General features: G+C 66.9%; 51 protein-coding genes and 3 tRNA genes (2 of these 54 only partly in view). 33 read left to right on the forward strand and 21 right to left on the reverse strand.

The annotated features are described in order from the left end of the window. The 3 genes in view from rpoB to HLAC_RS00540 are tightly spaced (at most 1 nt apart) and all read right to left on the reverse strand, a layout consistent with a single transcriptional unit that may run on beyond the window. Positions 1-1,528 carry the 5' portion of a DNA-directed RNA polymerase subunit B gene (gene rpoB / locus HLAC_RS00530; RefSeq protein WP_012659355.1) on the reverse strand. The gene continues 302 nt to the left of window position 1, outside the view, so 1,528 of the gene's 1,830 nt are visible here — the first part of the coding sequence; its start codon is at positions 1,526-1,528; its stop codon lies off the left edge, out of view. Position 1,529: 1 nt separating this feature from the next. Next, positions 1,530-3,095, reverse strand: coding sequence for a DNA-directed RNA polymerase subunit B'' (locus HLAC_RS00535; protein WP_012659356.1), 1,566 nt, complete (start codon positions 3,093-3,095; stop codon positions 1,530-1,532). Next, the gene (locus HLAC_RS00540; protein WP_012659357.1) at positions 3,092-3,319 is read right to left on the reverse strand and encodes a DNA-directed RNA polymerase subunit H; all 228 of its coding nucleotides are present in this window, start codon (positions 3,317-3,319) and stop codon (positions 3,092-3,094) included. The genes HLAC_RS00535 and HLAC_RS00540 overlap by 4 nt, the downstream gene beginning before the upstream one ends. A 351-nt stretch (positions 3,320-3,670) precedes the next feature. Here HLAC_RS00540 and HLAC_RS00545 point away from each other — a divergent pair. Further along, positions 3,671-3,743 (forward strand) — tRNA-Asp (locus tag HLAC_RS00545). Between the two features lie 29 nt (positions 3,744-3,772). Continuing rightward, positions 3,773-3,845, forward strand: a tRNA-Asp gene (locus HLAC_RS00550). A gap of 147 nt (positions 3,846-3,992) precedes the next feature. Here HLAC_RS00550 and HLAC_RS00555 read toward each other — a convergent pair. The 3 genes from HLAC_RS00555 to HLAC_RS00565 all read right to left on the reverse strand — a co-directional run bounded on the left by HLAC_RS00555 (position 3,993) and on the right by HLAC_RS00565 (position 7,039). Then, entirely contained in the window at positions 3,993-4,997 is a 1,005-nt protein-coding gene (locus tag HLAC_RS00555; protein ID WP_012659358.1) for a histone deacetylase family protein, read from the reverse strand. Next, positions 4,998-5,429 carry a histone gene (locus HLAC_RS00560; protein WP_012659359.1) on the reverse strand — a complete coding sequence of 144 codons (432 nt, stop codon included), beginning with the start codon at positions 5,427-5,429 and terminating at the stop codon, positions 4,998-5,000. 104 nt (positions 5,430-5,533) lie between these two features. Beyond that, a complete protein-coding gene (locus HLAC_RS00565; RefSeq protein ID WP_012659360.1) occupies positions 5,534-7,039 on the reverse strand; it encodes a single-stranded DNA binding protein in 1,506 nt (501 codons plus the stop codon). A 342-nt stretch (positions 7,040-7,381) separates the two neighbouring features. On the opposite strand from HLAC_RS00565, the gene HLAC_RS00570 reads away from it, so the two are divergent. Continuing rightward, positions 7,382-7,454: transfer RNA gene (locus HLAC_RS00570), tRNA-Arg, on the forward strand. A 215-nt stretch (positions 7,455-7,669) separates the two neighbouring features. Here the strand turns inward: HLAC_RS00570 and HLAC_RS00575 are convergent. Further along, positions 7,670-9,511 (reverse strand): cation:proton antiporter domain-containing protein, encoded by a 1,842-nt coding sequence (locus HLAC_RS00575; protein WP_049933082.1) that lies wholly within the window; start codon positions 9,509-9,511, stop codon positions 7,670-7,672. A gap of 465 nt (positions 9,512-9,976) precedes the next feature. On the opposite strand from HLAC_RS00575, the gene HLAC_RS00580 reads away from it, so the two are divergent. The 3 genes from HLAC_RS00580 (at position 9,977) to HLAC_RS00590 (ending at position 11,517) form a co-directional block, all read left to right on the forward strand. After that, positions 9,977-10,243, forward strand: a complete 267-nt coding sequence (locus HLAC_RS00580; RefSeq protein WP_012659363.1) for a hypothetical protein — start codon at positions 9,977-9,979, stop codon at positions 10,241-10,243. Positions 10,244-10,342: 99 nt separating this feature from the next. After that, positions 10,343-10,636, forward strand: a complete 294-nt coding sequence (locus tag HLAC_RS00585) for a hypothetical protein (RefSeq protein WP_012659364.1) — start codon at positions 10,343-10,345, stop codon at positions 10,634-10,636. Positions 10,637-10,815: 179 nt separating this feature from the next. Then, positions 10,816-11,517, forward strand: a complete 702-nt coding sequence (locus tag HLAC_RS00590; RefSeq protein ID WP_012659365.1) for a DUF309 domain-containing protein — start codon at positions 10,816-10,818, stop codon at positions 11,515-11,517. Positions 11,518-11,531: 14 nt separating this feature from the next. Here the strand turns inward: HLAC_RS00590 and azf are convergent, their stop codons facing one another. The 4 genes from azf to HLAC_RS00610 all read right to left on the reverse strand — a co-directional run bounded on the left by azf (position 11,532) and on the right by HLAC_RS00610 (position 16,354). Next, entirely contained in the window at positions 11,532-12,428 is an 897-nt protein-coding gene (gene azf / locus HLAC_RS00595) for an NAD-dependent glucose-6-phosphate dehydrogenase Azf (RefSeq protein WP_012659366.1), read from the reverse strand. A 78-nt stretch (positions 12,429-12,506) separates the two neighbouring features. Next, entirely contained in the window at positions 12,507-12,857 is a 351-nt protein-coding gene (locus tag HLAC_RS00600; protein ID WP_012659367.1) for a cell division protein SepF, read from the reverse strand. Between the two features lie 62 nt (positions 12,858-12,919). Continuing rightward, the gene (gene mutS, locus HLAC_RS00605) at positions 12,920-15,715 is read right to left on the reverse strand and encodes a DNA mismatch repair protein MutS (protein WP_012659368.1); all 2,796 of its coding nucleotides are present in this window, start codon (positions 15,713-15,715) and stop codon (positions 12,920-12,922) included. A gap of 84 nt (positions 15,716-15,799) precedes the next feature. After that, positions 15,800-16,354 (reverse strand): DUF7344 domain-containing protein, encoded by a 555-nt coding sequence (locus HLAC_RS00610; RefSeq protein ID WP_012659369.1) that lies wholly within the window; start codon positions 16,352-16,354, stop codon positions 15,800-15,802. A gap of 311 nt (positions 16,355-16,665) precedes the next feature. Between HLAC_RS00610 and HLAC_RS00615 the strand changes: the two genes are divergently transcribed. Further along, positions 16,666-17,577: a DUF8054 domain-containing protein gene (locus tag HLAC_RS00615; protein ID WP_012659370.1), complete on the forward strand. Its 912-nt coding sequence runs from the start codon at positions 16,666-16,668 to the stop codon at positions 17,575-17,577. A gap of 68 nt (positions 17,578-17,645) precedes the next feature. Here HLAC_RS00615 and HLAC_RS18665 read toward each other — a convergent pair whose 3' ends face one another. Continuing rightward, positions 17,646-17,783 (reverse strand): hypothetical protein, encoded by a 138-nt coding sequence (locus HLAC_RS18665; protein WP_154018574.1) that lies wholly within the window; start codon positions 17,781-17,783, stop codon positions 17,646-17,648. 27 nt (positions 17,784-17,810) lie between these two features. After that, positions 17,811-18,374 carry a DUF7344 domain-containing protein gene (locus HLAC_RS00620; RefSeq protein WP_012659371.1) on the reverse strand — a complete coding sequence of 188 codons (564 nt, stop codon included), beginning with the start codon at positions 18,372-18,374 and terminating at the stop codon, positions 17,811-17,813. Positions 18,375-18,822: 448 nt separating this feature from the next. On the opposite strand from HLAC_RS00620, the gene HLAC_RS00625 reads away from it, so the two are divergent. The 9 genes from HLAC_RS00625 to HLAC_RS00670 all read left to right on the forward strand — a co-directional run bounded on the left by HLAC_RS00625 (position 18,823) and on the right by HLAC_RS00670 (position 29,064). Continuing rightward, complete coding sequence (locus tag HLAC_RS00625; RefSeq protein ID WP_012659372.1) at positions 18,823-20,298, forward strand: vWA domain-containing protein; 1,476 nt, start codon at positions 18,823-18,825, stop codon at positions 20,296-20,298. Between the two features lie 132 nt (positions 20,299-20,430). Next, positions 20,431-21,783, forward strand: coding sequence for a SipW-dependent-type signal peptide-containing protein (locus HLAC_RS00630; RefSeq protein ID WP_012659373.1), 1,353 nt, complete (start codon positions 20,431-20,433; stop codon positions 21,781-21,783). A 120-nt stretch (positions 21,784-21,903) separates the two neighbouring features. Beyond that, the gene (locus HLAC_RS00635; protein ID WP_012659374.1) at positions 21,904-23,619 is read left to right on the forward strand and encodes a vWA domain-containing protein; all 1,716 of its coding nucleotides are present in this window, start codon (positions 21,904-21,906) and stop codon (positions 23,617-23,619) included. A 199-nt stretch (positions 23,620-23,818) separates the two neighbouring features. Next, a complete protein-coding gene (locus HLAC_RS00640) occupies positions 23,819-24,613 on the forward strand; it encodes a hypothetical protein (protein WP_012659375.1) in 795 nt (264 codons plus the stop codon). Beyond that, complete coding sequence (locus HLAC_RS00645) at positions 24,610-25,689, forward strand: SipW-dependent-type signal peptide-containing protein (RefSeq protein ID WP_012659376.1); 1,080 nt, start codon at positions 24,610-24,612, stop codon at positions 25,687-25,689. Before HLAC_RS00640 ends, HLAC_RS00645 begins: the two co-directional genes overlap by 4 nt. Beyond that, on the forward strand, positions 25,689-26,750 hold the full coding sequence (locus HLAC_RS00650) for a signal peptidase I (protein ID WP_012659377.1): 1,062 nt from the start codon (positions 25,689-25,691) through the stop codon (positions 26,748-26,750). The genes HLAC_RS00645 and HLAC_RS00650 overlap by 1 nt, the downstream gene beginning before the upstream one ends. Beyond that, positions 26,750-27,289 (forward strand): RodZ family helix-turn-helix domain-containing protein, encoded by a 540-nt coding sequence (locus HLAC_RS00655; protein ID WP_012659378.1) that lies wholly within the window; start codon positions 26,750-26,752, stop codon positions 27,287-27,289. The genes HLAC_RS00650 and HLAC_RS00655 overlap by 1 nt, the downstream gene beginning before the upstream one ends. Positions 27,290-27,492: 203 nt before the next feature. After that, positions 27,493-28,290 carry a ZIP family metal transporter gene (locus HLAC_RS00665; protein WP_012659379.1) on the forward strand — a complete coding sequence of 266 codons (798 nt, stop codon included), beginning with the start codon at positions 27,493-27,495 and terminating at the stop codon, positions 28,288-28,290. 114 nt (positions 28,291-28,404) lie between these two features. After that, on the forward strand, positions 28,405-29,064 hold the full coding sequence (locus HLAC_RS00670; protein WP_012659380.1) for a DsbA family oxidoreductase: 660 nt from the start codon (positions 28,405-28,407) through the stop codon (positions 29,062-29,064). A gap of 15 nt (positions 29,065-29,079) precedes the next feature. On the opposite strand, the gene HLAC_RS00675 is transcribed toward HLAC_RS00670, so the two are convergent. From HLAC_RS00675 to HLAC_RS00690, 4 genes are all read right to left on the reverse strand, one after another. Further along, a complete protein-coding gene (locus tag HLAC_RS00675; protein ID WP_012659381.1) occupies positions 29,080-29,904 on the reverse strand; it encodes a phosphatase PAP2 family protein in 825 nt (274 codons plus the stop codon). Next, positions 29,901-31,895 (reverse strand): ABC transporter substrate-binding protein, encoded by a 1,995-nt coding sequence (locus HLAC_RS00680; protein ID WP_012659382.1) that lies wholly within the window; start codon positions 31,893-31,895, stop codon positions 29,901-29,903. The genes HLAC_RS00675 and HLAC_RS00680 overlap by 4 nt, the downstream gene beginning before the upstream one ends. A 121-nt stretch (positions 31,896-32,016) precedes the next feature. Then, positions 32,017-33,231 carry a hypothetical protein gene (locus HLAC_RS00685; protein WP_012659383.1) on the reverse strand — a complete coding sequence of 405 codons (1,215 nt, stop codon included), beginning with the start codon at positions 33,229-33,231 and terminating at the stop codon, positions 32,017-32,019. A gap of 61 nt (positions 33,232-33,292) precedes the next feature. Continuing rightward, positions 33,293-33,595 (reverse strand): DUF7091 family protein, encoded by a 303-nt coding sequence (locus tag HLAC_RS00690; RefSeq protein WP_012659384.1) that lies wholly within the window; start codon positions 33,593-33,595, stop codon positions 33,293-33,295. 355 nt (positions 33,596-33,950) lie between these two features. On the opposite strand from HLAC_RS00690, the gene HLAC_RS00695 reads away from it, so the two are divergent. The 7 genes from HLAC_RS00695 (at position 33,951) to lpdA (ending at position 41,524) form a co-directional block, all read left to right on the forward strand. Next, positions 33,951-34,877, forward strand: a complete 927-nt coding sequence (locus tag HLAC_RS00695; protein WP_012659385.1) for a replication protein A — start codon at positions 33,951-33,953, stop codon at positions 34,875-34,877. Then, on the forward strand, positions 34,878-35,564 hold the full coding sequence (locus tag HLAC_RS00700) for an RPA family protein (RefSeq protein WP_012659386.1): 687 nt from the start codon (positions 34,878-34,880) through the stop codon (positions 35,562-35,564). Between the two features lie 104 nt (positions 35,565-35,668). After that, a complete protein-coding gene (locus HLAC_RS00705) occupies positions 35,669-36,073 on the forward strand; it encodes a DUF8146 domain-containing protein (protein WP_012659387.1) in 405 nt (134 codons plus the stop codon). A 311-nt stretch (positions 36,074-36,384) separates the two neighbouring features. Next, the gene (pdhA, locus tag HLAC_RS00710; protein ID WP_049933617.1) at positions 36,385-37,488 is read left to right on the forward strand and encodes a pyruvate dehydrogenase (acetyl-transferring) E1 component subunit alpha; all 1,104 of its coding nucleotides are present in this window, start codon (positions 36,385-36,387) and stop codon (positions 37,486-37,488) included. Continuing rightward, positions 37,489-38,475, forward strand: a complete 987-nt coding sequence (locus HLAC_RS00715; RefSeq protein WP_012659389.1) for an alpha-ketoacid dehydrogenase subunit beta — start codon at positions 37,489-37,491, stop codon at positions 38,473-38,475. A gap of 2 nt (positions 38,476-38,477) precedes the next feature. After that, positions 38,478-40,097 carry a 2-oxo acid dehydrogenase subunit E2 gene (locus HLAC_RS00720; protein WP_012659390.1) on the forward strand — a complete coding sequence of 540 codons (1,620 nt, stop codon included), beginning with the start codon at positions 38,478-38,480 and terminating at the stop codon, positions 40,095-40,097. After that, positions 40,097-41,524, forward strand: a complete 1,428-nt coding sequence (gene lpdA / locus HLAC_RS00725) for a dihydrolipoyl dehydrogenase (protein ID WP_012659391.1) — start codon at positions 40,097-40,099, stop codon at positions 41,522-41,524. Before HLAC_RS00720 ends, lpdA begins: the two co-directional genes overlap by 1 nt. 39 nt (positions 41,525-41,563) lie before the next feature. On the opposite strand, the gene HLAC_RS00730 is transcribed toward lpdA, so the two are convergent. After that, complete coding sequence (locus HLAC_RS00730; RefSeq protein WP_012659392.1) at positions 41,564-41,761, reverse strand: CopZ family metallochaperone; 198 nt, start codon at positions 41,759-41,761, stop codon at positions 41,564-41,566. A 131-nt stretch (positions 41,762-41,892) separates the two neighbouring features. On the opposite strand from HLAC_RS00730, the gene HLAC_RS00735 reads away from it, so the two are divergent. Beyond that, on the forward strand, positions 41,893-42,507 hold the full coding sequence (locus HLAC_RS00735) for an AsnC family transcriptional regulator (RefSeq protein ID WP_012659393.1): 615 nt from the start codon (positions 41,893-41,895) through the stop codon (positions 42,505-42,507). Between the two features lie 435 nt (positions 42,508-42,942). Here the strand turns inward: HLAC_RS00735 and HLAC_RS00740 are convergent, their stop codons facing one another. After that, positions 42,943-43,329: a hypothetical protein gene (locus HLAC_RS00740; RefSeq protein ID WP_012659394.1), complete on the reverse strand. Its 387-nt coding sequence runs from the start codon at positions 43,327-43,329 to the stop codon at positions 42,943-42,945. Between the two features lie 375 nt (positions 43,330-43,704). Between HLAC_RS00740 and HLAC_RS00745 the strand changes: the two genes are divergently transcribed. From HLAC_RS00745 to HLAC_RS00760, 4 genes are all read left to right on the forward strand, one after another. After that, complete coding sequence (locus tag HLAC_RS00745) at positions 43,705-44,034, forward strand: DUF5783 family protein (RefSeq protein ID WP_012659395.1); 330 nt, start codon at positions 43,705-43,707, stop codon at positions 44,032-44,034. A gap of 102 nt (positions 44,035-44,136) precedes the next feature. Then, complete coding sequence (locus tag HLAC_RS00750; RefSeq protein WP_012659396.1) at positions 44,137-44,514, forward strand: NifU family protein; 378 nt, start codon at positions 44,137-44,139, stop codon at positions 44,512-44,514. A 213-nt stretch (positions 44,515-44,727) separates the two neighbouring features. Next, complete coding sequence (locus tag HLAC_RS00755) at positions 44,728-45,147, forward strand: PPC domain-containing DNA-binding protein (protein WP_012659397.1); 420 nt, start codon at positions 44,728-44,730, stop codon at positions 45,145-45,147. A gap of 16 nt (positions 45,148-45,163) precedes the next feature. Next, positions 45,164-49,264 carry a DNA-directed DNA polymerase II large subunit gene (locus HLAC_RS00760; RefSeq protein ID WP_012659398.1) on the forward strand — a complete coding sequence of 1,367 codons (4,101 nt, stop codon included), beginning with the start codon at positions 45,164-45,166 and terminating at the stop codon, positions 49,262-49,264. 445 nt (positions 49,265-49,709) lie between these two features. Here the strand turns inward: HLAC_RS00760 and HLAC_RS00765 are convergent, their stop codons facing one another. Beyond that, the gene (locus HLAC_RS00765; protein WP_012659399.1) at positions 49,710-50,354 is read right to left on the reverse strand and encodes a bifunctional 4-hydroxy-2-oxoglutarate aldolase/2-dehydro-3-deoxy-phosphogluconate aldolase; all 645 of its coding nucleotides are present in this window, start codon (positions 50,352-50,354) and stop codon (positions 49,710-49,712) included. A gap of 214 nt (positions 50,355-50,568) precedes the next feature. Here HLAC_RS00765 and HLAC_RS00770 point away from each other — a divergent pair, with 214 nt between their 5' ends. Then, positions 50,569-52,758 carry an elongation factor EF-2 gene (locus tag HLAC_RS00770; protein WP_012659400.1) on the forward strand — a complete coding sequence of 730 codons (2,190 nt, stop codon included), beginning with the start codon at positions 50,569-50,571 and terminating at the stop codon, positions 52,756-52,758. Positions 52,759-52,830: 72 nt separating this feature from the next. On the opposite strand, the gene HLAC_RS00775 is transcribed toward HLAC_RS00770, so the two are convergent. Beyond that, positions 52,831-53,325: a DUF3592 domain-containing protein gene (locus HLAC_RS00775; protein WP_012659401.1), complete on the reverse strand. Its 495-nt coding sequence runs from the start codon at positions 53,323-53,325 to the stop codon at positions 52,831-52,833. Between the two features lie 275 nt (positions 53,326-53,600). Between HLAC_RS00775 and HLAC_RS18670 the strand changes: the two genes are divergently transcribed. The 4 genes from HLAC_RS18670 to tuf all read left to right on the forward strand — a co-directional run. Then, a complete protein-coding gene (locus HLAC_RS18670) occupies positions 53,601-53,762 on the forward strand; it encodes a hypothetical protein (RefSeq protein ID WP_154018575.1) in 162 nt (53 codons plus the stop codon). Continuing rightward, positions 53,759-54,373, forward strand: coding sequence for an amino acid-binding protein (locus HLAC_RS00780; RefSeq protein ID WP_012659402.1), 615 nt, complete (start codon positions 53,759-53,761; stop codon positions 54,371-54,373). Before HLAC_RS18670 ends, HLAC_RS00780 begins: the two co-directional genes overlap by 4 nt. After that, positions 54,370-55,356, forward strand: coding sequence for a homoserine dehydrogenase (locus tag HLAC_RS00785; RefSeq protein ID WP_012659403.1), 987 nt, complete (start codon positions 54,370-54,372; stop codon positions 55,354-55,356). Before HLAC_RS00780 ends, HLAC_RS00785 begins: the two co-directional genes overlap by 4 nt. Before the next feature lie 187 nt (positions 55,357-55,543). Then, positions 55,544-56,637 carry the 5' portion of a translation elongation factor EF-1 subunit alpha gene (gene tuf / locus HLAC_RS00790; RefSeq protein ID WP_012659404.1) on the forward strand. The gene runs 172 nt beyond the window's last position, so 1,094 of the gene's 1,266 nt are visible here — the first part of the coding sequence; it begins with the start codon at positions 55,544-55,546; its stop codon lies beyond the right edge, outside the window.

A 56,637-nucleotide genomic window follows, 5' to 3' on the forward strand; every position in this document is an offset into this window, starting at 1 on the left:
GCCCCTCGGTCGGCTGGCGCGTGAGCACCTGCACCGGACCGCGCGAGCGGGCGTGGAGCTTGTTCGACACCATGTGGTACAGCTTGTGGTAGAAGATCGTCCCGACGAAGATCTCCGCCTCGATCTTCTCGCCGGTGACGCCGGAGTACATGACCTCCTTGCCGGAGGATTTGAAGCCGTGTTCCTCCAGCCCGCCGCGGAGCTCCTCCTCGTCTTCGCCCTGGAACGGCGTGCCGTCGACCCGCGAGCCGCGCAGCGAGCCGACCTTGCCGCCGAGCATCTCCAGCACGTGGCCGACCGTCATCCGAGACGGGAGGGCGTGCGGGTTCATCACGAGGTCGGGAACGACCCCCTCCTCGGTGAATGGCATGTCTTCTTGGGGCGCGAGGTGGCCCACGACGCCCTTCTGTCCGTGTCGGGACGCGAACTTGTCCCCAAGCTCGGGGACGCGCTGGTCGCGCACCTTCACCTTCGAGAGCTTGGAGCCGTCCTCGCCCTCCATCAGCGTCACGGTGTCGACGACGCCAGATTCGCCCGAACGCATCGTCACGCTCGTCTCGCGCCGCTTCTGCGGGGAGAGTCCGCCCATGTCGTCGGGCTCCTCAAGGAAGCGTGGCGGGCTGGTCTTGCCGAGCAGCACCGAGGACTCGTCCACCTTCGTCTCCGGGTTGACGAGGCCGTCCTCGTCGAGGTGGGTGTACGCGTCCTCGCCGCGCGCGCCGCGAACGTCCTGATCGGGAATCTCGAAGCGGTCCTCCTGTCCGCCGGGGTACCGGCGCTCCTCGCCCTCGTAGGTCCGGAAGAAGTGCGAGCGGGTGAGCGCGCGGTCGACGGAGCCCTGGTTCATCACGAGCGCGTCCTCGATATTGAACCCCTCATAACTCATCACGGCGACGACGAAGTTCTGCGCCGCCGGCCGCTTGTCGAAGCTGATCTGGTCGGACGTCTGCGTCTTCACCATCGCCAGCTGCGGGTAGTGCAGCAGGTGCTGGCGCGTGTCCGGCCGGATGCGGTAGTTGGCGGAAGGGAGTCCGAGCGACTGCTTCATCATCCCCGCGCCCATCGTAATCCGGGGGCTCGCGTTGTGCTCGGGGTAGGGAATCATCCCTGCGCCGATACCGAACACGAGCTGCGGGTCGATCTCGAGGTGCGTGTGGTCGTCGGTCACGTCCTCTTCGTCGACAGCCACGAGGATGTCCTCCTCTTCCTCGGCGTCGATGAACTCGACGTAGCCGCGCTCAACGAGATCCTCGAACTCCACGTCGCCGCGTTCGAGGGCCTCTATCTCCTCGTCGCCCAGGAGGGGCTCGCCGTTCTCGACGACGATCAGCGGACGACGGGCGCGTCCCGCGTCCGCGTTGACGATCACTTCCTGGGTCCGGTCTTTGACCGAGACGTTCACCATCTCCGAGACATCGCCGCGTCGGCGAGCCTCGCGGATCTGTTCTGCGAGCGCCTCGGGGTCCGGATGGGTCCCCACGAGGCTCCCGTTGACGTACACCTTCGCTTCGCGTTCTGCCTGAGCCATATTAGTCGTCCGCCGTCTGTCGGTCGACGCCCTCGATGCCGGGAATCCCCTCGACACCCATCGACGCCAGTTCTCGTTTCAGCCCCTGTTCGTCGTCTACGGTTTGTGAGAGCTCCATCGCCTGCGCGAAGTTCTTCACGAGTCCACAGTTCGGCCCCTCCGGAGTCTCGGAGGGACAGATGCGACCCCACTGGGTCGCGTGGAGGTCTCGCGCCTTGAAGTGCGGCTGCGACCGCGACAGCGGCGAGCGCAGGCGCCGGAGGTGCGAGAGCACACCCATGTAGTCCGTCCGGTCAACGAGCTGGGAGACGCCGGAGCGACCACCCACCCAGTTCCCCGTCGCGATCGGGTGTTCGAGCCGCTCGGTCAGTACGTCGGAGCGGACAACCGTGTTGACCGTGAGATCGCGGTTCCGCATGTTCGCGCGCTCAAGCTGGTACTTCACGTCGCGTGCCAGCTTGTTCAGCGCGGTCCGGAACAGGTCGCGCATCAGGTCGCCGGAGACCTTCAGGCGCTTGTTCGCGTAGTGGTCCTTGTCGTCGGCCTCGCGGCGCTCCAAGGCGAGTTCGAAGCACGCCTCGGCCATCCGGCAGAGGTAGTACGCCTTGTTGATCCGCACGTCCTCCTCGTCGACGCCCTCCTCGTGGAGGTGCGGGAGGAGGTAGCGGTCGATGACGTAGTTGGCCCGCTTGAGCTGGTAGTTCTTCCCCTGTCCGGAGGCGACGCGCTCGCCGAGGGTTTCGATGGCCCCCTCGGTCGTCTGCACCTCGGCCTCCTCCAAGTTCTCCAGCATGAACTTCACAATCTCGGGGTCGTCCGAGACGCGGTGAACGATCTCCTCGTCGGATTCGAGCCCGAGGGCGCGAACGAGGGTCACGAAGTCAATCGAGCCCGAGACGGACGGGAACGACACTTCGAGCAGCCCTTCACGGTTGCGCTCGCAAAGCACCAGCGCACGGTACCCGCGGCGTTGGGAGAACGTCTTTGCGACCTGGATCTCGTCGCCGTACTTCGAGTCGTACTCGGCGAGGATCTTGTTCGGCGCGAGGTCCTCCGAGGTCATCAGCACGCGCTCGGAGCCGTTGACGATGAAGTAGCCGCCGGGGTCGACGGGATCTTCACCGATGTCGATGAGCTCGTCGTCGGAGAAGCCGGCCATGTTGCACTTGTTCGAGCCGACCATGATCGGCATCCGGCCGACCTTCGTCTCGGTCGTGTCGACGACCTGCTCGGGCTCGTCTTCGCCGCCGCGCACGATGGACATCTCCATGAACACGGGCGCCGAGTAGGTGATGTTCCGAAGCCGGGCCTCTTGGGGGTACAGCAGCTCTTCGGAGCCGTCGGCCTCGCGGACGCGCGGAGTGACCATCCGCACATCGCCGAGTTCGACGTAGACGGGCTCTTGGCCCTCTTTGTCGCCGATATCGGTCTCGATCGTCTCCTTCTCGTCGACGACCTCCTGCATGCCGCGGTCCAGGAAGTTGTTGAACGATCGGAAGTGGTGTTCGGCGAGCCGTTCGTCCGAGAAATACTCACGTGACACCACGCGTCGGTCTTGCCTGTTCATGAGACGACTAATCGGTACACGACCGCTTCCTCAGTCGTGCGGGAGTTTCGAACGATCTTCACCACGTCGCCGACCTCTGCCTCGTCGGGGAGCGCGGGATCTGTGCGTTTGATCTTCGGTAGGTTCGTCCGTTTCACATCGTACTCCGCCAGAACCTCGTCGACCTCCTCGGCTTCGAGTAGGACGTGGTCCGGGACGAGTTCGTGTTGGCTTACGTCTACCATGGGTGGTGGTTATTGAGAGAAGCTATCACGAGATACTACAGATCGCTATATGCGCTAACCTCATAAGGCTTTTCAAGCGCCCCCGCCAGGCACGGCTCACGACGACGGGGGCGTGCGATACTCCCACTCATGCGGGTATCACACAAAAGGGTACCGCCGCTGCCGGTCGACGGTTCGCCGGCTACGAAAGCGGAATCCGCGGCACTGCACCCGACTCGCCGCCTTCACGGCCGCCTCGCTGGATCGTACGGCCGTCTCCGCGCCGACGCCGCTCCCCCTGTCACCAGTCACCACTGTCGTCGGGGATGACAAGCCTTATTTGCCAGACAGGGGTACGAATGACTGCGACAAGCCCGGATGGTGTAGTGGCCCATCATACGACCCTGTCACGGTCGTGACGCGGGTTCAAATCCCGCTCCGGGCGTCCCCACGCTTCGGGGTTTGTCGCTGTTTGCCCGGATGGTGTAGTGGCCCATCATACGACCCTGTCACGGTCGTGACGCGGGTTCAAATCCCGCTCCGGGCGTTTTCGACGAACAACTCATCGAGCGTAGCGAATAGTCCATGTAAACCGTATCCGGATTTGACCAGGGAGCGGAGCGACAGCCAGTTGGGCGTCACTGAACCTCTCAGCGGGAGCCGACTCCGAGGACGACCGACCGAAGCTACTGTTTTATAAGTCGAGCAGCTCCCGCAACTCGGTCACCAACGACTCCGTCTTCTCGTCGGGGTCGTCGTCATCGCCGACAGGCGTGCGCCCGTCGAACGTCTCGTGGACCATCGAGACGCCTTCGGCCAGCGTGTCGAGACCGTAGCCTCCTTCAAGGACGTAGGAGTTCGCAGCTTCGATGTTGTCGGTGACCGTCCGGATTCGGTCGGTCATCAGCGCGTACCCCTCCGAGGAGACGCGCATCCGCGAGATGGGGTCGTGTCGGTGAGCATCGAACCCGGCCGAGACGATCACGAGATCGGGGTCGAACCGTTTGATCGCCGGGGCGACCACCTCGTCGATGGCGTAGAGGTAGTCGGCGTCGCCCGCCCCGGCCGAAAGCGGGAGGTTCACCGTTGTTCCCGCCCCTTCGTCGTGGCCGGTCTCGTCGAGCGCTCCGGTATCCGGATAGAGTCCGTCCTCGTGAATCGATGCGTAGAGCACGTCACCGCGGTCGTAGAATACGTCTTGGGTCCCGTTTCCGTGATGTACGTCCCAGTCGAAGACTGCGACCCGGTCTGCGGCCCCGTCGTCGAGAACGGTCTGGGCCGCGACGGCGGCGTTGTTGAAAAAGCAAAAACCCATGGCGTCATCGGGCACCGCGTGGTGGCCCGGCGGCCGTCCGAGCGCAAACGGGGTGTCTCGACCGTCGGCGCCGTTGAGCGCGGATCGAGCCGCCCACTGTGCGAGGCCGGCCGAGGCGAGGGCAGCGTCCCACGTCCCCTCGCTCGCGACGGTGTCGGGGTCCCAGCTCCCGCCGCCGTCGGCGACGAACGCCTCCAGTTCGTCGACGTACTCCGCGTCGTGGACCGCGACAACCTCCTCGCGCGTCGCGGGGTCCGCCTCTGCGTACTCGACGCCGTGTCGCTTCGCCAGGCCGCGACGGATCGCGCGCAGTCGATCTGGGTTTTCCGGATGCCGTTCGCCGGTGTCGTGTTCGAGACACCGATCGCTGTAGCCGAAGCGCATCTACTCGAACAAGGCGAAGTACGTCTCGATGTCCTCGGCCTGTACGGTCCGTCTGTCGGCGTGGCGTGCGAGCGTCGCGGCCGCGCTCGCGACGTTGTCGGCGTAATCCTCCAGGATATCGGCCAACGCGATGCGCGCGTCGACGCCCACTCGGTATCGATCGTCTATCCGGAGCCGCGCGATCCGGTCGATGGGCGCGACGGGCAGGATGAGATCCTCGCGACTGATCACCTGTTCGACGCCGAAATCGGACGCCATCAGCGTCTTTCGTCCGTCCTCGGTTGCCCGTTCGGCCGCGTCGATCGCCAGCTCCGCGCCGTGCGCTTGGATCCGGCGAGCCAACTCCTCGGCGGCGTCCGCACTCACACGGAGGTCCCCGGCGTTCCGCCGGATGATCCCGTCGACCGGCGCGAACGGCAACTCGACACTCATACACACAGTCGCGTCCGTGCACCGTAAAACGTTTCCGTTGCCCGCTCTCCGCCGCCGAGCGACTGCGTCGCCGCTACTCGTGCCGTCGCTCCCGTCGCACCCGGTTAGAACACGTCGTCGGCGTCGATCGTTCCGTCTCGTTCTGTCCCGCGCACCGTGACCTCCTCGCCGAGCCGGAGGCTCGCGTCGGTCTCGACGCTCTTCGTCCGCTGGCCGTCGTCCAACACGACAGGATCGCCGGTCTGGACGACTGTCCCGGTGAACTCGATCTCTTCGGCCGACTGCTCCGCTGTCGCGGTCGCGGCGCCGCCGGATCCACCGTTCCCGCCGCCGACCCCGCTGTTCCCACCGTCTCCGCCGGTCTCGCCGGCGACGGCCTCGGCGGCCGCCTTCTGTTCGTCTCCAGCGAAGGCGCCGAGCCCGGTATTGTTTGTCCCGTGCGCGTCGCCGTCGTCGCTGCTCCCGGCGCTACCGGACCCTGAGGCGCCGCCCACCGCATCGCTCCCTTCGTCGAGGACGGTGACCGTCGAACGCCAGTTCGCGGAGGCCTCGAGGTCGTCCTGCCAGCCGTCCTGAACCTCCACGTCGGTGAAGACGACGCGGTCGGCCAGCTCGATCTCACGGTCGGCCTTGTCGCCCCACAGCGCGACGCGGATCTCGCCGGTGTCGTCCTTGATGCGGACGTTCCGGACCTGCCCTTCCGAGCCGTCGTCGCGGTCGAACGTGCGCTTCGGATCCGTCTCGATGACGCCCCCGCCGATGTCGACGGTCTCGCCGATCTCCAGTTCGGCGATGTCCGTGGTCTCCGGGACGTACTCCACGTCCTCGTCGACGCGCTCGACGGTGCCGCGGTCGCCGACGTGGAGCTCCAAGTCGCCGTCGCGCTCGCGGACGTAGCCGTCGCCGACCTCGACGACCTCGCCGGCCTCGAACTCCTCGACGAGGTCGGCCTTGTCGTCCCAAAGTGTTACGCGCACGCGACCCGTCTCGTCGCCGACGGTGAGGTTGGCGACCCGCCCCTCAGAGCCGTCGTCGCGGTCGAACGTGCGGATCGAGTCCGTGTCGAGCACCTGCCCGACGAGGTCCACGTCGGAGGCACCGAGCGAGAGGTCCTCCACCCGATAGGTGTCGAGCACCTGCACGTCGACCTCGGCGTCCTCGTCCGGCTCGACCTTGTCCGCGCTCACTTCGAGTCCGCTGTACCCCTCTTTCGGGCGGCCCATGACGCGGAGCACCTGTCCGACCTCCAACTGCTCTTCGGCCGCGGCTGCCATATCGTCCCACAGTGCGACGCGCACGGAGCCGGAGGCGTCCGCCACGTCGACGTTGCAGACGCGGCCCTCCTCGGCGTCCTCGTCGTCGCGCTCGAACGTGCGGATGTCGCCGATGGAGGTCACCTTCCCGAGGAACTTCACGTCGTTCATGCCGGGCTCGATGTCGGCGATCGTGTCGGCCTCCTCGTCGCGCAGCTCGTGGGCGATGAGCATGGCCGCGGTCTCCTCGTCGGCGAGTCCGCCCATCTGCTCCACTTTGTCCTCGACGGCTGCCTCGAATTCCTCGAACTCGACATCGGTGTCGAGATCCTCGTAGACGTCCTCTATCACTCCCATACGCGTACCACCTCGGTTGTCGAGTCCGCGGATAAGCGTTGTCTTTGCCGGGGTCTCGCGGCCGAATCGGACCGTTTATTCTGCGGATTCCGCGGCGTCGCCGTCGCGGGTCGAGGCTTCGTCATACCCGTCCATCGGTCCCGTCGATACAAAAGGTGTGCAATCCGGATCGGCGCCGATGAATCTCCGCGCTCCGTTGTTTCCGCTCCGTGCTCCCCTCCTCTCGGTACGCCTGTCCGGTGATCGGTCGTGACCGCCTCTCGATCGCACCGTGTGCGACCGTTCGCCATGCGTCTCTCGGACCGTAACCGTCTTAAGTACTAGCCCGATACGTCTATTCGAGTCCTGGTAGGGTAGTGGACTATCCTCCTGGCTTGCGGAGCCAGGGACCGGAGTTCAAATCTCCGTCAGGACGCTCACTTTGCGGCTGTCTCACTTCGTTCGACAGCCGCCGCGTTCGGTCCTAACGTGCCCCACGCTCGCTTTGCTCGCGGCGTCGCCGCTCGCAACGAGGGCTCCCTGCGGTCGCCCTCGCTCCGCTCGCGTGGGACTCCGTCAGGACGTTTTCGGACGCACTAAACGGCGAGCATCACGAGCCGTGCGTGCGTCGAAAACCACAGATTTCGGTGCTCAGTCGTGTGGGTGGAACCGCTTCATCGCGCGCTTAACCGCATCCGTATCGCCGATAAAGGTGACGTGGTCGCCGTACTCCAGCACGCTGTCCGCCGACGGCACGTGATTCTCGCCGTCGCGGCTGACGACGGCGACGAAGGTGCCGTCGGGAATCTGTGCGTTGAGGTCGCGAATCGTCTTTCCGGCGAGATTCTCTGCGGTCACCTCAACCTCCTGAACGTCGTGGCTGTCGCCCAGCTCGCTCATCCAGTGAGTGATCGCCGGCCGCTCGATCTCGTCGTCGATGGCCACTGCCGTCGCCGTCGGCGAGTCGATCGCCTTCACGCCGATGCTGTCAAAGGCATCGACGTTATCCGGCTCGTTCACCCGTGAATACACCGCCTCGATGTCGAACTTCGTGATCGCGAGCTGGCATGCGAGGAGGTTGATGTCGTCGTCACCAGTCACCGTGATCACACGCTTGGCGTCTCCGATGCCCGCGCCGCGCAGCGTCTCCGTGTCGCTGCCGTCGCCCTCGTGCACGGTGAACCCCTCCGAGCGCGCCCGTTCGATCTCTTCGTCGTCTATCTCGACGATGACGACGTACTCGCCCCGCCGCTCCAGTCGTGTGGCGAGCGCCCGGCCGACCCGGCCGCCGCCGATAATGATCGTGCGCATTGGTGATACTCCGAGAACGTCACCGATCTGTCGCGCCAGGCCGGCCTCGATCGCGACCGTCGCGAAGATGACGGCGAACACCGTCCCGACCAGTAGTTCGCCCGCCGCCACATTTCCGGCTAGCTCCAGTTCGATGGCGAACAGCGTGGCCACGCTCGCCGGAATGATCCCGCGCGGGCCCACGCTCGCGAGGAACAGCCGTTCCGGCCTCGTGAACCGCTCGACGCCGGCCGTGGCGATCAGCGCCCCGAGCGGTCGGAGCACGAGCATGATCACGAGAACGAGAGCGACCGCTCCGAGGCCGAGTGCTGCGATCGCCTCGACGTTGATCAGCGCGGCCAGCGAGATGAACACGAACGAGAGGACGACGAGCGTCGTATTCTCCGCGAACCGCTCGATCTCCTCTCTGTTGTTGATGTCGAGGTTCCCCAGTAGGATCCCGCTCGTCGCGGCTGCCGCGATGCCCGCCTCGGCGGCGACGGCTTCGGCGGCTGCGAACGCTCCGACTGCCGCCGCTAACACGAGGAACTGGGACGCCTGCACGTCGCGTTCGGGGACCAGATCGCTGTCTAACAGGTAGTAAATCACCACCGTCGCGAGCACCCCCGCAAGCACGCCGACGCCGAGCCGCTCGACGAACGAGAAGAGTGTCGCCGGAACCCCGAGGTCGTCGAGCAGCAGTGTCTCGAAGATCACCACGGCGACGATCGCGGCCGTCACGTCGTTGACGATTCCCTCGGTCTCTAGTGCGGCCGCGACGTGGTCCCTGACGCGGACGACGTTGAGTATCGGTGTGATCACGGTCGGTCCGGTCGCCACTAGTAGCGCACCGATGAGCAGCGATATCTCCCAGTTGGCACCCTCAAAAAACCGGACCGCGGCTGCCGTTCCGAGGAACATTACGAGAGCGCTGATCGTCACTAGCCGGAGTGATACCGTGGATGCACCCCGGATCCGCTCGATCCGCAGGGCGAACGCCCCCTCGAAGACGATGATCGCGACGCTTATCCCGACAATTATCTCAAGTCCGTTTCCGAACGTATCTAAGGTGACGAGCCCCAACACCTCCGGTCCCAAGACGACCCCGATGAGGAGGTAGAAGATGACGCTCGGTATCTTTAGGTGGTGAGCGACCAGCTGAACGACGAGTCCCGACACGAGGATCGCCGCGATGACCGGCAACAGGCTGGACACGTCTACGGTTCGTATGACCGCCGCCCTTCTTAGTGTACTGGTGCCGGTGCGCCCGGGTCGCCGCCCGCGCCGCCTGCGCCACCCGCGACAAATAACTGGAAGGCATACGCTCGCGGAAACGAATCACGCCATTGATCCGCACACACGAACAACTATTAACTCGGTTCCTCCTGTCAATGAGTATACGCCCGAGCAAACTCCCCTGCCGGGCGCCCCAACCATGATCGTCCGCAACTCCATTCCGATGCTCGCCCCCCTCTGGAGCGTTGGGAAGCGGGGTCGCGGAACGGTCGTCGATCGCTTCGACGCCGTCGCCGCATAACTCCGACGCGGGGGCGGTCGGCTTCGCCCGTCGGAGCGATCGCCGCCTTCTCTCTCACCTTCCGATATTTGGACCCGGTAGCTCAAGCGGCAGAGCCTCGGGATGAGGAATCGACTCCCTCTCGGGTCCGTATGGCAGTCCACCCCTGCCACCGTGCGACCGATGTCGCGCTCCGGCTGGCGGTCCCGCGCGACGCCGCGGGCGACCTCCACGCCGGGATCCGCGCTACGATCGCCGGGCGTGACGGTGTCGATGTCGAGACCGTCGACGTCGTCGCTCTCCGGCCGCGCCTCAACGATCTCACCGTCACGGTCGATGCCTCGATCCGGCTCGCCCCGGGCGTCGAGGTCGACGATCTCAGTGAGACCGTCGGGATCCACGAGGCGCGTCCCCGGTAGCAGACGCCGCCGGGCGATCTCGGTCAACACGCCACCGACCGACGCACCGACTCCGACCGCGGCGCGAGGCTTCGCGCCATCCACCCCAACAACACGACGATGACACGAGACCATCCCCCCTCCAGACGCACGAGACACCCCGACCTCTACGCCGGTCCGGCCCCGCCCGACCGCACGCCCTCGTGGCGCGCGACGGTGGTGCTCGCCGCGCTGCCGGTTCTGACGCTCGCGGTCGCCGCGTTCCCGACCGCGGCCGCGTTCGCGGCGGCGTCCCTTGCCGGCGCGGTTGCCGGTGTGGCTCTCTACCGCCGGTACCCGGACGCGTTCGACCGCGCGTTCGACCGGGCGCTCTCAGCGTCCGGCGACGAACCCGTCGGCGCTGCCGACGGCTGATCGCTTCGAGCCACCGGCTCCCCACTGACGCTCGGCCTTCCGATTCCCGCTGGCGTCCGATCCTTCTCTCTCCGCCCATCGCTGGCGTTTCGCCCTCGTCCTCCCCCGCGCTTCGTTTTTTCCGGCGGTCACCGCGGGCAGCCTTATTGCTTATAGGTCGGAGTCTCTGACGGACCAATATGACCGATCGCGAGTGCGGCTCCGGCAGCCGAGAGACCGCGGCCGAGGACACCGACGACGGACACGCCGGCGACGAAGGCACCATCCCGACGGTTCCAGCCGCGCTCCGCGCCGGCGCCGCGCTGTTCAACGAGGGGTACGTCCTCGCCGCGCACGACCCGTGGGAGGCGGCGTGGCTCCCGCTCGCAGAAGGGTCAGACGAGCGTCTGCTCCACGGGCTGATCGCGGCTGCGGCGGCAACCCACCACGCCGGCGCCCGCAACTGGTCTGGGGCGGTCGGCTGCGCGGGAAACGCGGTCGAGTACCTTGGCGGCGTCGGACCGACGCCGCGGGGGGTCGACATCGAACCCGTCCGCGACTGGTGTCGTCGGCTCGCGACCGACCCGGAGACGATCGAGCGTACAGCCCCACCGACGCTCCGGATCGAGGGACCCGCGCTCCGGTTCGGTGATCTCGATCTGCCGGCAGCGCTGCTCGCGGCGCCCGCGCTGGCCGGTGCGGTCACTCACGGCGACGAGGCGACCTTCGAGACCGCGGCGGGGCTCGCGCGCGAAGAGCGCGAGACGGGTCGGACGCAGTTTGCGGAGCTACTGTTCGCGTTCCTCCGCGAGTCCGACACCCGCCCACAGGTGGCCGCGCGGCTCGCGGATCACGTGGAACTGGCACAGCGGAAGCGGCGAGATGTCGACGACCTGTTTTAAACGAGCCTTCCCGGTCAGGCGCCGTCGGTCGGCGTGTCGGGATCTGACGGAAAGTTGGGTTCGGCCGGAGGATCGTCGAACCGGGTTTCGCCGCCGTCTGCGGTCGGGTTGTCGTTTTCGTCGCCTGTCTCATCTTTCGGCTTCCCTTCAAACGTGTAGTCGGCGGAGTTGTCGGCCGGGTCGTAGCCGAGGACCTCGCGGGCGCGTTCGATCGAGTAATAGCGCCGGTCGTTGTTCGAGATGCCGTAGACGATCTCGTAGCCGTAGTCGGCCTGCAGACACCGGTCGAACAGGTGCCCGCAGTCGCGGTGCGAGAGCCACATCGCCTGCCCGCGCTCGTACTCCCGCGGCGGGTGGTCCTTCGTGAGGTTCCCGATGCGGACGCAGACGACGCTCATCCCGTGTTCATCGTGGTAGAAGCGTCCGAGCGACTCCCCGGCCGCCTTCGAGACGCCGTAGAGGTTTCCGGGGCGCGGGAGTTCGGTGCCGTCGAGCCGGTAGCCGTCGTCGGGGCGGTACAGGTCCGGCGTGCGTTCCTCGGTCTCGTAGCCGCCGACGGCGTGGTTCGAGGAGGCGAACGCGAACTTCTTCACGCCGGCGTCGACGGCGGCGCGCATCACGACCTGCGTCCCGTCGATGTTATTCCGGAGCACGGAGTCCCACGGCGCTGTCTTCCGTGGATCGCCAGCGAGGTGGATCACCGCGCCGACGCCCTCCATCGCCTCCCGGACGGCGTCCGCGTTGGTGATGTCGGCGACGTACTGATCGGCATCGGTAACTCCGTCTGGGACCTTCGCCGCCGGGAGCGGCTCCCTATCGAGGAGTCGCCACTCGTAATCGTCGCCGATGCCGCGGAGGATGGCCTGCCCCACCCGTCCACCGGCGCCCGTCAGCAGGACCGGCTCGTCCATTCGGTCGTACGTGGGCGCGAGACGGGCATATATGACACGGTTCGACCGCGATGCGCCGGATCGATGGTTGTCCGCGCCCTACAGCTTCTCTCGCGAGATGCTCACGCCGGTCGGCGTGACGATGATCTGGTCGTCGCCCTTCTGGACGATGTCGCCGTCGACCTCTCGGGCGACCTGCCGTAGCTCGTCGATGATGTGTTCGATCGTCCGGTCCGACGTAGAGTGGCGGGTGATGTCTGCGATGACGAAGTCGCCGTCGTAGACGGCGTCTTTGATCGGGATCACGTCGCCCTGGTCGCCGATCTCCGCAATATGTACCTGCATGCCCGTTTCCGCGTGCGCCTCGGCAAAGTCGTCGAGGTCGAGCTCGACGTAATCGTCGACGGAGCGGTTCCCGCCGCCGCCGAGGATCTTGCTCATAATACCCATACACACCACACGACGAGGTCAGACATTAGTTCTTACGTCAGACGCTCTCGTCGAGCCGGTCGTCAGCGGTTCTCGTCGAGCCGCTCTTGCCACTCTTGAACCCGAGACAGCAACTCCACCGGCGCGGTCTCCGCGACATCGACGTCGGCCAGTTCCTCGATCACGGCGCGGGTCTCGGGATCGAACCGGTCGGTCTCCGCGCTTTCAGCGGTCTCTGCGGCTCCTGCGGTCTCTGCGGTCCCCGCGGACCCACTGGCGCCGTCCGATGCCGACCCCGGAGTCGCCCCGTTTCGACCTCCTCCGGAGCCGGGGGCGCCGGCCGCGGTCGACTCCGCGTCGTCGCTTTCAGAGAACGACCCGGACGAGAGGTCGAAAACGACCTGTTTCGTGTCGCCGTCGGCGGTGCCGGTGAAGCCTCCGCGTTCGCCCCCTCCGCCCCGCGCTCCGCCCTTCGCCTCGATCGCCTTCTCCTCGCGAAGCCGGTCGAGCACCGTCCCGGCGCGGGAGACGACTGGAGCCGGAACGCCCGCGAGGTCGGCGACGTGGACCCCGTACGACCGATTTGTCGGGCCGTCGCGAACGGTCCGGAGGAACGTCACCTCGCCGTCGCGCTTGTCGACGGCGACGTGGACGTTCTCCACGCGCGGGAGGTGGTCTGCCAGCGTCGTCAGCTCGTGGTAGTGCGTGGCGAAGAGGGTCCGCGCGCGCACCTCGTTATGTAAATACTCGGTCGCGGCCCACGCGATGGAGATGCCGTCGTAGGTGGCGGTGCCGCGGCCGACCTCGTCGAGGATGACGATCGAGTCGGCGGTCGCCGAGTGGAGGATGTTCGACAGCTCCTGCATCTCCACCATGAACGTGGAGCGCCCCTGTGCCAGCTCGTCGAGCGCGCCGACGCGGGTGTAGATTCCGTCGACGAGCCCGACCGTCGCCGTCCGCGCGGGGACGAACGACCCCGCCTGCGCGAGCAGCTGGATCAGCGCCGCCTGCCGCATATACGTCGATTTCCCGCTCATGTTCGGCCCGGTGACGATGAGGAAGCCGCGCTCCCCGTCGAGCCGGAGATCGTTCGGCACGAAATCGGTCGTCCGCTCGACGACCGGGTGGCGCCCGGCCTCGACGTCGAGCCGGCGCTCGTCGGCGAGTTCGGGTCGCGTCCAGTCGTTGCCGGCGGCGTGGGTCGCCAGCGACGCGAGCGCGTCGATCTCGGCGACCGCTCGCCCCACGTCCTGTAAGAGTTCGGCGTCGGCGGCGACCCGCTCTCGGAGCTCCTCGAACAGCTCGTACTCCAGCTCGCCCCGGGCCTCCTCCAACCGGAGCACCTCGCGTTCCCGCTCTTCCAGTTCGTCGGTGACGAACCGCTTCGAGTTCTTCAGCGTCTTGATCTCGCGGTAGTGCTCGGGAACCCCGTCGGCCGCGGATTTGCCGACCTGGATGTAGTAACCGTCCGTCTTGTTGCGGTCGACGGTGACGTGACTCAACCCGTACTGCCGCTTTTCGCGCTCTGCGAGCCTATCGAGCCACTCGTTCGCCTTCTCGTGGCGCGCGATCAGCTCGTCGAGCTCGCCGTCGTATCCCACCCTGAGTAGCCCGCCCTGCGTCTTCGTCTTCGGCGGGTCCTCCGCGAGCGCGTCCGCGAGTTCGTCGTGGAGGGTCGCGGCGCGCTCGCGGTCGATTCGCTCCAGCACCGCTGCGACCGGGGAGTCCGCGAGCGCGGTCCCGGACACGGCGTCGGCGAGCGCGGGCACCAGCGCCAGCGAGTCCCGCACCGAAAGGAGTTCCCGCGCGCCCGCGCTCCCGCTAGTCGCCCGCGCCGCGAGCCGTTCGAGATCGTACGCGTCGCCGAGCGTCTCTCGCAGGCGGTCGCGCGCGAGCGCTGCCGACGCGAGCGCCTCCACCGCGTCGAGCCGGCGGTTCAGTTCCTCGCGGTCCCGGCGCGGGCGGGTGATCCACTCTCGGAGGAGGCGGCCGCCGGCGGCGGTGACGGTGTGATCGACCGTCTCGAACAGCGAGCCGTCGGCGTCGCCGCGCATCGTCTCGGTGAGTTCGAGGTTGCGTTGGGTCGTGGCGTCGACGGCGACGTGGTCGCCGTCGCCGTAGGCCGTGAGACGGGTGATCGATGCCAACACGCCGGCGCCGGTTTCCTCGACGTAGCCGAGGACGGCTCCCGCCGCGCGCAGCGCCAGTTCGGAGTCGATGCCGACGCTGTCGGCGGTCTCCCGCCCGAACTGCTCGCGGACCGCGTGTTTCGCGCGTCCCGGCGCGAACGCCTCCGCGTCGAAGACGGAAACCGACCCCGAGAGGTCCTCTCGGACCGCTCCGAGCAGTCGGTCGTCGTTGCGGACGCGCGGTCCCGGGAGCACCTCGGCGGGGTCGAAGCGGTACAGCTCCGCGCGGAGGTCGCCCTCGTCGTCGACTTCGGTGACGAGGAACCGGCCCGTGGTCACGTCGGCGAGCGCGAGCCCGTAGGGGCCGTCCGCGTCGTCGCCCTCGCGGACGATCGCCGCGAGGTACCGCGCGTCGTCGTCGGCGGTTTCGAGGAGCGTCCCAGGCGTGACGACGCGGGTAATCTCCCGGGCGTGGCCGTCCTCGGTCTCGTACTGGTCGGCGACGGCGACCCGGTAGCCGCGCTCGACGAGCGCCTTCACGTACGGGGTCAGCTCCGAGAGCGGCACGCCCGCCATCGGGTACGACGAGCCGTGCGAGGACTTCTGTGAGACGGTCAGGTCCAGCTCGTCGGCGACCAGCTCGGCGTCGTCCGCGAAGAACTCGTAGAAGTCGCCGCACTGCATGGCGAGGATGTCCGCGTCGGTCTCGGCCTTGAGGTCGAGGAACTCCCCGACGATCCCCGTTGGCATATATCCGTACTCCCGCCGTCGGCGGGTAAAACCCTACGGGTGTGCCGTGGCCCTAACGGGCGTATGGTCGCCGCGGCGTCCGTGTCACCCCAGACGGTTCCGCCGCGTCGACACCCGGTGAATGACCCCGGAGAGGCCGAAAAGCACCGCGAACAGGACCGCGTACGCGTATCCGGAAACCGCCGCGAACGGGACCGTTCCGATCCACGCCGCGCCGCCGAGCAGTCCGCACACGACTGCGAGGCCGATGTAGTACTCCCCCCAGAGGATCTCGTTCCCCGAGACCACTTCGAGGTACATCTCGAGCTGACGGCTCTCCTCGGTCAGCGAGACGATCCCGCGGTTCGGCTCGTAATCGATGAATCCCCCACCGGCGAGTTTCGGCAGGTGAGACTGGTGGAGCGCGGTGTACACCCGCTTGCGCTGTTTGTACGTCACTTCGGGGATTTCGACGTCGTTCTCCCACGCCGCAAGCTGCTCGGCGATGTCCCTGACGCGAGCGTCGTCATCGTGTTGTTTCAGGTAGGTGATCACGTTCCGCCGCCGCCGGTTACTGAGCGCCTTGAACACCTCGTCCCGTGAGGGTTCGTCGGCGTCGTTGTTCGTCGCTTCCTTCTCCCCTATGAGTTGTGGTGTCATGGCTCAGTCACGTGTTGAATTACCTTACCTATTGAGACCAGATCACATATCACTATCTATTACTATTCCGCCGAGACTGTCTGGAAGATATACAGCTCTTGACATCCTCCTCTGCGTTCACGCGGAGGAGGATGTAAATTTGTATAAACTGCCAATCACAGCGCTACTCGCGAGCCGTCCGCGATCGAAACCATCGTGTGAATGCTCAGAACTTGTCATCCAAATGAATATGTGTATCCCGGCTCTGTATCGCATCTCATACCGGTTGGTAGGTCGCGCATACATAGGCTCCCTCGTCACCAACGACTGGCATGACGGCATCACACGATACCGACACCCCTCTCGGCCGGCTTCGGCGTCCAGAGTACACCGGCGAAAACCGCTGTCTCCCCTGCACGGTCGTCAACGTCGCGATCGCCGCGGTCGGCGCAGTCGCCGTCGGCGCGCTGATCGCGGTCGAACTCGGCGCGGTCGTCCTCGCCGTCGCGCTCGCAGCGATCTGGCTCCGCGGCTACCTCGTGCCCGGCACGCCCGAACTCACGAAGCGCTACCTCCCCGGGCGCGCGTTGCGGCTGTTCGGAAAGGGACGCGACGCCGGGCCGCCGGCGGAGGTCGACGCCGAATCGTACCTCCTGTCGGCCGAGGTGTTGGTCGAGACGCCGGACGGGAGCGACCTCGCGTTCGCGCCGTGGTTCGAGTCGGCGTGGCGGACGCACCTCGCCGCGCTGCGCGACGCGGCCGACGCCGAGTTCGGCGCGTCGTCGGTGCCGGGCGAGGCGGTCGGAGCCGCCGAGACCGCCCCCGACGGTACCTGCCCTGCCTCTCCCGCCGACATCGCCGCCCTCGCGCGGCTCGCCGGCGTCGACGAGGACGGGCTCTCGCTGCGGTGGCGCGGCGAAGCGGGATTCGCGCACGCCGGCAACGAGCGAATCGGTCACTGGGAGTCCCGATCGGCGTTCCTCGCGGATGTCGCCGCCGACCGCGCGTTAACGGCGCATCTCGACGACTGGGCGTCGCTCCCGCTCGTCTCCCGGAGCGGCGTGCTCGGTGCGCTCCGGCTGTTCGTCGAGCGGTGCCCGACTTGTGAGGGGCCGGTACAGTTGGAAGAGCGGGTCGTCGAGTCGTGCTGTTCGAGCTACGAAGTCGTCGCCGGGCGGTGTACCGCGTGTACCGCGCGGCTGTTCGAACTCGACCTCCCGCCGTCGCTCGCGGAAGCGCGGTAGTACGGACCCGTTTTTGACGGCGTTCGATCGGCGGCGCTCGCCGCGGCGAACGCGCATTTATAAGGGATCTACAGCGTCGTTGTCGGCTGTTTATAAGTGGTTGCTGGCGGATCGACGGTGAACACCTCCAAAGCCCCAGCCGCGAGGCCCGTTGGCCGCTCGCCGGCGCACGCCACCGCCTCGGCGACGACTTTTATAAGTAACACCGAAACGTCGCAAAATCGCAGGTCGCCTCAGCCGCGTCGTCGCAGACGGAGGGTGGCACTTCGGCCGGCTCGAAGCTGCCGGAGCACGGAGAAACGGTTGATCCACAGTTGGTAGGCGCTCGCGGCGGCGAACAGCGCGAGCGCGAGGCTCGTCAGCAGGACCGGATCGATCGCGGAGACGAGGGGGACGCCGAGCAGCGCCGCGAGCAGGACCGTCAAGGAGACGACGCCGAGCGCGCGGTACAGCTCCGACCACGTGACGCCGGCGCTCGCGACCACCTCGGTGTACAGCGCCACGTCCCGCGCGTGCCGGGACACCTCGATCGTCTGGGTCTCCCGGTCGTACTCGATCACGCCGAGCTCTTCGAGCTTCGGGAGGTGCGTCTGCACGAGCGACGTGTACACGCTCTCGCGACAGCGCTTCGGCGGCGGGCTCTCGCCGGTCTCGTGGCCCGCGACCAGCGCCGACAGCTCGTGAACCGTCACGACGCCGCCGACGCTCCCGAGCTGTTCGAGAGCGCGCCGACGGCGTTCGTTCGCGAGGATCGTGTACACCTGTTCGGCCGGAAGTAGGTCTGTTCGGAGCTTCATGGATGTGGGCCGCCGACGTCCGAAAAACGGAGCGTCAGTCGATACGTCTGACACGTCCGATGGGAGCATATGTATGGTCCGGCTACCCGGTCGGCGACGGACCTCGCCGCTCCGCTCTCCTCGCGAAATCACCGAAAACCGATACACGTGAGCGAGTTGAGTTACGGGCGACTCGGTGAGCCCGCCGAACGCCGACGCCACGTGATACGGCCTTCGTACCGCTCGGACCGCCGCGAGTACGTTCTTCGTTCCGGGATCGGCGCCATGAGTAGGGCACCCAAACCGCCGATCGAACGGCCCGTTGAACCGAGAAAATCTGGCGTTCTACCCGGTCGAACGGCGCGTTCGACGATGACGTGGCTACGCGTAACTACGTCGGTATCCCTCGGAGGAGAGAGTAACCGACTTCGGCTAACCGGCACGGACGGGGGCGAGTCGGCAACGAACCATGAACCCGGACACAAACGACACAATCGGACTCTCGCGACGCACGCTGCTCGCCGGCCTCGGTGCCGTCGGCGTGGCCTCTGCGGGCGCGGGACTCGGGACGACGGCGTATTTCAACGACACCGAGTCGTTTGAGGGTAACACGCTCACCGCGGGCGAGCTCGATCTCAAGCTCGACTACCGCGCCACGTACGCGGGCGGCCCTGGGCGCATCGATGAGATCAACGGCTGGTATCCGGACTTCGAGGTTGAAGAAGAGGAGGACGGCGTCTACCTCATCGGCGAGGTCCCGAATATCGACGAGGGCGAGTGGCCCGATATCGTGCAGGAGCGCGACTTCTGTGCGCCCGACGTGGGCCTGATCAACGGCGACCAGATCCCGGTCTTCACGCTCGACGACGTGAAACCCGGTGATTGCGGCGAGGTGACGATCAGCCTCCACATCTGTGACAACCCCTCGTGGGTGTGGATGAACGGTGAGCTAACCGCGAACGACGAGAACACCGTCTCCGAGCCCGAGGCGGGCGCGGACGGTGAGGGTAACGCGCTCGGCGACGACAGTGACGGCCCGATCAGCGGTGAGGGCGAGCTGGCCGACGCCATCGACGTGACGGTATGGTACGACGAGAACTGCAACAATATCCTGGACGCCGACGCCGAGGAAGCAGGGGATTCGGTGTGCGTTCAGCTCGTGATCGACACGTCCGGATCGATGGGTGGCAGCCGTATCGCCAACACGAAAAGCGGCGCGAAACAGCTTGCGGAAACTATCCTCGATGCGAATCCCGACAACCAGGTCGGCGTCACGCGATTCAACAACGGAGCCAGCACGCCGCAACAGCTGACTGATGACCTGGACGACGTCGAGGCCGCGATCGACGGGCTCAGCGCGAGCGGAGGCACCAACGCTCAGGCCGGCGTGGACGCCGGACAGGCTGAACTCGAGAACTGCCCCCACGACAACCGCGTGATGGTCGTCTTCGGCGACGGCGACATCAACACCGACGGCAGCGCGGCGAAAGTCGCTGGGACCGAGATCTTCGCGATCGGCGTCGGCGGCGCGAGCTTCAGCGACCTCGAGGACCTCGCCAGCGATCCGGCCGACGAGCACGTGTTCTTCGCGATCGACGACGGGGCCATCGAGCAGATCTTCGGACAGGTCGCCGAGACGATCACAGTCGGCGAGGAGGTCATCTTCGAGGGATCGCTCGCCGGGGCGATGGCTGCGCTCTCGGATGGGATTGCGCTTGACGGCAACCGCTCTGTCGAGGGCCGACAGCCCTACGAGGGCGGCCTCACCCAGTGTATCGGCTTCGAGTGGTGTCTGCCTGCAGAGGTCGGCAACGAGGTCCAGACCGACTCCGTGGCCTTCGATCTCGGCTTCTACGCCGAACAGTCGCGGCACAACGACGCGCCGGACGTGTCGTTCAACGGAACGGCCCCGACCAGCAACAGCACCGCAAACGTGTCGCAGTAGACACGCGACTCCGAGCGGGACACCCGCTCGCCCCCGGGCGGTACTCGCCCGGTTCCCGGTTCGGCGCCTTCGGGCGGCCGACGCGGCGGTTCGTGACCGCCACCGGGAGTTCCCCTCAGGGGATGATACACAATGAACGACGATACAATCGGACTCTCGCGGCGCAAGATGCTGGTCGGACTCGGTGCGGTCGGTGTCGCCTCCGCGGGCGCAGGACTGGGAACGACGGCGTACTTCAACGACACCGAGTCGTTCGATGACAACACGCTGACGGCCGGCGAACTGGACCTGTTCGTCCACGTCGACTACTCCGAAGACCAGGGCAGCTACGCGCAGTACTCCACCCCTGACGGGACCTTCATCGACGGCAACGTCGTGGGCGGCGGAGAGGGTGACCCCCTCAGCATCCAGGTCTCCGACCTCAAGCCCGGCGACTCCGGCGAGGGCGAGTTCTGCTTCTCGATCGTCGACAACCCCGCGTACATGTGGATGTGTGGCGCGGTGACTGAGAACAACGAAAATGGGCAGTCCGAGCCCGAGATGGACGCCGACACGACCGGCGGCGACCCCGGCGAAGGCATGGGCGAACTCGCCGACGCGATGCAGGTGACTGTCTCGTACTGCACCGACGACGACGGCGAATACGCTCTCGGCGAGGAGATCGCTTCCGGCTCGCTGGCGGACGTGATGAGCGCGCTCGACAACGGCATCCCCCTCTCCGGCGACGGCGACGCGGAGGCCCCGGTCGACGGCCGCGCGCCCTTCGAGGGCGTCGACTCGGCTTTCGTCAACGAAACCGAGGTCAACGCGGCCGAGCAGTGCGTCTGCTTCGAGTGGGAGGTCCCGTTCGACGTGGGCAACGAGATTCAGACCGACTCTGTCGCGTTCGACTTCGAGTTCTACGCGGTGCAGTCGCGCCACAACGACGGCTCGGCCAACCCCTGTATCACCTCCCGTGAGGTCGAGGGCTTCGGCAAGCAGGACTACGAGCCGGACGCCGACGTGCTGTGGGCCTCCAAGGCGCGCAACGGCGGCTCCAACACCTTCGAGCTGATCGTGGGCGACGACAACAGCAACGCCGACACCGCCGACTACGACTTCGGCGGCAGCAGCTTCGACGGTGACCTGACGGTCGCGTACGACGCCGACACCGGCGAAGCGACTCTCGAACTCGCCAACGGTACCACCACCGACGTCAGCTACGCCGTCAGCAACGCCGCCGGCGACGTGATCTCTATCGTCGCGCGCGGCAGCGACGCGAGCCACCTCGCGAGCGTCTCGAACGTCCGGGTCAACGGGACGGCCCCAACTGGTCCCGACGCAGTCGAGGCGGACGGCAGCGAGACCGTCTCTCTCCTGATCGAGGACGTCGACGCCAGCGCCGACTGGGAACTGACCGCGGACGTGGCGTTCGAGGGCCTCGACGACGACCCGAGCGCTTCGGACGAGAACCCCGCAGTGTACGTCGAGGTGCTCGACGCGTAGGCGGACGGCTTCACTGACATACGGGGGCGTATTCCCCCACCTCCCACTCCGGACCCGCGCGGGCGGCCGGGACGACGGTTCGACTCCGTCGGTGGGACTTCCCCTCGGGGAATCACACTCATGGCAGACAACGACAACATCGACACAATCGGACTTTCGCGGCGCACGCTGCTGGCGGGCCTCGGCGCGATCGGCGTGGCCTCAGCGGGGGCTGGGCTCGGGACGACGGCGTACTTCAACGACACCGAGTCGTTCGAGAACAACACGCTCACCGCCGGCCAGCTCGACCTGCTCGTCGACTGGCAGCAGACGTACGACTTCGGCGATGGCCATCAGTTCGTCAGCGCGCACCCGGACCACGACGGCGACGGGGAGCAGTCGATCGCCGCTGACAACGACGCCGGAGAGATCAAGTACAGCGACTTCCCGGACGACGAGGACGAAGACAGCAACGGGGCGAACATCCCCGTCCTCGACTGCGAGACCATCCCGCCGCTTTCGGAGGCGGACTTCGGCACGGACCCCGTCACCGGCGAGGAGATGGAGACGCTCGTCCAGTTCACCGACGTGAAGCCCGGCGACTCGGGCGAGATCACCTTCTCGTTACACCTCTGTGACAACCCCGGCTACATCTGGATGCAGGCGGGCAACGTCAGCGATGAGGGCGGCGCGTTCACGGAGCCGGAAGACGTCGCTGCCGGCGAGAACGCCGCCGACCTCGCGGACGCCATCGACGCGAAGCTCTGGTACGACGAGGACTGCGACAACGTTCACGACGACGCGGGACCGATCGACATCATGCTCACGCTCGACTTCTCGGGGTCGATGCTGTACGACCAGTACGGCGGCGTGGTGAGCACGGACCCGATCCAGGTCGACGGCCAGAGCTACGGCGAGACGACGAAGATCGACCTCGTCGAGCTCGGCACGCGGCAGTTCATCGACTACCTGCAGGCGCAGAATGCCGACGTGCAGGTCGGCGTCGTCTACTTCGACGGCGAGGGGAGCGGCGAGAACACCCCTCGGACCGGCATCCTCGAACCGCTAACGACCAACCTCTCGGCGGTCGACACCGCGCTGTCGAACCTCCGTCAGAAGCTCGCGAACGTTGTGAGCGACGCGGCCCCGTCGACGCCGTTCGACAACGACGGGAACCCGGACCCGTACTCGAACGCCGACGGCATCGCCACGGGCACCTACATCAGCGAGGGGCTCGACGACGCGCAGACGGAACTCGCCAGCAACGGTCGAGCGAGCGCGGAAAAGCGGAACATCGTCCTCTCGGACGGCGAGTCGTTCAACGGCGACGGGAACACGAACTACGCGCCGCCCGCGAGCGCCGCGGCCAACGCCCGCGCCGCGTCCCCGGCGCCCGCGACCGACGTGTACACGATCAACGTCAACGGCAGCGCCAGCACGCTCCAAGCGATGGCCGGCCCGGCCGGCGGCTCGGGCGGCGATCCCGTGTTCTTCAACGACATCAACGACCCGCTCAACATCCCGACGGTGTTCGGCAACCTCGCCGCACAGACCGTCGCGGAGAAGGTCATCATGGAGGACACGCTCGCGAACGTCCTCGACGCGCTCGCGGACGGGAACGGCGTCCCGCTCGACGGGAACCGTGCGACGCTGTACGACGAACTCAGCGACGACCCCAACGACCCGGACCGCGAGGCGTTCCGCGGTGACGGCGTGATGCACTGCGTCGCGCTCTCGTGGGAGCTCCCGTTCGACGTGGGCAACGAGATCCAAGGCGACACGCTCAGATTCGACCTCGGGTTCTACACCGAACAGGCGCGCCACAACGACGGTACCGGTCCCGATCTGCCGGCCTGATTTCCCGGCTTACGCCGGCCCGCTGAGCAGTCGATCCACGTTGGACCGGGTGGCAGATCGGGTGACTACGCGGGGGTATGACATTCGTACTTCCGGGTACGACCGCCGTTCCGGCGGGGTAGGACGCGCATACATACGAGTGCAGTGAGGGTAGGAAGGGTATCGACGAAACGGCCGTTCGGAGCCGCAACGACACACAATGACACAGAAAGAATCGAAACTCACGCGGCGGGAGGCACTCGCGGGCGTCGGGGCCGTCGGCTTCGCGACCCTCGGGGCCGCCTCCGGACGGCCGACGGGAACGGACGGCTGGAGCGAGTACTCGGAGTACACGTACGCGCAGTCCGACACCCCGTGGGACCTGCGAGTCGGCTGGCGGCGCACGGTGAACGGAGCGGTCGTCGGATCGAGCCCGATCGATGGCGTCGTCGACGTCGAGGCGGCTGGGATCCGACTCGTCGACGTCGAGGACGCGCTTCCGGGAGACTACGGGACCGCGAGCGTCGGGCTCCGACTCGACGACCCCGCGGGCACCGCCCCGGACGGCGTTCGGGTGTGGCTGCGGATCGACCCTCGCCTCGGTGACGCCGACGCGGCGAGCGCGGCCCTCGCCGAGCGCATCACGCTCGACGTCCGGTACGACACCGGAATCCTCGGGATCGGGGGCTGCGGGGGCGCCGAGAGCGACTTCGCCGGCTACGGCGAACCGATCGCGTCCGGAACCCTCGCGTCGCTCGACGGCTCCGCGCTCGCGACGGGCGTGGAACTCAATCCCAGACTCCTCGGAAACGGCTGTCTCACAACCGATGAGCGTCGCTGTCTGATCTTCGCGTGGGAGTTCGAATCGGAGGGCGGCAACGCCGGACAGGGCGGCGCCGTCGACTTCGACGTGGAGTTCGCCGCGGACGACTGCGGCGCCGAGGGGAACCCGTTCGAGGCGACCGACGGAGCGAGCGGAGACAGTTCGCTCGACGCCGACGGGGGATCCGCATGACTCTCGGAGACGACGGCGCGGGGCGCCCGAGCGAGATGAGCCGGCGCCGCCTGCTCGCCGGCATCGGCGGTATCGGCGCTGCCGGGATGGCGAGCGGGCTCGGGACGGGGGCGTATCTCTCGGACCGCGAGACGTTCCCGAACAACGGCTTCGGTGCCGGAGAGGTCGAGCTGGTCGTGAACGACACAGTCTCTGACGGGACCTTCGCGGTCGACGTGTCGGAGATCAATCGCGGCCACGATGGCACCGAGCGGTTCGATATCGAGGTACGGACGAACCCCGTTCGAGTCTGGCTCGCGACCGACTGTCCGGACGCTAGCGACGCCCTCGCGAACGTCCTCGAAATCAAGGTCATCGTCGACGGGGAGTCGCTGACGGGTGATTACCGGTCCCTCGCCGACGTCGAACGAGACCTCGTCGCCGGCGAACGCCTCGTCGAGGGCTGTCTCGACTCCGATGACAGGGTGACGGTCGAGGTGTACTGGCATCTCCCCGCCAGCGCGCCCGACGAGGTCGCCGCCGAGACGACCGACCTGACGTTCCGGCTGTACGCCGAGCAGTGTCGCCACGTCTCCGAGGCGGACGCCGCCGGATCGAACCCCTTCGCCGACCGCGTCTGTGAGGGGCCCGAGTGCGTTCCCTGCGCGGACGAGAACGGCGTCAAGATCGGCTCGCTCACGCTCCGGTACCTCGGCAACGAGCCGGCTGACGTGGTCGTCGTCGCCACCGGCGGCGGCGCCGGCGGCGTTGGCGGCGGCGGGACGGAGGTGTTCGTGGCAGCAGTGGGTCCCGACGAGACCTTCGTGGTCGACGGGTCGGCGTCGCCCACCGGTGATCCGGACTGGATCGGTCCGAACATCTCCGTCGACGACGGGTCGGAGACCGGCGAGAGCAACGGGAACGGGAACGGAAACGGCAACAACGGGAATGGAAACGGCGGAAACCGTCCCGCGGGCGTTAACATCCATACGAGCTGTTCGGTCTCGATCGGTCCCGGAGACATCTACGGCGACTTCGAGATCGTCGCGGCGACGACCACGGACGGCGAGCCGATCTGCGGCTCGGAGGAACTCTGATGAACAATCCACTCACATCACCACGACTCAGGAAGGCGGCGAACGTACTCGGGATCGTCCTGTTGATCGCCATCGTCGCCCCCTTCGCGGTGTACGCGGCCCCGGAGATCGTCGGCGCGGACGAGAGCTTCGTCGTGCTCACGCCGAGTATGACGCCCGAAATCGCGCCGGGAGACGTGGTGATCGTCGCCGAGCGAGACCCGACGGCGATCGTCGAGGGCGACGTGATCACGTTCGCTCGCGGCGCGAGCGACGTGCCGGTGACGCACCGCGTGATCGACGTGGTCGACGAGGGCGGCGGCCTCGCCTTCGAGACGCAGGGCGACGCCAACGAGGGACCGGACCCCGGGCTCGTCCCCGCAGCGAACCTCGTCGGCGCGGTGACGTTGACGATCCCGTACATCGGATACGTGATTCAGTTCGCAGGCACGCGAACCGGCTTCGTCATGCTGGTGCTGCTCCCGTTTGGTCTGCTCGCAATCACCGAGATCTGGTCGGTCGTCCGGGATCGCGACGAACGCGGGGCGTCGACCGCGGCGGCTGCAGAGTCAACCGACGGCTCGTCCGATAATTCGATCGACGAGACCGGCGGCAAAACGACGAGCTCCGCGACCCCGATCGAACCCGCTGCGACCAGCTCCGGGGGCGTCTCCGTCGACGCGGTCGGCGGAGCGGCCGCGGTCCTCGCGGCGTTCGCCCCGTATGCTGTCTACGTCGCGCTCCAGCTTCGAACCGCCGCCGCGATCGCGATCGCGGTGGGTGCGTCGACGCTCCTGCTCGGGGCGCTCGCGGCGTGGGTCCCGGCTAGCGGCGTCCTCGATCGCGGCGAACCGGTCGCGAAACCGTCCGAAGACGACGGTGCGTCCGACGCCGACTGGGAGACGCCTGCCTTGGCCGACGACCCCGAGAACGGCATCGACGGGCGGCCGACTCCCACCGACGGATCGACCGATGCGGGCGACACCTCCGACCCGGCCGCAGCGATCGACGGGTCGGGATCGGCTCCGCCGGAGGCGCCGCCCGCACCGGGGCAGCCGAACGGGGCCGGGGAGGGGAACTGATGGCTGGGAACCGCGGACTCGTCGGCCTCCTCGCACTCGCCGTGTTGGTGTGGGGAGTCGCGTTCGGCGGCGGGCTCACCGTCGCCGTCCTCACGTCGAGCGTCAACGTGACGGCGACGTTCGAGACGACCGACGGTCTCACCGCGATCGACGAGTCGATCGGTAGCGATCCCGCCGCTGCGACCGTCCCCGTCGGGAACGGGACGGGAGACGCAGAGGGACTTGAGAACGTCACCGTCCCACCGGAGAACGTCTCGCTCCCGTCGGACGAGCCGGTCACGAACGGTTCGGTGACGCCGAAAAACGAGACGGTGCCGCCTGAGAACGCGTCAGAACCAACTGAAAACGCGCCGGAATCCTCCGAGAACGCGGTGACGCCGCCGACGGACGAGGGAGCTCCGACCACGAACGAGTCGGCCCACACTGGAAACACGGCCGCCGAGAGCGCGTCGGCGTTCAGGGGTAGCATCCCCGAATCAATGACTCCCGACGCTCGTCGGTCAATGACCTCCCCGACACGATCTGCGGGAGAGGCGTGAGCGTGACCTCGCCGATCCGGCCGCGGGAACCGGCGGAGAGACGCACCGCGAAGTCGGCTCGTCACTCTCTGTTCGGGACAAAGCTGGCGGTGTTGCTGTTCTTGGCTGTGCTGCTCCTGTTCGCCCTGCTTTCCGGGATCGCTCGCGGAATTGCGACACCCGTTCACGATTATTAAGTGCCGGCCGATCGAACCGCCGAACGTATGGTCGCACTCGATGCGTTCGCGTTCGTCTTCGTTGCGGGGCTCATCACGGCGCTCGCGACGGGTATCGGCGCCCTTCCCTTCTTTTTTTTCGACTCGATCAGCGACCGCGGCAACGTGGCGCTGTGGGGGTTCGCCTCCGGGATCATGCTGGCGGCGTCGCTGTTCGGGCTCGTCGACGAGGGGCTCGCCGAGGGAACGCCCGGAGAGATCGGGATCGGGATGCTCGCCGGCGTGGCCCTCGTCGTCCTCGCGCACGACGTGCTGATGGACGCCGAGATCGACCCGCAGGAGTACGAGGAGGCCGACTTCAAGAAGCTCGTCCTGATCCTCGGCGTGCTGACGGTCCACAGCTTCCCGGAGGGGATCGCGGTCGGCGTCTCCTTCGCGGACCTCGGACTGGAGGGCGGGACCCAGCTGTTCGGGTTTACCGTCCCGCTTTTAGCGGTGTTCATGACCCTCGCCATCTCGATCCACAACGTGCCCGAGGGGACCGCCATCTCCATCCCGCTGCGGTCGATGGGCGTCTCGAAGTGGAAGATGGTGTGGTGGTCGGTGTTCTCCAGCCTGCCGCAGCCGATCGGCGCGGTCGTCGCGTTCGCGTTCGTCCGCTACGCCCGCGAGTTCCTCCCGTACGGCTTCGGCTTCGCCGCCGGCGCGATGATCTATCTCGTGGTGTCCGAGTTCATCCCCGAGGCGCTCGAAACCGGGGCCGATCTTCCCGGCGGCGGCAAGCCGGTACTCGCCGGCGGGATCGGGCTCGGCGTCCTGTTGATGGTTCCTCTCAACTTCATTTGACTCCAGACCGGTCGCCGATCGCCGCCGCCAACACCTGAGCCGATCGCCATCGCCGACACCTGAGCCGATCGCCGCCGCCGAACGGCCTTTGCCGCTCGCGACCGGACCGACGGTATGTCGAACACTGACGCCGCGGATGCACCGACTCCCGACGCGACCGAGTCGATCACCATTTACTCCGACTACGTCTGTCCGTTCTGTTACCTCGGCCGACAGTCGTTCGCGCGGTATCAGGAGACGCGCGAGGAACCGCTCGCGATCGACTGGCACCCGTTCGACCTCCGTGCGGGGAAGCGCGGTCCGGACGGCGAGATCGACGACACCGCGGACGACGGGAAAGACGAGGAGTACTACGAGCAGGCCCGCGAGAACGTCCGCCGCTTACAGGAGAAGTACGACGCCGAGATGGCACAGGAGCTCAGAACCGACGTCGACTCGCTCCCGGCGCAGATCGTCTCGGTGCACGTGCGAGAGACCGCGCCCGAGTCGTGGCTCGCATTCGACGAGGCGATATTCGCGGCGCTGTGGCAGGACGGTCGCGACATCGGCGACCGCGAGGTGCTCGCCGACATCGCCGCCGACGTTGACGGGCTCGACCCCGAGATCGTCGACGAGGCGCTCGCGGACGACGACCTCCGCGACCGCGTCACCGACCTGTTCACCGCGGCGCGGGAGCGCGGAGTCACCGGTGTCCCGACGTTCGCGTACGACGGCCACGCTGCCCGGGGCGCGGTGCCGCCGGAGCAGCTCGAACGGCTCGTCGGCGACGTGTGACCTCGTCTCGCCGGCTCACTCTCTGACCGCTCCACTGTCCGAGCCGTCTTCGTCAACGAGCCGATACGACAGGTACACCGCACCGAGCGCGAGCGCAGTCCCACCGATCACGTCGGTGAGCCAGTGGATCCCGAGGTACATTGTCGCGATCACCACAGAGACCGCGAGCCATGCAGCGATCGGTGTCCACAGCGGGTACTCCCGGCGGGTCAAGACCGCGAAGGTTCCGACGGTCACCGACAGCGACGTGTGCAGCGAGGGGAAGACGTTCGTGGCTTCGTTTATCTCGCCCGTCAGCGCCATAATTCCCGGGTTGTGGGTGAAAAGCAGCGGTGTCACCATGTCGGGCATGACGTTGCGCGGCCCGTATGCGAGCACGACCGTGTACAACACGAGACCGATAGCATAGTTGAGCGCGTACGCGACGACGAGCCGCTTCAGGGTCGTCGTTCGCGGGAGGGCCAGGTACGCGAGGAACGGGAACGCGAGCAGGAAGACGTACCCGTACACGTACACCGCCGAGAAGTACACCGTCAGCTCGGGGGAGCCGAACGTCGCCTGCACCCACGCGACGAAGTTCCCCTCCAACGCGTAGATAGCCCACGTCAATTGGAGCCCGAACAGCTCCGAAACTGTCTGGAGAGAGCCCCGGCCGACCGCGCTCGCTATCAACACTATCACCAGCGCGGCGAGCGGTCTCTGGATCTCCCACAGCCGGTCGCGGAGGTCGTCCCAGAGCGCATACAGTCGCCGCGGTCCGATGATGGCGACGCTCGCGACGAGCAGCGCCGCCCCCACCCACACCGCGAGCGAACTCACGACTGACAGAAGCCGGCTCATGTGTTCGGTGCGAGCAGCCGTCCCTCCTCGTCGAACCGGTACCCCACCTCGCGGAGTCGATTACGGGCCGTCTCGGAGTCGAGCGATCCCGACTCGCCGACAAACGGATGGACTGGGTCCGTCTCGCGGTCCTCCCAGCGGAGGTCCGAGGGCACCCACTCCGGGGTGGCGGCGAGCGGTGAAGCCGCGGGTTCGGCGTACCCGTCGAACGCAACGTCGACGAGGGTCTGCTTGTCGATCAGCGACGCGAGGACCCTGCGGAATCGGGGGTTCGACAGCGGTGCCCGGCGAGTGTTGTACCCGATGTGGTAGAACCCGCCGGATCGCCCTGTCACGAGCCGAGCGTCGGCTTCGCGCCCGATCCGCGGGACAGAGTCCGGGCCGAGGTTCGAGACTGTCGCGTCCGCGAAGCCGTCTCCGACCGCCTGCACCGCGGCGATGTCTGACCCCATTACCTCGATCTCAAGGCGGCCGAACGCCGGCTTCCCGTGAAATCGCTCGGAGATCTCCGTGAGCGGGTCCGTCGCGTCACCGGCCGATTCCCCCCCGTCTGCCGCACGCACGAGAAAGTGGTCCGGGTTGCGCTCGAAGACGACCGACTCTTCGGGAGTGGCCTCGACGAAGCGCACCGGACCGCTCCCGATCGGATTCTCGTTGTTCGTCACCACGGCCTCGGTCGTCTCCGCGTCGAACTCGAATCCGGCGATCGTCGCCATATCGGTCCGCTCCCCCCAAACGTGCTTCGGGAGGATCGGTACCTGGAGCGCGCGCATGCCGACCGCGTCGTTGACGCCGTCGAGCGTCAGCCGGACCGTCGTCTCGTCGATGGCGGTCGCCGTCTCGACGGCGGACACCCGACCGCGGAAGGTCGGTGTCGGCACGGGCGACTCGGTCGTTCCCAGCGAGGTGTCTTGGAGGAACTCGTAGGTGAACGCGACGTCTTCGGCCGTCACCGGTTCCCCGTCGTGCCAGTCGGCCTCTCGCAGCGAGATCTTGACCCCCGCGTCGCCGACCTGTTCCCAGTCGGCGGCGAGCCACGGGATCACCTCCCCGTCGTCGACCAGCACGAGTCGGTCGTACAGCAGGGAGGTGAACGTGCCGTAGCGCCGGTACTCGGCGGCGATCGGGTTCCAGTTCTGCGTGATGCGCTCGTCGGTCGTCACGAGCCGGAGGGTGGCGGCATCGTCCGCACCATCGTCGTCGTCCGTGAGCGGGTTGTCGTCGATCAGCCCGTCGTCGGTCTCGTTGACAGCGGTCTCATTACCATCGATCTCGTCGCCGTCGGCGGTCTCGTTGCCGTCGGCAGTCCCGTTCCCGGCTTCCGTCCCGCCGTCCTCGATCTTGGCCCCGCTCCCGTCGGCGTCCCCGTCCGCCGCGGCGGAGCGCTCCAAGCCGAGCAACCCACCGACTGACAGCGGCTGATGGTTCGTCCAGTTCTCGAAGCGGTCCTCGCGGACCGCGATGAGCGGGTCGGGGAACGCAACGACGGTGAACGGCTGCAGCTCACCGAGGGTTCGCTGGAGCTCCGCCACGGCCTCGCGTCGTTCGTCGCCGTCCGCTCGGCGCTGGGTCGCGAGCAACTCGTCGACGCCGTTGATGTCGGTGAATCCGAACGGGTTCTGCCACCCCGACTCCGCGACGAACTGGGAGTGAGTGAACGCGTACATCGCGTCCGGGTCGAACGGCTCCGCCTCCCGGAACTGCCCGACGTACACGTCGAAGTTGTGGTTGATGAGCACCTTCCGCCGGAGGTCGGTGTGCCCGAGGGTGCTGATCCGGGCGTCGATGCCCACTGCGTTCAGGTTCTCCGCGAGGTGTCTGGCGATCCGAATCGCGTTGGGGTCCCTGTCGGCGGGCGGGGCGTTGATCTCAAGAGTTAGCTGCGAGGACCGGTCGCGTCCCGCGATGTTCCGTGTGCGGCCGAGACAGCCGGCGCTCAGGGCCGCGAACCCTCCCGCGAGCGCGCCGCGCCGACTGATCTGCCGAGTCATGTGTTCGTCGCTGTTTCGTCCCTCGCGTATATCTCTTCTGTGGTGTCGTCGCCGGACCGAACTCCGGATCCGGGTGCGAAGCGCGGCGGTCGCCTGCCAATTCGCCAGATCCGCTGGCCCCTCAGATCACGTCGGCGAGCGGGAGTGTCAGTCCGATCGCCCACGACACGAGCCCCGCCGCGAGCACTGGGCGGTCGGCGGCGGCACGCCCTATCGCGACGACGCCGAGCGCGGCGAGGAGGGCCACCCGGTGGACGAGGAGATCGGGCGGCACCGCCACGCCGAGCGCGGCGAAGTCGATCACGAACCCGGCGCCGAGCCCGACCACGACACCGAGGAACGCCGCGCTCGGGTCCGAATCGGGTGCCTGCGCGACGACGAGCGCCGGAATCCCGACCGCGATGACCAGGTACAGCGGGCCAGCGATGAGTTTTGGTCCGACCCCGGGGTACGCGGCCTCCAGCGCGACCCCTGCCACTCGGACGCCGACGATGAGGGCCGCGAGCGCGGTGCCGAGGACCGCCGCGTCCGCGTGTCGGACCGCCTCCCGCTGGGTCCGACGCGCGAGTTCGACGGCCGCCGCCCGGGTCCGGCGTCGGAGCAGCGCGCCTCCCAGCATCGCCACCGACGCCGGCTCGATCACAGAGACCCAGCCATCGCTCCAGCCGCCCTCCATGCCGCGGTACTCGCGGCTAACCTCGGCGTCGACCGCGCCGTAAATGAATTCGTCTTCGAGCCGGACCGCCGGGTCGTCGATGCCCGGAACCGTGTGGCGGAGTCGGAACCAGTCGTAGTACTCCTCGTGGGCCTGTACCGCGGTGTAGGTTCCGTCGGGCGACTCGTACGCCCGGAGGTGGTCGCGCACGCCGAGGTACGCCCCGTCGTGGAGTTCGAACGTCTCACCGAGCCAGACGCCGCGGTCGGGTTCTTCCATGTAGCTGTACCGGTCGGAACTGTGCGCGTCCGCCCAGTCGCGTTCGACGAGCGCCAGCACCTGATCGGCGTCGGCGGTCGCCGCCGCCTCCGCTTCCTCGGTCTCCTCCCAGTCGGTCCCCGTCCGCCTCTCAATCGCGTGCCGCGTCGTCTCCGCGTCGGCGTGAACGAGGACGTTGATCGCGAGCGTCCGCCCCTCCACCGAGGTATCTCGGCTCGTGTACGGCCAGAGTCGGTAGTCGCCGTCGACCGTGATGAGCGACTCCTCCTCGACCGCCGAAGGCGCCGGCTCGTCGACGATCGGTGGCGGCGCCTCGTCGCCTGCCCCGGCGAAAAAGCCGGAGGCCGCGAGCCCAACACCGACCACGACGAGGAGCGCGACGACGACCGTCGTCCGTCTCATGGGTCGTGTGAAGGTGGCGGGGGAGAAACGCCTTTGGGTGAATTTCTGCGATCTCCGCCGTTCACCAGGTCTCGACGAACCCTTCCCGCACGTCCTCCGCGCACCCCTCGCAGTCGGGGTGGCCGCCCTCGAAACACGACGGTCGTCCCTCGGCGTCGACGGCGACGGCCCGGCGCTCAGCGTGTCGGCGACAGACGATCCGGGCGCGCCCCTCGTCGTCGGTCGGGAGGTCGTACTGCTCCGCCCCCGAGCCGTCGCCAGCGGGATCCGTCTTCGCCTCGGAGTACGCCCGCTTAGCCTCCTCGAACTGCTTGCCCGCCTTGCGGAGCTGCTGGCGGATGACGCGTTCGAGTTGGTCGTCCATACCCGTCGTTTCGGCGCGTCGGATATAGGTCCGTTGCCGAGGGCGGGACGGGACCGAGCGCGCCTCGTCGCGGTCGATCTGTCGTCATTCCTGTCGCGATCGACTCGCCAGCACCCTCGTTGGTCCGTTCCATGCTACTGTTCCACTCGAAACGACGCCCGCGTGTGACTGACGCGTGTCAGACGCAGGCGCGATCGGCTGCTTCGGTGATCTACCGGAACCAGCGAAATCCCGGTACGAGGCGCCAAAAGCACCGATCAGTTCACTTTCACTCTGGTCACACACGTTTTAATACCGTGAGGAACCAACCGTCGTACGCCTCCCATTGAAACACGACCGGAGGCGGAGACACCCCATGAGCGAACTGCGACAGGAAGCGGAAGCGATAGCGGAACAGTTCTCGGACCACCTAGACGTCGGCGCCGACGAGGTCGAGGAGCGACTGGAAAACCTCGTCAACGAGTACCGCGTCCCCCTCGACGAGGCGCGTCGGAGCGTCACCAACAGCTACCTCGAAGACGCCGGGATGGAGCGCGACGAGCTCGGCCGCGGCGGGAGCGAATCGGTCCTTGTCAACGAGATCGACGAGGACGAGCAGTGGGTCGACCTGCGCGTTGAGCTGGTCGACCTGTGGGAGCCCCGCAGCGACTCGATCTCGCAGGTCGGACTCTTAGGCGACGAGTCGGGCACGATCAAGTTCGTCGCCTTCGAGACCTCTGACCTCCCCGAGCTGACTGAGGGACAGGCGTACGAGCTCTCCAACGTCGTCACCGACGAGTACGAGGGGAGCTACTCGGTGAAGCTCAACCGGACCACCCAGATCACCGAGATCGACGAGGAGATCGAGGTCGGCGACAACGCCGACACCGTCGAGGGAGCCCTCGTGGACATCCAGTCCGGCTCCGGGCTGATCAAGCGCTGCCCCGAAGAGGACTGCACGCGCGTCCTCCAGAACGGACGGTGTTCCGAGCACGGACAGGTCGAGGGCGAGTTCGACCTCCGGATCAAGGGCGTCCTCGACGACGGCGAGACCGTCACCGAGGTCATCTTCGACCGCGAGGCCACCGAGGAGCTCACCGGGATGGGCTTAGAGGAGGCCAAGGACATGGCGATGGACGCGCTCGACACCACCGTCGTCGCCGAGGAGATGGGCGACGACGTGCTCGGGCGATACTACCGCGTCACCGGCCCCACCTTCGGCCGGTACGTTCTGGTCGACGAGATGGAAGACCCCGGTGCGGTCGACGTTGAAAACGCGCTGATCGAAGCGAGGTCGATTTAAATGAGCCAATCTGCCCCCACCCGAGAAGTCGCCCGGCGCGTGTTCGCGACCGAATTCAACGACGCCGGCTTCACGTTCACCGAGTCCGACGACGAGCGCGCCCCCGTCTACGCGCTGCTGCCGACGGGTGAGTCATCGAACCGCGTGTTCTTCGTCGGCACCCTCACGGAGAAGGAGGACGTCGGCGAGGACGCCGAGTACTGGCGCGGCCGCATCGTCGACCCGACGGGCACGTTCTTCGTGTACGCCGGCCAGTACCAGCCCGAGGCCGCCTCCAAGCTCCGCGATCTGGAGCCGCCCGCCTACGTCGCAGTCGTGGGAAAGCCCCGGACGTACGAGACCGACGACGGCACCGTCCGGGTCTCGGTCCGCCCCGAGTCGATCACCGAGGTCGACGCCAACACTCGCGACCGCTGGGTCGCGGAGACGGCCAAGCGAACGATCGAGCGCGCCGCCGCGTTTGACGACGAGGGGAACGAGTACGCGCGGATGGCCCGCGAGGAGTACGACCTCGACCCCGAGACGTACAAGGCCGCCGCGCTGTCGGCGCTGGAGGATCTCGACGAGAGCGACGGCGACGAGCTCGCGGGCGACGGGTCCGAGGGTGACGATACCGCGACCGACGATACCGCGAGCGACGACACCGCTCCGGACGGATCGGATTCGGCCGGCACGCCGGAGCCCTGACGCGATCGGTTCGGCCCGACTCCGGTCTGCCCCCGGAACGTAATTTCCAATCTTGCGATCGTCTGACAAACGCTTAAGTATATTGCGCGACGATCGGTCCGATAATGGGCAACAAGAACAAAACGATCTCGTTCCGCGTCAACGAGGACGCCTTCGAGACCCTCCGCGACATCGCCGAGGAGCGGGATATCTCGCTGTCGGCGGTCTTCCGGGACTACGTGGATACGCTCGTTGCCCACGACGGACAGGTCCGCGTCATCCCCGAGGCGGAACTCGAAAGCATGGGCGACACCGGGGAGTCGTTCCCTCCCAAGATCGAGGTTCCGAAGAGTTTCGTGCGCGAGCACGAGCGGCTGGAACTCGAGGCCGATCACCTCCGCGAGCAGTTGGAGGAGCACAAACGCTACGTCAACTACCTCCGCGAGCAGCTTGAGGACGGCGACGAAGAGGTGATCCAGCTCGAAGACCTCGACGGCGAACCCGACGAGCCCTCGTTCCGGCTCGGATAGTCGACGGCGGGTCGTTTTCGACCTCTCCCGACAACGCTTTTTCCGTCTCGCCGCAGTTCCTCGTCCCCGATCAGCCGCGCCTTCGACAGGCGGAGAAACCTACCCGATCGTTCGGTACTGTTCGGTGAAACGACGATGTCGGCGAAAATATTGCTGGATATGCCTTGAGTTGTTCAAAAACGTCCGATTCTCTCCGACTCTGATGGACAGTTCCTCACCCCTCCTATCGATTTCTGACTATAATAAACTATTTACGAAAACCATAATACCCGGGCGTCGAACCCTTCGTGTATGAAGAGGTGGGTTCGACCGTGAGCGTGTTCGACAGAGCGTACGACGATCCGGTCCGCGTTCTCGACGAGGGCGGCGAGGTCGTCGGCGACGTGCCGGACCTCGACGACGAGGCGCTCGTCGAGATGTACCGGGACATGCGGCTGGCGCGGCACTTCGACGGTCGCGCCGTGAGCCTCCAGCGGCAGGGGCGGATGGGGACGTATCCGCCGCTGTCCGGACAGGAGGGCGCGCAGATCGGCTCCGCGACCGCGCTCGACGAGGACGACTGGATGGTCCCCTCGTACCGCGAGCACGGCGCGGCGCTCGTTCGTGGACTCCCGCTGAAACAGACCCTACTCTACTGGATGGGCCACGAGGCGGGCAACGCGACGCCCGAGGGCGTGAACGTGTTCCCGGTCGCGGTCCCCATCGCCTCGCAGGTCCCGCACGCCACCGGTGCGGCGTGGGCGTCGAAGCTCCGCGGCGAGAACGACGCGTTCCTCTGTTACTTCGGGGACGGCGCGACCAGCGAGGGCGACTTCCACGAGGGGGTCAACTTCGCGGGCGTGTTCGATACGCCGACCGTCTTCTTCTGTAACAACAACCAATGGGCCATCTCCGTGCCCCGCGAGCGACAGACGCGGAGTGCGACGCTGGCCCAGAAGGCGGAGGCGTACGGGATCGACGGGGTACAGGTCGACGGGATGGACCCGTTGGCGGTGTACAGCGTCACGAAGGCAGCCGTCGAGAAGGCGCGTGACCCCGAGACCGACCGACCTCGCCCGACGCTGATCGAGGCGATCCAGTATCGGTTCGGCGCGCACACGACCGCCGACGATCCGACGGTCTACCGCGACGACGACGAGGTCGAGAGCTGGAAACGGAAGGACCCGATCCCGCGACTCGAACGCTACCTCCGGTCCGAGGGCGTGCTCGACGACGAGCGCGTCGCGGAGATCGAGACCGCCGTCGAGACACGGGTGGCAGAGGCCATCGAGGCGGCCGAGTCGGAGGTGCGGCCGAAGCCACAAGAGATGTTCGAGCACGCGTACGCGGAGCTCCCACCCGAGCTAGAGCGGCAGTACGAGGAGTTCGCGGCGTTCCGCGAGGCACACGGCGACGAAGCATTCTTGGAGGAGTGAATGAGCGAGACACAGAACCTTACCGTGGTACAGGCGGTTCGAGACGGATTGTACACCGAGATGCGCGAGGACGACGACGTCCTCGTGTTGGGCCAAGATGTGGGGAAGAACGGCGGCGTCTTCCGCGCGACCGAGGGCCTGTTCGACGAGTTCGGCGGCGACCGCGTCGTCGACACCCCGCTTGCAGAGTCGGGGATCGTCGGTGCCGCCGTCGGCATGGCCGCGATGGGACTCAAACCCGTTCCCGAGATCCAGTTTTCGGGGTTCATGTATCCCGGTTTCGACCAGATCGTCTCCCACATGGCCCGCTTCCGGACGCGAAGCCGGGGGCGATTCAACCTGCCGATGACCCTCCGCGCCCCGTACGGTGGCGGAATTCGGGCGCCGGAGCACCACTCCGAGTCGAAGGAGGCGTTTTACGCCCACGAGGCCGGGCTGAAGGTCGTCATCCCCTCGACCCCGTACGACGCGAAGGGGCTGCTCGCGGCGTCGATTCGCGACCCCGACCCGGTGATCTTCCTCGAACCGAAGCTCATCTACCGGGCGTTCCGCGGCGAGGTGCCCGAGGAGCCGTACACCGTTCCCATCGGTGAGGCGGTCACCCGCCGTGAGGGCGGCGACGTGGCGGTGTTCACCTACGGCGCCATGACGCGCCCGACGCTCGAGGCCGCTGAGACCCTCGCCGAGGAGGGGATCGATTGCGAGGTCGTCGACCTCCGAACCGTCTCACCGCTCGACCGCGAGGCGATCATCGAGGCGTTCGAGGCCACCGGGCGTGCCGTCGTCGTCCACGAAGCCCCGAAGACGGGGGGGCTCGCCGGCGAGATCACGGCGATCATTCAGGAGGAGGCGCTCCTGTATCAGGAGGCGCCCGTGAAGCGCGTCACCGGATTCGACGTGCCGTACCCGCTGTACGCGCTGGAGGACTACTACCTCCCGACCGCGACCCGCATCGAGGAGGGTATCAGAGAGGCGGTGGAGTTCTGACCATGCCGGTCAAAGAGTTCAAACTGCCCGACGTGGGCGAAGGAGTCGCCGAGGGCGAGCTGGTCACTTGGCTGGTCGCGCCCGGCGACCGCGTCGAGGAGGATCAGCCGGTCGCGGAGGTCGAGACCGACAAGGCGCTCGTCGAGGTCCCCTCGCGGTACGACGGGACCGTCGAGGAGCTGTTCGTCGAGGAGGGAGATATCGTCCCCGTCGGCGACGTGATCATCTCGTTCCGCGTCGGAGAGGACGGTGAAGACGTCGAGGCGGGAGGAGACGACTCCGCAGAGACGGGAGCCGACGCCACGGAGCCGGAGCCGGAGACGGACATCGGCGCCGAGACCGACGCGGAATCCGACGCCGAGACGGAGCCCGACACCCCGCCCGGCCGGACCTTCGCGCCGCCGTCGGCCCGTCGACTCGCCCGCGAACTGGGCGTCGACATCGCCGTCGTCGACGGGAGCGGTCCCGGCGGTCGGATCGGCGAGGCCGACGTGCGGGCGCACGCGGAGGGCGGTGGCGACCACGCTGGCGCCGACGCGGGCGATTCTGGCTCCGACAAGGCACCGGCCCCGACCCCGACCGACGTGGGATCCAGTGACCGGAAATCCGCCGTACACAAGCGCGGTGACGACGGATCCGCCGAATCCTCTGCGGACGCCCCGTCCGCTGCCGGGGCTCCCGAGTCGGCCGGCCGCGAGACGACGCTCGCGACGCCCGCGACCCGGAAGGTCGCCCGCGAACTGGGCGTCGACATCGACGACGTGCCGACCGACGAGACCCGGGACGGCGAGGCGTTCGTCACCGGCGAGATCGTTCGGGCCTACGCGGAGGCGCTGGAGTCGGGGGCGTCGCCCGCGGCGGACGCGGTCGATACGTCGGCGCCCGAACCGAAATCCGCCGATGCCTCGCTGAGCGCCCCTGGCTCGGCCGACGAGACCATCCCCTATCGCGGGGTGCGGCGTACCATCGGAAAGCAGATGGAGCGGTCGAAGTACACCGCTCCGCACGTCAGCCACCACGATACCGCCGAGGTCGACGGGCTGGTGGCGGCGCGGGAAGAACTGAAACGGCGCGCGGAGGAGCAGGGCGTGAAGCTCACCTACATGCCGTTCGTGATGAAGGCGATCGTCGCGGGGCTGAAGGAGTACCCGTCCCTCAACAGTGAGCTTCGCGAGGACGACGAGGAAATCGTGTTGAAGGGCGACTACAACCTCGGGATCGCCGTCGCGACCGACGCCGGGCTGATGGTGCCGGTCGTCGAGAACGTCGACGAGAAGGGGCTCTTCGAGCTGGCGGAGGAGGTCAGAGATCTCGCTTCGCGCGCCCGCGAGCGCAAGCTCACGCCGGCGGAGATGAAGGGCGGCACGTTCTCGATCACCAACTTCGGCGCCATCGGCGGGGAGTACGCCACGCCGATCATCAACTATCCCGAGACCGCGATCCTCGGGCTGGGCGCCATCGAGGAGCGCCCGGTCGTGCGCGACGGTGAGGTCGTCGCGGCGCCGACGCTTCCGCTTTCGCTGTCGATCGACCATCGCGTGATCGACGGCGCGGTCGCGGCCGAGTTCGCGAACACCGTGATGGAACACCTTGAACATCCGCTGCTACTGTTGACTCAATAATGGTTGTCGGAGACATCGCAACCGGAACGGAGGTACTGGTGATCGGCGCGGGACCGGGCGGCTACGTCGCCGCCATCCGCGCCGCACAGAAGGGGCTCGACACGACGCTCGTCGAGAAGGACGCCTACGGCGGCGCCTGCCTGAATCGCGGCTGTATCCCCTCGAAGGCGCTGATCACGGGATCGGGGCTCGCTCACGAGGCCGGCAACGCCGAGTCGATGGGTATCCACGCGGACCCCGCCGTCGACATGGGGAAGATGGTCGAGTGGAAAGACGGCGTGGTCGACCGACTCACCGGCGGCGTCGAGAAGCTCTGTAAGGCGAACGGCGTCAACCTCGTGCCGGGGACCGCCTCGTTCGTCGACGAACACACCGCGCGCGTCGCCCACGGCGGCCAGGGACAGGGCTCCGAGTCGATCGAGTTCGAGCACGCGATCATTGCGACCGGATCGCGGCCGATCCAGATACCCGGCTTCGAGTTCGCCGAGGACCACGTCTGGAGCTCCGCCGACGCGCTCGACGCCGACACGGTCCCCGACCGGCTCGGGATCGTCGGCGGCGGGTATATCGGCATGGAGCTGGCGACGACGTACGCCAAGCTCGGCGCCGACGTGACCGTCGTCGAGATGCTCGACGACATCCTCGACCCCTACGAGGACGACGTGAAGCGGATCGTCCGCAAACGGGCCGAGGAGCTGGGCGTCGAGTTCCACTTTGGCGAGGGCGCGAGCGAGTGGTCGGAGGGCGCCGACGGCGGCTACCTCCTCCACACGGAGACCGAGGAGGGCGAGGAGTCGACGTACGGCGCCGACAAGATCCTCGTCGCCGTCGGCCGCCAGCCTGTCACAGACGGACTCGACGTAGACAATGCCGGGATCGAGACGGACGACCGCGGCTTCATCGAGACGGACGACCGCACCCGCACCGCGGTCGAGCACATTCACGCCGTCGGCGACGTGGCGGGCGACCCGATGCTCGCGCACGTGGCCTCGAAAGAGGGGATCGTCGCTGCCGAGGTGATCGCGGGCGAACCCACGGCGCTCGACCAGCAGGCGATCCCGGCGGCCGTCTTCACCGACCCCGAGATCGGAACGGTCGGGATGACCGAGGAAGAAGCCGAGGCGGACGGGTTTGACCCGGTGGTCGGCGAGATGCCCTTCAACGCCTCCGGTCGCGCGATGACGACCGGTCACACCGAGGGGTTCGTCCGGCTCGTCGCCGACGACGAGACCGGGTTCGTCCTCGGCGCGCAGATTGTCGGCCCGGAGGCCTCGGAGCTGATCGCCGAGGCCGCGCTCGCGATCGAGATGGGCGCGACGCTGGAGGACGTGGCGGCGACGGTCCACACCCACCCGACGCTCGCGGAGGCGGTAATGGAGGCCGCGGAGAACGCCCGCGGACAGGCGATTCACACGCTGAATCGGTAGGGTGGTAGAAACCGGCGGGCTCGGTGCCCGCGATCCCTTTTAAGCGGAGGCGTCGTAGCCCGCATCATTCACCGCGCTCACGAGCGCGTCCGAATCGGCGTCGCCCTCGACGGTCGCGGACTTGCTCTCGCGGTCCGCAGTCGCACTCTCGACGCCGTCGACGCCTTCGAGCGCCTCCGTGACGCTCTGTTCGCAGTGTTCACACGACATTCCTTCGACGGTGATCGTCTGGCTCATAGCGTACGACAATAGGGCCGGGGGCGATTTGTCGTTTTCTGCTTCGAGACCGCGGGTCGGGAGCCCAGTTGACTTTGGAATCCGAACCGCTCCGGCCAACCGTCTTATATATCGGTCTCGTACCGGGATACATGCGCGACCTCGACGAGACGGATTTAGAGATCCTGTCGCTTCTGGCTGAGGACGCCCGGCGCCCATTTAGCGAGATCGGCGACCGGGTTGGGCTGTCGGGACCGGCGGTCTCCGACCGCGTCACCCGGCTGGAGGAGACCGGCGTTATCAAGCGATTCACGGTCGACGTCGATCGGACGAAGCTCCGCGCCGGGGTTCCCGTTCTGGTGGACGTGGAGCTGCCGGTTGGCGCCGAATCGACCGACGGATCGAACACCCTCGACGCGGCCCGCGAGCGCGTCCGCGACGCCGACGCCGTCGAGCACCAGTTCGTCACGGCTGAGGGCGACCTCCGCGTGTACGCCCGCGTCGAGGGCCGGAACGTTCGGGAGTGGGTGGTCGGGCTGTTTGAGGGGGTCGGCGTCGAGGACTACACGGTCACGCTGGTCGACGAGTTCGAGTGGACGCCCTCGATCGAGGGCGTGGAGTTCGCGTTGACCTGCGCGGAGTGTTCCAACACGGTCGACAGCGAAGGCGAGACGGCGCGGATCGACGGCGAGGTGTACCACTTCTGTTGTCCGTCCTGCCTGTCGCAGTTCCGGGAGCGGTACCAGCGGCTGGAGGAGGGGGCGTGATCTGACGGATCGGTTGTTTATAAGTCATTTTTGTCGGTGAGTATCTCTAAAGCCCTAGCCGATCGCTTATAAACGGTTCCTGACGGCAGATCGACGGTGAACACCTCCAAAGCCCCAGCCGTGAGGACAGCGCAGGCGACGCAAGCACTGCAGGGAGTGAGTGAGGCGAACGACCGAAGCGCGCAGCGAGAGTGCGCTGTCCTCACGGCTGCCCCTTTGAGTCCCGCCCCGCCCCGCACAGCACCGCCACACCTCCCCACCCTCGTCGGTCGCCCGTCGCTTCGCTCGGGCTGCTCCAGCCCGCGCTGGCCACCGGGGCGATGACGCTGTCCAGCGTGAGCGTGCTCGCCAACAGCCTGCTGTTCCGGCGGTACGAGCCGGACCGCGACTACCGGCTGCTCGGTCGGCTGCGGTGAGGCGAGCCGCTAGCTCCGATCACGGCTCGCCTCTCGCCACGCGGTACGCCTGATCGGCGTACCGGAATCGCGTCGTCTCGTTGTCGAAGCCAACGGTCTGATCGGCCGTTCGCGTGTCCGTGCGGAGGACTACCCGCTCGACTGCTTCGTCCGTGAACGCGAGCAGATTTCGGTAGCCCCGATTCCGTCGCCGCATCACCTGCTCGGGGATGAGCATGCGGCCCGCCGTCTGCGCTCGCTCCAGCGTGAGGCTGGCTCGCTCTCCGTCGTCACCGTTTGACGCAGCCCGCCACCCATCTGCGGTGACAGTCACCGCGGTTCCGTCCGACTCGCTCGTCGCGTTGTCCGTCGGCGCGACGGAGACCGGCGGTGCGTCGAACTCGACGAGGGCGGCGCTATTCGACATCGTGCGCCCGTATCCCACGACGGCGGCGTAGTGGCCTCCACCGAGGTACGGATCGCGCTCGGCGAGTCCGTCGGATCGGTCGATCCGCCTCCCGACGTGTTGCAGCCGGCGAACGCCCCGAGGGCGGCGGATAGGCCGACGAGGAGGGACCGTCGATGCATACTCGCCCTGTCCGTCAGCGTGTGAAGGGTCTTGTGGGGTCGCTGGTGGGGCGCACTCGCCTACCGGATGTCGATTTGATATAGCGGAATACAATTTAATCACACAATCTAGCTCCAATCCCCCGCTCAACGGCTACGACCGCCTCGCCCGTCGGTTCCGGTCCCGTGAGCGACGATCGACCGGCTTTTTCCCCGCCGCGCCGTCGGATCGGGTATGGCCGACGAGTTCGACCCCGAGAAGTTCGAGGACAAGTACGCCCACTACTTCAACGAGCTCCAGCGGGCGTACAAGAACGCGTTCAACCAGATGAACGACCGGTACGACTCGGAGCTGATCCACGGAATCGACCAGACGGTGCTCAACGAGTCCGAACCGTTCTACGAGGACGGCGAGTTCCGCGTCGAACTCCCCGAGAACCCCCGCGAGCGCATCCGTGGGGCAGTTCCCGTCGACGATGAGCTGTTCAAGGAGGCGCTCAACGAGTACGTCGACCGGATCGAGTCGGAGCTGTACCGGACGCTGGGCGTCGATCGCCCGGAGTGAGACGACCGCGTTCCGTCCGCTTCACCGCCTAACGCGCCGGTTCTCTCGGATCGCGTTCCGTCGAACCAAAGGCATAAGCCGCCCGGACGCCAATTCGCGAGCATGAGCACGGACACCACTGACGCGGACAACGACCTCCGCGAGCGGATCACGAACTTCCTGCGACGCAACTTCCCGCAGATCCAGATGCACGGCGGGAGCGCCGCCATCAGCCACCTCGACCGCGAGAGCGGCGAGGTCACAGTCCAGCTCGGTGGCGCCTGTTCCGGCTGCGGTATCTCTCCCATGACGATCCAAGCGATCAAGTCCCGGATGGTCAAGGAGATCCCCGAGATCGAGACGGTCCACGCCGACACGGGCGCGGGCGCCGGCGCCGACGGCGACCTCGGCGGCACCAGCAGCGGCGGCATGTCACCCTCCTTCCCCGGCGAGACGACCGACGACGGCGGCGACGACGAAGGCCCCCAGGCCCCGTTCTGAGCGGTTCTCCCGATCTCGCGGCTTCGTTCTCTCCCGTTTTCCGCACTCAGATAGCTATTCGCTCGTCAGTTCGGTATCTGACGCGTCTCTAGTTGATTCTGTGTGGGCGTGGTTGAGCCCTGTTGCGCGTGTTTAAATCGGATTTCGCTATATCAATTTCTCCTCCCGACGCGACTGAAGGCTTTTTGCCCCCGGCGGTCGTGGACGGTTCCTATGCACCATCGGGAAGTCGAGTCGACGGCGGAGTACGTCGCGCGGTTCGAGACGGGCGCCGACTGGCGCGAGGAAATCGAGGACCTCGCCCGCGCGGAGGACGTCGAGGCGGGCTGGTTCACGGCGCTCGGGGCCGTACAGGACGCGGAGGTGTGGTTCTACGACCAGGATGAGACAGAGTATCAGTCGGTGACCTTCGACGAGCCGCTGGAGGTCGCGGCCTGCGTCGGCAACGTCTCGCTGCTCGACGGCGACGTGTTCGCGCACACGCACGTCGTGCTGTCGCGACCGAGCGGACAGGCGCTCGCGGGCCACCTCGACTCTGCGACCGTCTGGGCCGGCGAGTGCCACCTCCGGGCGTTCGCGGAGCCGCTGGAGCGCTCTCACGACGCCGCCACCGACCTCGACTTATGGCTCTGAGGCGGGGCGCGCGGCGATGAGGCCGGACGACGAGCGCTACTTCGCTCAGATCGAAGACCGGCTCGACGAGGCGTGGGACGTGGCCGAGGCCGCCAAGGAGCAGGGTCACGACCCGAAACCGAAGATCGAGATCCCGATCGCCCGCGATATGGCCGACCGGGTCGAGAACATTCTCGGAATCGACGGGGTCGCGGAGCGCGTCCGCGAGTTGGAAGGCGAGATGTCCCGCGAGGAGGCGGCCCTCGAACTCGTCACCGACTTCGTCGAGGGGACCGTCGGCGACTACGACTCCCGGGCCGGCAAGGTCGAAGGCGCGGTCCGGACCGCGGTCGCGCTGCTCACCGAGGGGGTCGTCGCCGCGCCGATCGAGGGGATCGACCGGGTCGAGCTGCTGGAAAACGACGACGGCACCGAATTCGTCAACGTCTACTACGCCGGTCCGATCCGGTCTGCGGGCGGGACCGCGCAGGCGCTGTCCGTGCTCGTCGCCGACTACGCCCGATCGTTGCTCGACATCGACGAGTACAAGCCGCGAGACGTAGAGGTCGAGCGCTACGCCGAGGAGATCTCGTTGTACGACAAGGAGACAGGCCTCCAGTACTCGCCGAAGGACAAGGAGTCGAAGTTCATCGCACAGCACATGCCCGTCATGCTCGACGGGGAAGCGACGGGCGACGAGGAGGTCTCCGGGTTCCGCGATCTGGAACGCGTCGACACCAACTCCGCGCGCGGCGGGATGTGTCTCGTGGCCGCCGAAGGGATCGCGCTGAAGGCCCCGAAGATCCAGCGGTACACCCGCGACCTCGACGAGGTCGACTGGCCGTGGCTGCAAGATCTGATCGACGGAACGATCGGCAAGGACGGCGGCGGCGCGAGCGACGAGGCTCCCGAGAATGCCGGCGCAGAGGGAGACGACGACAGCGAGGACACCGCGGGCAACGAGAGCGACGGGGACGACGCGGATGATGCCGATTCGGAAACCGATGGCCCTGCTGGCCCCCTCCGTCCGAAGTCCTCACAGAAGTTCCTCCGGGACCTGATCGCAGGCCGTCCCGTCTTTACCCACCCGAGTGAGGCGGGTGGATTCCGACTTCGATACGGTCGCGCGCGCAACCACGGGTTCGCGACCGGCGGGGTCCACCCGGCGACCATGCACCTCGTCGACGACTTCCTCGCGGCGGGCACCCAGATCAAGACGGAGCGTCCGGGGAAAGCCCACGGGGTCATCCCCGTCGACTCCATCGAGGGGCCGACCGTGCGACTCGCGAACGGCGAGGTCCGGCGGATCGACGACCCTGAGGAGGCGAAGGAGATCCGGAACGGCGTCGAGAAAGTGCTCGATCTCGGCGAGTATCTCGTCAACTACGGCGAGTTCGTCGAGAACAACCACCCGCTCGCGCCCGCCTCGTACGTCTACGAGTGGTGGGTTCAGGAGTTTGAGACCGCCGGTGCCGACGTGCAGGCCATGCGGGACGACCCCCACGTCGACCTTGAACACCCCGATGTCGACGAGGCGCTCGCGTGGGCGCGCGAGTACGACTGTCCGCTTCACCCGGAGTACACGTACCTCTGGCACGACGTGTCGGTCGATGCGTTCGAGGCGCTCGCAGATGCGGTTGCCGCCGGCGACGTGGTCGAGGGCGTCCTCGCGATCGAGCGCACGGAGACGACGCAGCACGCGCTGGAGTCGCTGCTGGTCCAACACGTCGCGACGCCGGACGCGCTCCGGATCCCCACGTGGCGCCCGCTGGCGCGGTCGCTCGGAATCGACGACGGGCTCCGAAAGACGTGGAGCGCGGACGACCTCTCGGCGGCGGCCCGCGAGTGGGATGACGGTGAGAACGCGGTGAAAGCCATCAACGAAGTCGCTCCCTTCGAGATTCGCGAGCGGGCGCCGACCCGGATCGGCAACCGGATGGGCCGCCCGGAGAAGTCGGAGAGCCGTGACCTCTCGCCGGCGGTCCACACCCTGTTCCCGATCAACGAGGCCGGCGGCCCCCAGCGCGACGTGGCGGAGGCCGCGGGGACGATGGACGACTCGGGCCACCGAGGGCGGCTGGACCTGGAGGTCTCCGACCGGGTGTGCCCCGACTGTGGCGAGCACACGTACCGGGCGCAGTGCCCGGACTGCGGGGTCCACACCGACCTCCACTACGAGTGCGGCGACTGCGGCACCGTCTGCGAGCCCGACGAGGCCGGCCGCGTCGAGTGCCCGCGCTGCGAGTGGGAGGTGACGGCGGCGACCTACCAGGAGGTCGACCTCAACGACGCGTACCGCTCCGCGCTGGAGACCGTCGGCGAGCGGGAATCCGCCTTCGAGATTCTGAAGGGCGTTCAGGGGCTCACCTCGCGGAACAAGACCCCCGAGCCGATCGAGAAGGGGGTCCTCCGCGCGAAAAATGGTGTCACATCGTTCAAGGACGGCACCGTCAGGTACGACATGACCGACCTCCCGGTCACGTCGGTCCGCGCCGAGGAGCTCGACATCACCGCCGACCACCTCCGAGAGATCGGTTACGAGACAGATATCGACGGCGAACCCCTGCGCCACGACGATCAACTGGTGGAGCTTCGGGTGCAGGACATCGTCCTCTCCGACGGCGCTGCCGAGCACATGCTCAAGACTGCGGGCTTCGTCGACGACCTCTTAGAGCAGTTCTACGGGCTCGACCGCTTCTACGAGTTCAACGAGCGCGACGACCTCGTCGGCGAGCTCGTCTTCGGGATGGCGCCGCACACGAGCGCCGCAACTGTCGGGAGAGTGGTGGGTTTCACGTCGGCCGCCGTGGGATACGCTCATCCGTACTTTCACGCCGCCAAGCGGCGCAACTGCTTCCACCCGGAGACGGAGATTGAGTATCGAGACGACGCAGGGTGGCACCGCGAGACCATCGAGAAATTCGTTGAGGAGCGACTGAATGATCCCCAGACCGACGACTTCGGAACACTCGTCAACGAACTCGATGGCAACGTCGAGGTTCCTTCGATCGACGAACACGGAAACAAGTCGACACAGCCGGTGACTGCCGTCTCGAAACACCTGAGTCAGGACCATCTCGTCCAGGTCGAGACCCAGCGCGGACGTTCGATTCGCGTGACACCCGACCACACGATGCTGCGAGTCGCGGATGGAGGCGTTCAAAAGGTCGCTGCAAACGAACTGGAGATCGGCGATTCGGTCCCGACGACAACTCTTCGTCACGAGATGTCGGTGGGCGCTACTGTCGACGTGACGACGGACGGGGGGATCGAGGCGGACACAGTTGCCTCGGTCGATTTCCTCGAAAGCGACATCGAACACACTTACAATCTCACAGTCGCCGAGACGCACACGCTCGCGGCGAACGATTTACTGGTCGCTCAGTGTGACGGAGACGAGGATTGCGTTATGCTCCTCATGGACGGACTTCTCAACTTCTCGAAGACGTTCTTACCGGACCAACGCGGCGGTCGTATGGACGCGCCCCTCGTGATGTCCTCGCGGATCGACCCGTCGGAGATCGACGACGAGGCGCACAACGTCGACATCGCGCGGGAGTACCCTCGCGAGTTCTACGACGCGACGCTGGAGATGGCCGATCCGGAGTCGGTCGAGGACCTGATTCAGATCGGCGAGGACACGCTCGGGACCGACGAGGAGTACCACGGGTTCGGCCACACCCACGACACGACGGACATCGCGATGGGACCCGATCTGTCGGCGTACAAGACGCTCGGCGACATGATGGAGAAGATGGACGCCCAGCTGGAGCTGGCCCGGAAGCTGCGCGCGGTCGACGAGACGGACGTGGCCGAGCGCGTGATCGAGTACCACTTCCTGCCGGACATCATCGGGAACCTCCGGGCGTTCTCGCGGCAGAAGACGCGGTGTCTCGACTGCGGCGAGAAGTACCGACGGATGCCGCTATCTGGCGACTGCCGCGAGTGCGGCGGGCGGGTGAACCTCACCGTCCACGAGGGGTCGGTGAGCAAGTACGTCGACACGGCGATCGAGGTCGCCGATCGGTTCGGCTGCCGGCCCTACACGAAACAGCGGTTGAAGGTGTTAGACCAGTCGCTGGAGTCGATCTTCGAGGACGACACCAACAAGCAGTCGGGTATCGCGGACTTCATGTGAGGGATCGGGCTCGGAACGTGGTTATTGAGGCGTTTTAAGCGGTGGTCGGTTCTGTCGACCGTTTATAAGTAATTGATCTCGTTCTGACGGCGAATGTCTCCAAAGCCCCAGCCGCTCGCCTATAACTGATTGAAAGATCTCCGAGGAACACCTCCAAAGCCCCAGCAGCGAGGCCGGCGCACGCTCGTTGCGCTCCTCACTCGCGTTGCTCGCTGCGGTGCTTACGTCGCCTGCGCCGGCCTCGCTGCTGCCCCTTTGAATCCCACCCCGCCCCGCACAGTACCGTACCTCACGCCTCTCCAGCCTCGCCGCTCACTTGGGGCTCCCTTCGGTCGCCCGCGTCGCTCGCGGCGTCCCTCGTGCGACGCTCCTCGCGCCCAGTGGGCGCTCGGAGGCGCGCGCCACCGCTGCTGTCGTCCTATCCGTTTATAAGGAGATCGCCGCTTCAGTCGTCGCCGCGCGCGTCCTCAACCACTTGCACGAACTGGCGGGCGGTCTCGGTGATCGACTCGTAGTCGCCGCGCGCGGCCGCGTCGTAGTCGACGAGGGCGCCGCCCGCGCCGACCGCGAACGCGCCGGCGTCGATGTAGTCTGCGGCGTTGTCGGGGCCCACGCCGCCGGTCGGCATCATCGGGATCTGGCCGAGCGGCCCCTTCATCGCGCCGAGGTGGGCCGGCCCGACGGTCTTCGCAGGAAACACCTTCACGAAGTCGGCACCGGCCTCGTAGCCGCGGATTGCCTCGGTCGGCGTCATCACGCCGGGGGCGCTGACGGCGCCGTAGCGGTTGCACGTCTCGATCACGTCCTCGTGGAGGCTCGGCGAGACGACGAACTCCGCGCCGGCCATCAGCGTCGTTCTGGCGGTCTCGCTGTCGAGGACCGTCCCGGTGCCCACGACGACCTCGTCGTCGAAGGAACCCGCAACCTCGCTGAGCTTCTCGGCGACATTCGGCGTGTCCGCGGTGATCTCAACGGCGGTGACACCGCCGTCGCGTAGCGCCTCCGTGATCTCGATCAGCTGGTCCGCTTCGACCCCGCGCAGCACCGCGACGACGCCGCTGTCGACGAGCCGTGAGAGCGTCTCGTTCATACGCTCCTGTTTCCGAGGGATCACTTAAATGGACGCGGATGCGCACGGGGGCGCTCACCGACCGTGTTATTTTTATCGTGACACCTCCGACCGTGATACTTCTGATCGTGCGACCGATCGACACGAAAACGGCGGCGATCGCGGGCCGACCCGGTCGAAACGGCCGAGACGAAACACTACCCTTTTGACCCTCCTTTCGGTAACAAACGGTATAATGGGCCGACGAAAGAAGATCGTTCAAGAGTGTGAGCGGCTGATGGATGAGCCGGATAACATCCGGAACATCGCCATCGCCGCCCACGTCGACCACGGGAAGACGACGCTCTCCGACAACCTGCTGGCCGGTGCCGGCATGATCTCCCAGGACACCGCGGGCGAGCAGCTCGCGATGGACACGAAGGAGGACGAGCAGGAGCGCGGCATCACCATCGACGCGGCGAACGTTTCGATGACCCACGAGTACGAGGACACCAACCACCTCATCAACCTCATCGACACGCCGGGCCACGTCGACTTCGGCGGCGATGTCACCCGTGCGATGCGCGCGGTCGACGGCGCCTTAGTGGTCGTCGACGCCGTCGAGGGCGCGATGCCCCAGACCGAGACGGTGCTCCGGCAGGCGCTCCGCGAGGGCGTGAAGCCGGCGCTGTTCATCAACAAGGTCGACCGCCTTATCTCCGAGCTTCAGGAGGGGCCACAGGAGATGCAGGAGCGGCTGATGTCCGTCATCGCCGACGTCAACGAGCTCATTCGCGGAATGGCCGAGAACATGGACGACATCCCCGAGGACTGGACCGTCTCCGTCGAGGACGGAACGGTCGGGTTCGGCTCCGCGCTGTACAAGTGGGGCGTCTCGATGCCGTCGATGCAGCGGACCGGCATGGACTTCGGCGACATCATGGACCTCGAACAGAACGACAAACGCGACGAGCTCCACGAGCGGACGCCGCTTTCGGACGTCGTGCTCGATATGGTCTGTGAGCACTTCCCGAACCCGGTCGACGCCCAGCCCCGTCGTGTCCCGCGTATCTGGCGCGGCGACGCGGAGAGCGAGCTGGCCGACACGATGCGGATGGTCAACGAGGACGGCGAGGTCGTCTTCATGGTCACCGACATCTCCATGGACCCGCACGCGGGCGAGATCGCGACGGGCCGCGTCTTCTCCGGGACGCTGGAGAAGGGCCAAGAGCTGTACGTCTCCGGTACTGCGGGCAAGAACCGGATCCAGAGCGTTGGGCTCTTCATGGGGTCCGAGCGCGAGGAAGTGGACCGCGTTCCGGCCGGGAACATCGCGTCCGTCACCGGCCTGCGCGACGCCATCGCAGGCTCCACCGTCTCTTCCGTGGAGATGACGCCGTTCGAGTCGATCGAGCACATCTCCGAGCCGGTCATCACGAAGTCCGTCGAGGCGCAGAACATGGACGACCTGCCGAAGCTCATCGAGACGCTCCAGCAGGTCGCCAAGGAGGACCCGACGATCCAGATCGAGATCAACGAGGACACGGGCGAGCACCTCATCAGCGGGCAGGGCGAGCTCCACCTCGAAGTGATCACCCAGCGGATCCGCGACAACCAGGGCATTCCGGTCATCACCGGCGAACCGATCGTGGTCTTCCGCGAGCAGCCCCAGGAGGCCTCCCGCGAGGTTGAGGGGCAGTCGCCGAACCGCCACAACAAGTTCTACCTCACCGTCGAGCCGATGGCTCAGGAGATCGTTGACGCCATCCAGCTCGGCGAGGTTTCGATGGACATGCCCGAACTGGAGCGCCGCGAGGCGCTGCAGGAGGCCGGCATGGACAAGGACACGTCCCAGAACGTCGAGGACATCCACCGAACCAACATCCTCATCGACGACACGAAGGGGATTCAGCACCTCAACGAGACGATGGAGCTCGTCTTGGAGGGGCTTCAGGAGGCCCTCGATGACGGGCCGCTCGCCGCTGAGCCCGTTCAGGGGTCGCTGTTCCGCTTACACGACGCGAAGCTCCACGAGGACACCATCCACCGCGGTCCCGCGCAGGTTATTCCCGCGGTCCGCAACGCGGTCCACCGCTCGCTGATCGACGGCGAGGTCCGCCTGCTGGAGCCGATTCAGGACGTTCGTATCGACGTTCCCTCGGAGCACATGGGCGCGGCGTCCGGCGAGATTCAGGGTCGCCGTGGCCGCGTCGACGACATGTATCAGGAGGGCGACCTCATGGTTGTCGAGGGCATCGCGCCCGTCGAGGAGATGATCGGGTTCTCCTCTGACATCCGCTCGGCCACTGAAGGCCGCGCCTCGTGGAACACCGAGAACGCGGGCTTCCGCGTGCTCGTCGATAATCTCCAGCGCGAGAAGATTATGGAGATCCGCGAGCGCAAGGGCATGAAGCTGGAACTGCCGCAGTCGATCGACTACTTCTAAGTCGACGACGCGGTCCGCGGTTGCGGTTTTCTGCGGTCTCTCTCTCCCGATTCTTTCGCTCTTTCTGCCCCGTCAGCCACGGGTCCGCTTGACCGCCGACGAACCGCCGACGAGCACGAAGAAGAGCCCGATCGTGATCGCGAGCAGCGGCGCACTCGACGTGCGGTGTTTCAAGAATCCTGCGTCCGGATCCGACGGATCGACGTACGCGGTGGCGGACTCGTCGACGGCGTATTCTTCGACCACCGAACGGGCCGTTGACTCGGTGTCGTAGTTCGTCGAAATCGTCGACGGGAACACGTTCGTGCTCGCGTACGCGGTCCCTTCGTATTCGTAGGTGAAGCGCACTGTCGGGCGGTAGCTCACGTCTGTGCTGCTTCCGGCCGAGGTCGATTCGATGTCGAGATCGGTGATCGTGGCGTCGACCTCGACGGCGTCTTCCACGGCGTTCGATTGCTGGGTGTAGTCGTACGCGCCGTACCCGGTCGCCGCGAGTCCGATCACCAGCATGAGAACTGCACCCCGGACTGTGCTCGGACCGCTGATCGTGAGTCCGTCATCTCCCATTTACGACGTCACCTCGGAGGGGAGAGAGGCGGTTTCGTGGGAGCGCTCGCGTCGAAACTGTCGACGAACCGTCTGGAGGATTTTCACACCGTCGTGACACGCCCTCGACACATAATTGTGCGGTTGTCCCTTCACTCACTTACTGTTCGATCCTCAATCGGTTCTGCGCTGCCCGCTATTCGCCCCAAACCGTGTGCCGCGTTGGCAGGCTCGATAGCGAGGCAACGCCTGCCATCGCCGAAGGCTTATACCGGATCCACCGACTCGTTTCGGGTATGCAGACGGGCACGACTCCCGCTCGGCGCATCGCGACGGAGCCAGCAAGCGGCCGCTCCGCGCCGCCGACAGGACCGTGCCGGACCGTCCCGTCGACGGGAACCCTCGGAACCTCGTCCGCCGTGACGGCGACCGTTTCCGGTGTGGGGGTGGCCGCGTGAGCGACGGTCGCGACGGGGCTCCCGAGGAACGGGACGACGCTGGCGACGGTGAGTCCGTCGACGGTGCCGCCTCGCTAGACGGTGGTCACGCCTCGGCGACGCCGTCGACGCATACGGTGCGGCTCGAACTCGTCGACGAGCCCGGACAGCTGCTCGCCGCGCTCCACCCGATCGCCGACAACGGGGGGAACCTCCTCTCCATCTACCACGAGCGGGGGAACAAGACCCCCCGTGGTCGGATCCCGGTCGAGGTCGACTTCGAGGCAACCCCGGAGCGCTTCGAGGGGATCGTCGAGGCCCTCCGGAGCGAGGGTGTGAACGTGATGCAGGCGGGGACGGAGCGGTACGCCGAGGAGGTGACGCTACTTCTCTTCGGTCACCTCATCGACACGGACCTGTCGGACACGCTCTCGCGGATCGAGGCCTGCGAGTCGGCGTCCGTCGCCGACGTGTCGCTGGCGGCACCACAGGGGACCGAGGAGGTGTCAAGCGCCCGGCTTCGCCTGGAGGCCCGCGCCGGAGAGACGGAGACGGCGCTTGCGGCGGTCCGGGAACTGGCCGCTGAGAAGAACCTCCGTCTGGTCGAGCCGCTCACGGGGGTGGAGGCGTGAAACTCGCCGTTATCGGTGCGGGCGCGGTCGGTCGCTCGGTCGTCGATCTAGCGGGCGAGTACGGCCACGAGGTCGTCGCGGTAGCGGACTCGTCGAGCGCGGTCGTCGCGGACGGATCTGACGGTCGGGACGCCGGCGTCGACTCCGACGCGGTCGTGGCTCGCAAGGCCGAGCGAGGGATCGTCGGTGACGACGACCCGGACGACGCGCTGGCAGCCGACTACGACGCGCTGGTGGAGGCGACGCCGACGACGCTTGGCGACGCCGAGCCCGGTTTCTCGCACGTCCGGACCGCCTTGGAGCGCGACCGCCACGCCGTGCTCGCGAACAAAGGACCAGTCGCGGAGCGGTTCGGCGACCTGCGGGCGCTCGTCGCCGACAGCGCGGGCGACATCCGGTTCGAGGCGACCGTCGGGGGCGCTATTCCCGCGGTGTCGACCGTCGAGGATATCGAGCCCGGCCACGTCACCGCGGTTCGAGGCGTGCTCAACGGGACGGCGAACTTCATCCTCACCCGGATGGCCGCCGAGGGGCTCGACTACGACCACGTCCTCGCGGAGGCGCAAGATCTCGGCGTCGCGGAGGCCGACCCCTCCTTCGACGTGGACGGTACCGACGCGGCGCTCAAGTGCGTGATCCTCGCGAACGTGCTGTCGTTCGGCGCGGCCGACGACCCGGACGACGCCCGAGAATTCTCCCTCGACGACGCCGCTGTCGAGGGGATCCGCGACGTGCCCGGCTCCGCGCTCCGGCTCGCGGCCGAAGACGGCCGGACCGTCCGGCTCATCGGCGAGGCGACCGAGGAGACCGTCCGTGTCGCGCCCCGGCTCGTCCCCGAGAACGGGACGCTCGCGGTCTCCGGGACGCAGAACATCGTCCAGATCGAGACCACCCACGCCGGCCGGCTCAACATTTCCGGACGGGGTGCTGGCGGCCCGGAGACGGCGAGTGCGGTGCTCGGAGACGTGGGTCGGCTACAGTAGGTCGCTTCGCTATCGAGCTGCGTCAGCGCGACCTGGCACACGAAACCGGACCGTGTGTCGCTCTCCCGTGCCCCGCGTTGTCGAGAATCGCCCGACGGCGTCGCGATTGTCTGTGGGCCGTATCGAAACCGTTTTAGTGGAATCTACCGAAACTTACTCACAGAGCGCCTTAGCGCGTGATTACCCCATGAGTGACAAACCGCACCAGAACCTGGCCATTATCGGCCACGTCGACCACGGCAAGAGTACGCTCGTGGGTCGCCTCCTCTTCGAGACGGGGAGCGTCCCCGAGCACGTAATCGAGCAGCACCGCGAGGAAGCCGAAGAGAAGGGCAAAGGCGGCTTCGAGTTCGCCTACGTGATGGACAACCTCGCCGAGGAGCGCGAGCGTGGCGTCACGATCGACATCGCCCACCAGGAGTTCGACACGGACAACTACTACTTCACCATCGTCGACTGCCCGGGCCACCGTGACTTCGTGAAGAACATGATCACGGGCGCCTCCCAGGCCGACAACGCGGTGCTCGTCGTCGCGGCCGACGACGGCGTCGCGCCCCAGACCCGAGAGCACGTGTTCCTGGCCCGCACGCTGGGTATCAACGAGATCATCATCGGCGTCAACAAGATGGACCTTGTCGACTACAAGGAGTCCTCGTACGACCAGGTCGTCGAGGAAGTCAACGACCTCCTCAACCAGGTCCGCTTCGCCACCGACGACACGACGTTCGTGCCGATCTCGGCGTTCGAGGGCGACAACATCTCCGAGGAGTCCGAGAACACACCTTGGTACGACGGCCCCACCCTGCTGGAGTCGCTCAACGACCTGCCGGAGTCCGAGCCGCCGACGGACGCGCCGCTCCGACTCCCCATCCAGGACGTTTACACCATCTCCGGCATCGGGACTGTCCCCGTAGGACGCGTCGAGACCGGTATCCTCAACATCGGCGACAACGTCTCCTTCCAGCCGTCCGACGTGGGCGGCGAAGTGAAGACGGTCGAGATGCACCACGAGGAAGTGCCCAAGGCCGAGCCCGGTGACAACGTCGGATTCAACGTCCGCGGTCTCGGCAAGGACGACATCCGTCGCGGTGACGTCTGTGGTCCCGCCGACGACCCGCCGAGCGTCGCCGAGACGTTCAAGGCGCAGGTCGTCGTCATGCAGCACCCCAGCGTCATCACCGCCGGCTACACGCCGGTCTTCCACGCCCACACGGCGCAGGTCGCCTGTACGATCGAGGAGATCAACCAGAAGATCGACCCCGCGTCGGGTGAGGTCGCCGA

The organism is Halorubrum lacusprofundi ATCC 49239 (assembly GCF_000022205.1).
In the GTDB taxonomy this organism is placed as follows: domain Archaea; phylum Halobacteriota; class Halobacteria; order Halobacteriales; family Haloferacaceae; genus Halorubrum; species Halorubrum lacusprofundi.

Bases quoted from the DNA above. Each gene is read 5' to 3' on its own strand.
- HLAC_RS00740 (WP_012659394.1), bottom strand. From the start codon at position 43,329: ATGTCGAATAGCGCCGCCCTCGTCGAGTTCGACGCACCGCCGGTCTCC.
- HLAC_RS00695 (WP_012659385.1), top strand. From the start codon at position 33,951: ATGAGCGAACTGCGACAGGAAGCGGAAGCGATAGCGGAACAGTTCTCG.
- HLAC_RS00585 (WP_012659364.1), top strand. From the start codon at position 10,343: ATGACACGAGACCATCCCCCCTCCAGACGCACGAGACACCCCGACCTC.
- HLAC_RS00775 (WP_012659401.1), bottom strand. From the start codon at position 53,325: ATGGGAGATGACGGACTCACGATCAGCGGTCCGAGCACAGTCCGGGGT.
- HLAC_RS00635 (WP_012659374.1), top strand. From the start codon at position 21,904: ATGGCAGACAACGACAACATCGACACAATCGGACTTTCGCGGCGCACG.
- HLAC_RS00705 (WP_012659387.1), top strand. From the start codon at position 35,669: ATGGGCAACAAGAACAAAACGATCTCGTTCCGCGTCAACGAGGACGCC.
- HLAC_RS00650 (WP_012659377.1), top strand. From the start codon at position 25,689: ATGAACAATCCACTCACATCACCACGACTCAGGAAGGCGGCGAACGTA.
- HLAC_RS00770 (WP_012659400.1), top strand. From the start codon at position 50,569: ATGGGCCGACGAAAGAAGATCGTTCAAGAGTGTGAGCGGCTGATGGAT.
- HLAC_RS00665 (WP_012659379.1), top strand. From the start codon at position 27,493: ATGGTCGCACTCGATGCGTTCGCGTTCGTCTTCGTTGCGGGGCTCATC.
- HLAC_RS00610 (WP_012659369.1), bottom strand. From the start codon at position 16,354: ATGACACCACAACTCATAGGGGAGAAGGAAGCGACGAACAACGACGCC.
- HLAC_RS00645 (WP_012659376.1), top strand. From the start codon at position 24,610: ATGACTCTCGGAGACGACGGCGCGGGGCGCCCGAGCGAGATGAGCCGG.
- lpdA (WP_012659391.1), top strand. From the start codon at position 40,097: ATGGTTGTCGGAGACATCGCAACCGGAACGGAGGTACTGGTGATCGGC.
- mutS (WP_012659368.1), bottom strand. From the start codon at position 15,715: ATGCCAACGGGGATCGTCGGGGAGTTCCTCGACCTCAAGGCCGAGACC.
- HLAC_RS00745 (WP_012659395.1), top strand. From the start codon at position 43,705: ATGGCCGACGAGTTCGACCCCGAGAAGTTCGAGGACAAGTACGCCCAC.
- HLAC_RS00620 (WP_012659371.1), bottom strand. From the start codon at position 18,374: ATGAAGCTCCGAACAGACCTACTTCCGGCCGAACAGGTGTACACGATC.
- HLAC_RS00655 (WP_012659378.1), top strand. From the start codon at position 26,750: ATGGCTGGGAACCGCGGACTCGTCGGCCTCCTCGCACTCGCCGTGTTG.
- HLAC_RS00670 (WP_012659380.1), top strand. From the start codon at position 28,405: ATGTCGAACACTGACGCCGCGGATGCACCGACTCCCGACGCGACCGAG.
- HLAC_RS00535 (WP_012659356.1), bottom strand. From the start codon at position 3,095: ATGAACAGGCAAGACCGACGCGTGGTGTCACGTGAGTATTTCTCGGAC.
- HLAC_RS00730 (WP_012659392.1), bottom strand. From the start codon at position 41,761: ATGAGCCAGACGATCACCGTCGAAGGAATGTCGTGTGAACACTGCGAA.
- HLAC_RS00555 (WP_012659358.1), bottom strand. From the start codon at position 4,997: ATGCGCTTCGGCTACAGCGATCGGTGTCTCGAACACGACACCGGCGAA.
- HLAC_RS00540 (WP_012659357.1), bottom strand. From the start codon at position 3,319: ATGGTAGACGTAAGCCAACACGAACTCGTCCCGGACCACGTCCTACTC.
- HLAC_RS00760 (WP_012659398.1), top strand. From the start codon at position 45,164: ATGAGGCCGGACGACGAGCGCTACTTCGCTCAGATCGAAGACCGGCTC.
- HLAC_RS18670 (WP_154018575.1), top strand. From the start codon at position 53,601: ATGCAGACGGGCACGACTCCCGCTCGGCGCATCGCGACGGAGCCAGCA.
- HLAC_RS00735 (WP_012659393.1), top strand. From the start codon at position 41,893: ATGCGCGACCTCGACGAGACGGATTTAGAGATCCTGTCGCTTCTGGCT.
- HLAC_RS00685 (WP_012659383.1), bottom strand. From the start codon at position 33,231: ATGAGACGGACGACGGTCGTCGTCGCGCTCCTCGTCGTGGTCGGTGTT.
- HLAC_RS00625 (WP_012659372.1), top strand. From the start codon at position 18,823: ATGAACCCGGACACAAACGACACAATCGGACTCTCGCGACGCACGCTG.
- HLAC_RS00580 (WP_012659363.1), top strand. From the start codon at position 9,977: ATGGCAGTCCACCCCTGCCACCGTGCGACCGATGTCGCGCTCCGGCTG.
- azf (WP_012659366.1), bottom strand. From the start codon at position 12,428: ATGGACGAGCCGGTCCTGCTGACGGGCGCCGGTGGACGGGTGGGGCAG.
- HLAC_RS00640 (WP_012659375.1), top strand. From the start codon at position 23,819: ATGACACAGAAAGAATCGAAACTCACGCGGCGGGAGGCACTCGCGGGC.
- HLAC_RS00765 (WP_012659399.1), bottom strand. From the start codon at position 50,354: ATGAACGAGACGCTCTCACGGCTCGTCGACAGCGGCGTCGTCGCGGTG.
- HLAC_RS00680 (WP_012659382.1), bottom strand. From the start codon at position 31,895: ATGACTCGGCAGATCAGTCGGCGCGGCGCGCTCGCGGGAGGGTTCGCG.
- HLAC_RS00560 (WP_012659359.1), bottom strand. From the start codon at position 5,429: ATGAGTGTCGAGTTGCCGTTCGCGCCGGTCGACGGGATCATCCGGCGG.
- HLAC_RS00715 (WP_012659389.1), top strand. From the start codon at position 37,489: ATGAGCGAGACACAGAACCTTACCGTGGTACAGGCGGTTCGAGACGGA.
- HLAC_RS00600 (WP_012659367.1), bottom strand. From the start codon at position 12,857: ATGGGTATTATGAGCAAGATCCTCGGCGGCGGCGGGAACCGCTCCGTC.
- HLAC_RS00615 (WP_012659370.1), top strand. From the start codon at position 16,666: ATGACGGCATCACACGATACCGACACCCCTCTCGGCCGGCTTCGGCGT.
- HLAC_RS00750 (WP_012659396.1), top strand. From the start codon at position 44,137: ATGAGCACGGACACCACTGACGCGGACAACGACCTCCGCGAGCGGATC.
- HLAC_RS00590 (WP_012659365.1), top strand. From the start codon at position 10,816: ATGACCGATCGCGAGTGCGGCTCCGGCAGCCGAGAGACCGCGGCCGAG.
- HLAC_RS00700 (WP_012659386.1), top strand. From the start codon at position 34,878: ATGAGCCAATCTGCCCCCACCCGAGAAGTCGCCCGGCGCGTGTTCGCG.
- HLAC_RS00675 (WP_012659381.1), bottom strand. From the start codon at position 29,904: ATGAGCCGGCTTCTGTCAGTCGTGAGTTCGCTCGCGGTGTGGGTGGGG.
- HLAC_RS00720 (WP_012659390.1), top strand. From the start codon at position 38,478: ATGCCGGTCAAAGAGTTCAAACTGCCCGACGTGGGCGAAGGAGTCGCC.
- HLAC_RS00690 (WP_012659384.1), bottom strand. From the start codon at position 33,595: ATGGACGACCAACTCGAACGCGTCATCCGCCAGCAGCTCCGCAAGGCG.
- HLAC_RS00755 (WP_012659397.1), top strand. From the start codon at position 44,728: ATGCACCATCGGGAAGTCGAGTCGACGGCGGAGTACGTCGCGCGGTTC.
- HLAC_RS00565 (WP_012659360.1), bottom strand. From the start codon at position 7,039: ATGGGAGTGATAGAGGACGTCTACGAGGATCTCGACACCGATGTCGAG.
- HLAC_RS00630 (WP_012659373.1), top strand. From the start codon at position 20,431: ATGAACGACGATACAATCGGACTCTCGCGGCGCAAGATGCTGGTCGGA.